Source organism: Qipengyuania thermophila, assembly GCF_004153605.1.
GTDB classification, from domain to species: domain Bacteria; phylum Pseudomonadota; class Alphaproteobacteria; order Sphingomonadales; family Sphingomonadaceae; genus Qipengyuania_B; species Qipengyuania_B thermophila.
The window spans coordinates 1-55,402 of record NZ_SDSI01000007.1 but is presented as its reverse complement, the minus strand read 5'-3'; the positions used below and the strand labels follow the sequence as shown (position 1 = coordinate 55,402).

Sequence of the window (55,402 nt, the reverse complement as noted above, 5' to 3'; positions counted from 1 at the left end):
GTCTCCCGATCCGTTCCCACGAACGTCTCGTCGCCGCTGTCGTCGATGACCTTCCACGCCGTCTTCATGTCGAGGAGGTTGACGAACCAGTCATTGGTCAGCTGTCCCAGCCGGTCGGTCAACTGCCCCGCCTTGCCGGCGCTGGCGTGATTGGCGCCGAGCACGCGCAACCCGCCGACCAGCACCGTCATTTCCGGCGCCGACAAGTCGAGCAGCTGCGCCCGGTCGAGCAGCAGCTCCTCGGTTTTGACCGAATGCTTGGTGCTCAGGTAATTGCGGAACCCGTCCGCCTTCGGCTCCAGCGGCTCGAAGCTTGCGGCATCCGTCCATTCCTCCAGCGCGTCGCCGCGTCCCGAGGTGAAGGGCACCTCGATATCGAACCCCGCATCGCGCGCGGCCTTCTCGACCGCCACCGTGCCGCCCAGCACGATCATGTCGGCCATCGACACGTCGCGGTCGCCGCGCACCTGCTCCAGCCGGTCGAGCACCAGCTTCAGCTCCTCCGGCTCGTTCACCGCCCAGTCCTTCTGCGGCGCGAAGCGGATCCGCGCGCCGTTGGCACCGCCGCGCAGGTCCGACTTGCGCCACGTCGAGGCCGAGGCCCACGCGGTCTTGACGAGCTGCGGCACGGTGAGCCCGCTGTCGAGAATGGCCTGCTTCAGCTCGGCCACTTCGGCGTCGGACAAGGTGCGGCCGGGCGGGACCGGGTCCTGCCAGATCAGGTCCTCCTCCGGCACTTCGGGGCCGAGGTAGCGGATCTTGGGGCCCATGTCGCGGTGGGTCAGCTTGAACCACGCCCGGGCAAAGGCCTCCTTGAACGCCTCGTGATCGGCGCGGAAGCGTTCGGAGATCTTGCGATATTCCGGATCCATCTTCAGCGCCATGTCGGGCGTGGTCATCATCGTGGGCACGCGCACTCCGGGCCGGAACGCATGCGGCGCCTTGTCCTCCTCGCGCTGGTTGATCGGCTGCCACTGCTTCGCGCCGGCCGGGCTGGTGACGAGTTCGTAGTCATAGTCGAGCAGCAGGCGGAAATAGTTTTCCGACCAGCGGTCGGGCGTGTTGGTCCACGGCCCTTCCAGCCCCGAGGTGATCGCGTGCTCGCCGACGCCGGACTCGTAGCCGCTGGTCCAGCCAAGGCCCTGGAAGGCGATGTCCGCCCCTTCGGGCTCGGCGCCGATCAGCGAGGCGTCACCCGCGCCATGGCACTTGCCGAACGTGTGCCCGCCGGCGGTCAGCGCGACGGTCTCCTCGTCGTTCATCGCCATCCGGCTGAAGGTTTCGCGCATGTCGCGGGCGCTGGCGAGGGGATCGGGATTGCCGCCCGGCCCTTCGGGATTGACGTAGATCAGCCCCATCTGGATCGCCGCCAGCGGGTTCTCGAGCTTGAGATCCTTGTCGGGATCGATGCGCGTGTCGCCGAGCCACTCCTCCTCCGTGCCCCAGTAGACGTCGCGCTCAGGCTCGTAGACGTCGCGCCGCCCGCCGCCGAAGCCGAACACCGGTCCGCCCATCGACTCGATGGCGACATTTCCGGTCAGGATGAACAGGTCGGCCCAGCTGATGTTCTTGCCGTATTTCTGCTTGATCGGCCACAGCAGGCGCCGGGCCTTGTCCAGATTGGCGTTGTCGGGCCACGAGTTGAGCGGCGCGAACCGCTGCTGCCCGCTCGACGCGCCGCCGCGTCCGTCCGCCGTGCGGTAGGTGCCCGCCGCGTGCCACGCCATGCGGATGAAGAAGGGACCGTAGTGCCCGTAGTCCGCCGGCCACCACGGTTTGCTGTCGGTCATCAGCGCGCGCAGGTCTTCCTTCAGCGCGTGGTAGTCGAGGGCGTTGAACGCTTCGGCATAGTCGAAATCGTCGCCCATCGGGTCGGGGGAGACGCCGCCCTGGTGGAGAATGTCGAGGTTCAGCGCATCCGGCCACCAGTCGCGGCTGGTGCGTCCGAGAAGCGAGCGGGTCTGCGTGTTGCCGGTGAAGGGGCAGCCGCCTCCCGGCAGCGATCCGGTTGCCACGTCCATGGTCGGTTCCTCTCTTCCAATGCCTGTTGTGCCCAGCATTGTGCGGAACCGGCCGCCATGCGTCCAATCGAAATGTTGTGCCGCAGTCATTGACGCAGCCACACATGGGCAGCCGCGCCATGGCGGGGCCGCCGGCCGGCCGATTGGAGGCAACGGCCGGTCCGGCGATCCCCCGGTCAGGCGGCCCGGGCCACCGGCTCGGCCGGGTCGGTGCGGATGAGGTGGTCGAACGCGCTCAGGGCCGCCTTCGACCCTTCGCCCATGGCCGTGACGATCTGCTTGTAGGGGACCGTCGTGGCGTCGCCGGCCGCGAAGATCCCCGGGACGGAAGTGGCGCCGTGCTCGTCGATCACAATCTCGCCATGGGGGGACAGGGCCACGCCGCTGTCGCGCAGCCATTCGGTGTTGGGCACCAGTCCGATCTGCACGAACAGCCCCGCCAGATCGAGCCGGTGCTGCGCGCCGGTGGCGCGGTCGCGGTACGCGATGCCCGTCACCCGCGCGCCGTCACCGATCACCTCGGTGGTCTGGGCGTTCGTCACGATTGTCACGTTGGGCAGCGAGCGCAGCTTCCGCTGCAGCACCTCGTCGGCGCGCAGCGTCTCGGCGTATTCGACGAGGGTGACGTGCTCGACGATGTTGGCAAGGTCGATGGCCGCCTCGACCCCCGAATTGCCGCCGCCGACCACGCCGACGCGCTTGCCCTTGAACAACGGTCCGTCGCAGTGCGGACAATAGGCGACGCCGCGGTTGCGGTACTCCTGCTCGCCCGGCACGCCGAGCGTGCGCCAGCGGGCGCCGGTCGCCAGAACGAGGGTGCGCGCCCTGAGGGTGGCGCCGTTTCCGAACGTCACCGCGTGCAGCCCGCCCGGCTCTGCCGCCGGAGCGAGAGCGGTGGCGGCGACGGCCTTCATGAGGTCGACCCCGTAGGCGCCGACATGGCTCTCGAGCTGGGCGGCCAGCTTCGGCCCCTCGGTGTAGGGGGTGCCGGGCAGGTTCTCGATCCCGAGCGTGTCGTTCAGCTGGCCGCCGAAGCGTTCCGCGGCGACGCCGGTGCGGATGCCCTTGCGGGCGGTGTACACCGCGGCGGCCGTCGCGGCCGGGCCGCCGCCGATGACGAGCACGTCAAACGGCGCCTTGCCGTCCAGCGCCGCCGCCGCGCGGGCCTCGGCGCCCGTGTCGAGCTTGGCCAGCAGTTCGGCAAGGTCGAGCCGGCCGTTCCAGAACGGCTTGCCGTCGAGGAACACCGCGGGAACCGCCATGACCTCACGCGCCTCCACCTCGTCGCGGAAGGTGCCGCCTTCGATGAGCGTGGCGGTGACCCTCGGGTTCTCCAGCGCCAGCAGCGTCAGCGCCTGCACCACGTCCGGGCAGTTGTGGCAGGACAGCGAGAAATACATCTCGAAGGCATGTTCCCCCTCGAGCGCGCGCACCTGCTCCAGCAGGGCGCTGTCGACCTTGGGCGGATGGCCGCCGGCCCACAGCAGCGCCAAGACCAGCGAGGTGAACTCGTGGCCCAGCGGCAGGCCGGCGAACCGCACCCAGCGGTCCGGCTCCGCGGCGCGGCGGATGATGAAGCTGGGCCGGCGCGCATCGGTGCCGTCGTCGAGGAAGCGGACGTCGGGGTGCAGGGCGGCGATCTGTTCCAGCAGCTGCCGCGTCTGCGCCGACTTCTCGTCGTCGCCGAGCGAGGCCACGAGCTCCACCGGCGTGCGCAGGTTGTCGAGGTAGGTGCGCAGCTGCGCCTGCATGGCGTTGTCGAGCATGGCTGTTGTCTCCACGTTGAAGAAGTCCCGAGGCGCAGAAGACCCGAAGCCGGGGGATGGTGGCTCCGGGTCTTCCAGCGACCCGAGTTGAACCCGGGCTCTTGACGGCGGGCGCCGCGAAGGGGGGAGGGGGCGCCCGCCGTATCGGGGTGTCAGATCTTGCCGACCAGATCGAGCGAGGGGGCCAGCGTCTCGCTGCCTTCTTCCCACGCTGCCGGGCACACCTGTCCGGGGTTCTCCCGCACATACTGCGCCGCGCGGATCTTGCGGACGAGTTCGTTGGCGTTGCGGCCGACGCCTTCGCAGGTGATCTCCATGATCTGGATCACGCCGTCCGGGTCGATCACGAAGGTGGCGCGGTCGGCCAGTCCCGCGCCTTCGCGCAGCACGCCGAAATTGTTCGCCAGCGTGTGCGACTGGTCGCCGAGGAACGGGAAGGTCAGCTTGCCGATCCGCTCGGAGGTGTCATGCCACGCCTTGTGGCTGAAATGGGTGTCGGTGCTCACCGCATAGACCTCGACGCCGAGCTTCTGCAGCGTGCCGTAGTGCTCGCCCAGATCCTCCAGCTCGGTCGGGCAGACGAAGGTGAAGTCGGCGGGATAGAAGAAGAACACCGCCCACTTGCCGCGCACGTCCGCGTCCGTGACCTCGAAGAAGTTGCGTCCCGCCTGGAAGGCGGTGGCGGAGAAAGGCTGCAGCTGCGAGCCGATGATACCCATTGAAACTGTCTCCATGTTGAAGCGGTTGCACGCCGCCATGTAGTGCGTGTTGCAGCGCAGCAAACCCGAGATTGTCGATTGCCGCCATCGAAAATTCTTATCGCCGGCTGATCAGCCCTGCCCGCACTGCGCCCGGTGCAGCAGCGCATGGTCGGCCAGCACCAACGCCATCATGGCCGCGACGACCGGCGCGCCCCGGATGCCGACGCACGGATCATGCCGCCCGGTCGTGCGCACCTGCGTGGCCTCGCCGTCGCGGGTGATGCTGTTCAGCGCCGCCGGGATCGAGGAGGTGGGCTTGAACGCCACCCGGACGACGAGCGGCTGCCCGGTGCTGATTCCGCCGGCGATGCCGCCGGCGTGATTGGAGGCGAAGTCCGGTCCGTTCGGTCCGGGGCGCATGGCGTCGGCATTCTGCTCTCCGCGCAGCCGCGCCGCGGCAAAGCCGGTGCCGATCTCCACGCCCTTGACGGCGTTGATCCCCATCATCGCGGCCGCAAGGTCGGCGTCGAGCTTGGCATAGACTGGCGCGCCCCAGCCCGGCGGCACACCCGTCGCGACGCATTCGACGACGGCGCCGAGCGAGGAACCGGACCGGCGGGCCTCGTCCACCAGCGACTCCCAGCGGGTCGCCGCGGCCGCGTCGGGGCTGAAGAACGGGTTGCGGCCGATTTCCTCCCGGTCGAAGCGCGCCGGATCGACCGGGTCGCCACCGATCTCCACGACACGGGCGAGGATGTCGACCTGCGGGATCACCGCGCGCGCCACCGCGCCCGCCGCCACCCGCGCGGCGGTCTCGCGCGCCGAGCTGCGTCCGCCGCCGCGCGGATCGCGAAAGCCGTATTTCGCCTCGTAGGCATAGTCGGCGTGACCCGGCCGGTAGGTCTGCGCCAGGGCGGCATAGTCGGCGGAACGCGGATCGGTGTTCTCGATCAGCAGGCTGATGGGCGTGCCGGTCGTGCGTCCCTCGAACACGCCGGACAGGATGCGGACCGCGTCGGCCTCGCGCCGCTGCGTCGTGAAGCGGCTCTGGCCCGGCCGCCGCTGGTCGAGGAAGGGCTGGATCCGCTGTTCGGTAAGCGTCAGCCCCGGCGGGCAGCCGTCGATCACGACGCCGAGCGCCGGCCCATGGCTTTCCCCCCAGGTGGTGAAGCGGAAAACCCGCCCGAACGTGTTCCAGCTCATGCCGCGTCTTTAGGGCCGCGACGGCGCGTGTCGAGATGGCGGGCGCGTGCTTCCCTACGGCACCGAATCGTGTCATCGACGCGCCATGACCATCCCGTCGTCCATGCCCTGCCCGCTGCGTCCGCCGCGGCAGGACGCTTGGTACGTTTTCCTCTCAGGACCGTGTCACATGCGGTCCATGTGTTCTGCACCAGCGACGAACGGAGTGCGCGCATGATCGCCCGCCTGTCCGGCCGGCTGGAGGAGGTCGGCGCCGACTGGGCGGTGATCGACGTGGCGGGCGTCGGCTACCTCGTCCACTGTTCGGCCCGGACCCTCGCCGCGCTGGGCGATGTGGGCGAGGCGTGCCGCGTGCACACCGACCTGCAGGTGAGCGAGAACGACATGCGCCTGCTGGGCTTCGCCGACGCGGCGGAACGCGACTGGTTCCGCCTGCTGACCGGCGTGCAGGGGGTGGGGTCGAAGGTGGCGCTGGCGATCCTGTCGGCGCTGTCGGCGGGCGAGCTGCGCGACGCCTGCGCCAGCGGGGATGCGGCGATGGTGGCGCGGGCGAACGGCGTGGGGCCGAAGCTGGCCGGCCGCATCGTCAACGAACTGCGCGACAGGGCCGGCGCGCTGCCGGGCGGCGGCGGCGCGGGCGTGGCGGCGGGCGCGCCCATGCGGGTGAGCGGCGCGAGCGCCGATGCCGTGTCCGCGCTGGAGAACCTCGGCTTCAAACCCGCCGTCGCCGCCCGCGCCGTGGCGGAAGCGCAGAGCGAACTGGGCGAAGGCGCGGGCGAGGGGGAGCTGATCCGGGTGGCGTTGAAGAGGGCGGCGGGGTGAGGCGTTCTTGTCGTCATGCTGAACTCGCTTCAGCATCCATCCCTCGTCACGCGCGGAGGAATGGGAGGCAAGCCCAAGGCAGGGGCAAGGTCATGCCAATCCGGATTTGCGTCTTCGATCAGGTTGATCTTCCACCGCCGGTGCCATCGCTTCAGCTGCTTTTCGCGTGCAATGGCCCGATCCATGTCGCCGAACATCTCGTAGCGGACGAGGCGGTTAACCGCGTAGCGGCTTGTGAAGCCATTGCTGGCTCCAGTGCGATGTTCCCACAGCCGGGCGACAAGGTCGCTGGTGACGCCGATATACAGCGTGCCGTTGCGTTGGCTGGCGAGGATGTAGACGCAGGGGTGGCGCTCGCGCGGCATGGATTGCCTTGTGTGGAAGGATGGATGCTGAAACGAGTTCAGCATGACGTTTGCGGGTTAACGAGAGCACCTTGGTCTCCCGCCCATCGTGAACTTGCTTCAACGGCCGTCTAGAGCCACACGCTCACCTCGCATGACCCCCCTCCACACCCCCGCCCGGCAACCGGACGATCCCGACGCCGCGCTGCGTCCGAAGTCGCTGGCCGAATTCGTCGGGCAGGAGGCGGCGCGGGAGAACCTTGCCGTGTTCATCGCCGCGGCAAAGGCGCGGGGCGAGGCGATGGACCACACGCTGTTCTTCGGCCCGCCCGGCCTTGGCAAGACGACGTTGGCGCAGATCGTCGCGCGCGAACTGGGCGCGGGGTTCCGCGCCACCAGCGGCCCGGTGATCGCCAAGGCGGGCGATCTGGCCGCGCTGCTGACCAACCTCGAGGCGCGCGATGTGCTGTTCATCGACGAGATTCACCGCCTCAATCCCGTCGTCGAGGAGGTGCTCTACCCGGCGATGGAGGACCGCGCGCTTGACATCATGATCGGGGAAGGGCCGTCGGCGCGGTCGGTGCGGATCGACCTGCCGCCATTTACGCTGGTCGGCGCGACCACGCGGCAGGGGCTGCTGACGACGCCGCTGCGCGACCGGTTCGGCATTCCCGTGCGCCTGACCTTCTACACCGAGGACGAGCTGCTGCGGGTGGTGACGCGCGGGGCGCGGCTGCTGAACCTCGCGCTGGACGAGGGCGGCGCGCGCGAGATCGCCCGCCGGTCGCGGGGCACGCCGCGGGTGGCCGGGCGGCTGCTCAGACGGGTGCGCGACTTTGCCGACGTGGCCGGCGCGGGGACGGTGACGCGCGCGGTGGCGGACGCGGCGCTGACCCGGCTGGAGATCGACCGGCTGGGGTTGGACGCCATGGACCGCCGCTACCTCACCATGATCGCCACCACCTACAAGGGCGGGCCGGTGGGGGTCGAAACGCTGGCCGCCGGCCTTTCCGAACCGCGCGACACCATCGAGGATGTGGTGGAACCCTACCTCATCCAGCTCGGCCTGCTCGCCCGCACCGCGCGGGGGCGGGTGCTGAACGATGACGGCTGGCGGCACCTGGGACTGGATGTGCCGCGGCGGATGGGTGATCAGGAAGGATTTCTGTGAAAATTGCTGAGCAGTGCTCAAGCCGCATTCAGAAAGCGAAATAAGTCGGCCGCAACGGAGAGTGATGCTTGGCGAACAACAGGTCTATTTGGACTAGGTTGATTGAATCGGGCCTGACCAGACCACCGATATCAAAAGGAGAGAACCCGAGTCTGTGCATCGTTTCCAAAACAGTTCTCATATCAGGCGCGCCTCTATTATATTCTAGAACAGCAACCTCGAGTTGGATGACATCGCATTTCCTAAGCGTTTCAGTTCCTCCTTTCAGCACCTCTAACTCCGCCCCTTGAACATCAATCTTAAGGAAGATCGGTCCATCCATTTCTGATGCAACGTCGTCCAACGTCTTTGTAGTAAGTCTTACCTCTTCTCGTGGTATATTGCTATTCTCGGGCATAATAGAAGAAGCATTATCCATAAGGTAAAATGTGACTTCTTTCCCCCCTTCACTTGCCAATGGGGCGATTGAATAGGTGGTGTTTGGGAGTTCTCGACAGATACTCTCTAAATTCGCAGCCTTCTGTTCCGAAGCTTCGCACATCAGGACTTTCGCTTCAGGAAATACTCGCTTTGCCAAGCGTGTCCACTCACCCTCGTGCGCACCAACATCAATGATCGATTTCGGGGAGTAGCCGCGATCAGCCAAGCGCCTGTAGGCACTCTCTTCAGAAGTTATTTGTGGATCAGGGTTTGCTAGAAGCGCTGATATAAGTTTTCTAGCTTCTTTCAGCATCGCTTTGCCCCCCTTCTTCAGTATGGAGACAACCTTTAGAGAATTGGCTCATTGGTCAAGGTGGAGCGTTCTGCTGAGGTGCTTAGGAGCCCAACCGCTCCGCGTGCCAGGCCACATGGTCGGCCATGAAGGTCGAGACCAAATAGTAGGAGTGGTCGTAGCCCTCGTGCAGGCGGATCTGCGCCGGCATCTGCGCCGCCTCGCAGGCGGCGGCGAGGCGGTGGGTCTGCAGCTGTTCCACCAGAAACTGGTCGGCCAGGCCCTGATCGACGAGCAGGTGCGGCAGGCGCGCGCCGTCCTCGATCAGCGCGACGGCGTCATACTTGCGCCACCTCGCCTCGTCCGGGCCGAGATAGCGCGCGAACGCCTTTTGCCCCCACGGAACGCGGCCGGGCGCCACGATCGGGGCAAAGGCGCTCACCGAGCGGAAGCGGCCTGGATTGCGAAGAGCGACGGTGAGGGCGCCGTGCCCGCCCATGGAGTGGCCGGTGATGCCCTGCCGCGTCATGTCTGCGGGGAAGGTCTGCGCGACAAGGCCGGGCAGCTCCTCCTCGACATACGACCGCATCCGGTAGTGGCGCGCCCACGGCTGTTCGGTCGCGTCGAGATAGAAGCCTGCGCCTTGGCCGAAGGCGAAGTCCTGCGGATCGTCGGGCACATCGTCGCCGCGCGGCGAGGTGTCCGGCGCGACGAGGATGATGCCGTGTTCGGCGCAGGCCCGTCGGTACTCGCCCTTGTCCATGACGTTCGCATGGGTGCAGGTCAGGCCCGACAGGTACCACAGCACCGGCAGGCGCTCGCCCGGCGCGTGCGGCGGGACAAAGACGGCCAGCGTCATGCCGGTGCCGGTGCTGGCGGACGGGTGGCGGTAGACGCCCTGCGTGCCGCCAAACGCCCTCGCTTCGGAGACCGTCTCCACCTCAGCCCGGCCGGTGCATGGCGCAGATCTTGTTGCCGGCCGGATCACGCAGATAGGCGAGGTAGAGCTTCATGCCCGCACCCTCGCGCAGGCCCGGCGGATCCTCGATCGCCGTGCCGCCATGCGCCAGCCCCGCCTCGTGCCATGCGTGCACCTGCTCCTCGCTGTCGGCGGCAAAACCGATGGTGGAGCCGTTGCCGCAGCTTGCCGGCTGGCCGTTGATGGGCTTCGTCAGCAGAAAGATGCCGCCCTTGTGCATGTAGAACACACGCCCCTTGGGGTCGAGAGTGCCGGCGCGGCCCCCCAGTGCCGAAAGCGTGGCGTCGTAGAACGCCTTCGACGCCTCGATGTCGTCGGCGCCGAGCATGACGTGGCTGAACATGGCTGAAGTCTCCTCGTTGGTCTCAGTAGATGACGACGGCCCGGATGCTCTCGCCCCGGCGCATGAGATCGAAGCCGCGGTTGATCTCGTCCAGCGACAGACGGTGGGTGATCATCGGATCGATGGCGATCCGCCCGTCCATGTACCAGTCGACGATTCGGGGCACGTCGGTGCGCCCCCGCGCGCCGCCGAACGCCGTGCCGCGCCAGTTGCGGCCCGTGACGAGCTGGAAGGGACGCGTGGCGATCTCCTTGCCGGCCTCCGCCACGCCGATGATGACGGAGGTTCCCCAGCCCTTGTGACAGCATTCCAGCGCCTGCCGCATCACGTCCGTGTTGCCCGTGCAGTCGAACGAGTAGTCCGCCCCGCCGTCGAGCATGGCGACGATCCGCTCCACCACGCCGCCGGCGCGCGCGTCGATGAAGTCGGTCATGCCGAACCGGCGGCCCCAATCCTCGCGCGCGGGGTTGATGTCGACGCCGACGATCCGGCTCGCCCCGGCCAGTTGTGCACCCTGCACGACGTTGAGGCCGATCCCGCCCAGACCGAAGACGGCGACGGTGTCGCCCACCTGCACCCTGGCAGTGTTGAGCACGGCGCCCACACCGGTGGTCACGCCGCAGCCGACATAGCAGGTGGTGTCGAACGGCGCGTCCGGGCGGATCTTCGCCACGGCGATCTCCGGCAGGACGGTGAAATTGGAAAAGGTCGAGCAGCCCATGTAGTGGTAGATCGGCTCGCCCCGGTACGAGAAGCGGCTGGTGCCGTCCGGCATGAGCCCCTTGCCCTGCGTGTCGCGGATGGCGCTGCACAGGTTGGTCTTGCCGCTGAGGCACATTTTGCATTGCCGGCATTCCGGCGTGTAGAGCGGAATGACGTGGTCGCCCGGCGCGACCGAGGTGACGCCGGCACCGATTTCGCGCACCACGCCGCACCCCTCATGACCGAGGATGGCGGGGAAGATGCCTTCGCTGTCGTGACCATCCAGCGTGTAGGCGTCGGTGTGACAGATGCCGGTGGCCATGATCTCCACCAGCACCTCGCCCGCGCGCGGACCTTCGAGGTCCACTTCCACCACCTCTAGCGGCTGTCTGGGGGTAAAGGCGACGGCGGCGCGAGATTTCATGCGGTTTCTCCTGCGACGGCGCAGCGGCGGCCGCCCATGCTACTGCGCCGGCTCGCACACGCTGTCGAGCGCCTTCGCGATGGCCCGCCGCAACGCCTCGTCGGTGAACGGCTTCTCGAGCCGCGCGGCGATGAGGCGAAGGGCGCCCTCCTCGATCTCGGCATAGCCGCTGGCGAGGATGACGGGCAGGTCCGGCTGCTCCTCGTGAAGCACCTCCGCCAGTTGCAGCCCGGTCATGTTCGGCATCGCCTGGTCAGTGATCACGAGGTCGAACGGGTCCGACGTGCGGGCGAGTTCCAGCGCCTCCTCGCCGCATCCGGCCTCCACCACCTCGTGCCCCAGATCCTCCAGCAGGGCGGCGGTCCCGAACAGCACGAGGGCATCGTCGTCGACCGTCAGGATGCGCAGGCGCCGCCTCACCGCGTCCTCGCGGCTGATCGGGCTTGCCGGCTGACCGGGCGCGGCCGCCGCCCGGATCGCCGGCAGAAGGATCGTCGCCGTTGTGCCCTCGCCGACGGTGCTCTCGAGCCGCAGCGCCCCGCCAAGCTGATGCACCAGCCCGTGCACCATCGACAGGCCGAGGCCGGTGCCCTTGCCCACGCCCTTGGTGGTGAAGAACGGCTCGAGCGCCTGGGCAAGCGTGGCGGCGTCCATGCCGCTGCCGGTGTCCTGCACCCGCAGGCTGAGATACCGGCCCGGGGCGAGATCCGGCGCGCTCTCAACGTCGACTTCCTCGAGATGGAAGTCGAGCCTGCCGGGTCCGTTCATCGCATCGCGGGCGTTCACCGCGAGGTTGAGCACCGCCATTTCGAGCTGGTTCGGGTCCACCATGGCGTCGGCCACATCGCGGGGCGCATGGATCGTCACCGCGATCTGCGGACCGAGCGAGCGTTCCAGAAGGTCGCGCATCCCTTCGAGCAGATCGACGATGGAGGTGGGCCGCACGTCCAGTTCCTGCTTGCGCGCGAAGGCCAGCATCCTCTGGGTGAGGCTTGCTCCCCGTTCCGTCGCCTTGACCGCGTTGCGCAAGAGGGCGCCAAGCTTCGCATCGTCGCCCGGCAGGCGCTTCTCCAGCAGGTCGAGGCTCGACCGGATGGCCATCAGCAGGTTGTTGAAGTCGTGCGCCACGCCGCCGGTGAGCTGGCCGATGGTTTCAAGCTTCTGGCTCTGGCGCAGAGCCGCCTCGGTCGCCGCCAGCGCTTCGGCCTGCAGCCGCTGCTGCGTCATGTCGCGTCCGGTCGCGAACACCGCGCCGTTGTTGAACTGCGCCGTCCAGGCGAAATAGCGGTAGCTGCCGTCCTTGTGCCGGAGCCGGAACTCGTACGGATCGACCAGCGGCTCGTCGAAGACGGAGCGGAACTTGACCAGCGTTTCCTCGAGATCGTCCGGGTGGGTGATCTCGGGAAAAGGCCGGCCGATCAGGTCCTCGGGCGACCAGCCGAGCAGCGTCGTCCATGCCGGGTTGATGGCGGAGAATCTGGTGTCGGGATCGACCACCACGAGCAGGTCGACCGCCATGGCCCAGGCCGCCTCGCGCTCGGCCAGCGCGGTTTCGAGCTGCTCGGTCCGCTGGCGCACGGCTTCCTCGAGAGCGGTGCGCGACCGGGCGAGCATCTCGCGGGCGAGCACCTGGTCATGGATGTCGGTGCAGGTGCCGTACCAGCGGGTGATCGCCCCGGCGCTGTTGCGCTCCGCCTTCGCCTTGCCCAGCACCCAGCGGTATTCGCCGCTGCGGTGGCGCAGGCGATACTCGATCTCGTAGGGTTCGCCCGTGGCCAGCGAATGGCGCCAGCGCGCCCAGGCCCGCTCCTGATCGTCAGGATGGAAGATGCCGTTCCACGCATCCCCGTCGGTCGAGCCGACCGGAACTCCGGTAAACTCGTACCACCGGTCGTTGTAGTAGTCGTGGTACCCGTCGGGAAGGGTCGACCAGACCATCTGGTCGATGAAGTTGGCGATCGCCTGGAACCGCCGGTCGCTGGCACGCAGCCGTTTCTGGCGGCGCTCAAGCTCCTCGAGATGGCCGCGCGTCTCGTACTGGCGCTCACGCGCGCGCAGGGCCGACTTCACCGCGTGGACAAGCTCGTCGGCGTGCAGCGGGCGGGGCAGCAGCACGACATTGCCGAGCGAGCGCAGGCGCTCGGTCTCGGCCAGGGTGCGGGACATGCGCCCGCCATTCGTGAGGACGACGATCGGCAGGTCGGACCATGGAGCCTGCTCGGCAAGCTGCTGCTCCAGCAGGCGGAAGCCATCGTAGTGGAGACCCTCCTCGGCGAGGACGGCGGCGCCCACGCCCGCCAGCATCTGCTGGCGCACCTCCTCCATCGACCTGGCGACGAGGGTTTCGATGCCATGGCGGTGCAGCACGTCCGCCGCGACCTGCGCGTCCCGGCCGCGCGGCGCGTAGACGATGGCGGCATGGTCGCGGGCCGCCGGGAGAGCAGCCGGATCACTCATCGCCGAACAAGCCACCTCCACCCGCCGGATAGCGGGGCTGTCCCGTCAGAACGGCTTCGAAGCGCGTCAGCGGCTCGCCGATGGTGATGCCGCCGGCGCCGATTGTGAATTCACGGATGGTGCGCTCGTGATTGGTGGTCCGGGTCTTGATCGCGGCCATCGATTTGCGCACCGCGCCTTCCGCCTCGAAGTAGCGCAGCATCATGACCGTGTCGGCAAGGTAGCTGATGTCCACGTCGCTGCGCAGGTCGCCAGTGATGCCATGCTGCCCGAGGATCATCAGCGACACCACCCCCTGCTGGCTGAGATAGCTGAGCAGTTCATGCATCTGCAGCAGGAGGAAATTGTCGCTGGGCATGGCGTGAAGGTAGGCGTTGAGGCTGTCGATCACGATCGTCCGCGCGCCGTTGCGCTCGACGGCGTCCTGCACCGCTCCGGCGAAGGCTCCCGGCGACAGCTCGGCCGGATCGACCTGGCGGATGATGAGGTGGCCGGATTCCTCGTGGGGTTCCAGCTCCATCCCGAGCGCTCTGGCCCGCAGCCGCAGCGTGGCGACACGTTCGTCGAAGAGGTAGTAGGCCGCCTTCTCCCCGCGCCGAAGCGCTTCGAGCACCGTCAGCATTGCCGTGGTCGTCTTGCCCACGCCCGCCGGCCCAACCAGCAGGGTGTTCGTGCCGGGCACAAGTCCTCCGCCGAGCAGCTTGTCGAGGGCAGGGAGCCCGCTGGACACGGCGGTCATGTCGTGGTCGCGCGCGTGTTCGGCGGCGATCAGCCGCGGATACACGGCAAGGCCGCCGGTCTCGATGGTAAAGTCGTGATAGCCGCCGCGATAGCGCATGCCACGCATCTTGATGATCCGCAGCCGGCGCCGTTCGGACCCGAAATCGTTGGCGGTCTGCTCAAGCGTGATGACCCCGTGCGCGACGCTGTGCAGCTGCAGGTCGTTGGGTTCCGCGGTGCGGTCGTCCAGCAGCACCACCGTGCAGTTGCGGCGCGAGAAGAAGTGCTTGAGCGCGAGGATCTGGCGCCGGTAGCGCAGCGCGTTTTGCGCCAGCAGCCGCAGTTCCGACAGGCTGTCGAGCACGACCCGCGCGGGGTTCACCTCCTCCACCCTGCGCATGATGCCGCGCACCGTTTCCCCAAGCTCGATCTCGGAAGGGTGCAGGAGGGTCTGTTCGAAGTCGCTGCCGAACTCGTCCTCGGCCACGAGTTCGAGCACCGAGATCGCGCCAAGATCCCACCCGTGCGAGGCGGCCACGCCGTGCAGCTCGTCCTTCGTTTCGGACAGGGTGATGTAGAGGCCCGTGTCCCCTTCCTCGGCGCCCTGCAGCAGGAACCGGAGCGCAAGGGTCGTCTTGCCCGTGCCGGGCGTGCCTTCGACGAGATACACCCGCTCGGGCGACAGACCGCCGCACAGGACCTGGTCCAGACCGGCAGTGCCGGTTTTCACGCGCGCGGGTTGGTCATTCATTGCGGGGTCTTTCCCATCTGTTTGCGCATCGCATAAGAGCAAGTTTCGACGGGCACAAACCGTTTCCCTCATTCCTGCCCGCCCGGACCAATGGGCGCGACGCCGAGCCGGTAGCGGATCGCGTGGCGGAACACGCCGCCGGGGGCGAGCCGGATCGAGCCGAACTCCGGGCAGGTGGCGGTGTCGGGCAGATGCTGCGGCTCGAGCGCGATCCCGTCGCCCATCCGGTAGAGCACGCCGTCCTTGCCGGCCACGGCGCCGTCGAGGAAATTGCCGGAATAGACCTGCAGGCCGGGGCGGTCCGACAGCACCTCGAGCGTGCGTCCCGAGGCCGGGTGCCGCAGATGCGCGACGCGCCGCGGCGTTCCGGCCGCCGCGTCGGGAAACACAAAGCAGTGATCGAACCCGCGCCGGGCGACGATCTGCGCCTCCCTCCCATCGCGCGCGCGCCGGGCGAGACGATGTGGCACGCGAAAGTCGAAAGGAGTGCCGGCGACGGGGCGGAACTCGCCCGTCGGAATGCCGTCGTCGGTCACAGTAAGGATGCAGTCGGCCGGGATGGTCATGGCGTGGCCAAGACCGCTCTCGCCGGAGGCGTGTCCGGCAAGGTTCCAGTAGGTGTGGCTGGTGAGATCGACGAGGGTGAGTGCATCGCTAGTCGCGGTGTAGGTGACGCTGAGGGTTCCGGGTTCCTCGAGAGCGAACCGCGCCTCGACGCTGAGGGTGCCGGGGAAGCCCTGATCTCCGGCCGGGCTGACATGGGCCAGATTGACCGAGGCATCATCACGCGTTCCCACCGCCGCGATCCGCCAGTTGGCGCGGTCGAACCCTGCCGGCCCGCCGTGCAGCGCATGGGGGCCGTCATTGGGGAGCACGCGGTGCTCACGGCCATCAAGGATGAACCGGCCGCAGCGGATGCGGTTCGCTACCCGTCCGATCGTGGCGCCGAAATAATGGCGGTCCTGCTCGTAGCCGGCGACCGTGTCGTGGCCGAGCACGACGTCGGCGATGTGTCCTGACCCGTCGGGACAGCACAGCGCCTGGATGCGCGCGCCCAAGGTGATGATCGTCACGGCGAGCGGCGCGCGGCGCAGCGCGATGGCGTGGACCTCTTCGCCGTGTGCCGTGACGCCGAAGGAGCGGACATCCACCCCCATGCCGGCTTGCTCATCGCCGCGAGACTGGCTCACCATTCGGCGAAGCTGCCATCGGCGTGGCGCCAGACGGGATTGCGCCAGCGGTGCGGATGCACCGCCGCAGCCCGCACCCCCGCTTCGTCAATTGCGATGCCGAGGCCTGGTCCTTCCGGGATCAGCAGGCTGCCGTCCCGCGGGGTCAGCGGCGCGGGATCGCTGAGGTAGGTGTACAGGTCATGGCCTTCGGTGTTGTAGTGGATGCCGAGGCTCATCTCCTGGATGGCCACGTTCGGGGTGCAGGCGGCAAGCTGCAGGCAGGCGGCGAGCGCCAGCGGACCGAGCGGACAGTGCGGGGCCACCGCGATGTCGTAGGCTTCGGCCATGGCGGCAATGCGCCGGCATTCGGAAAGACCTCCGGCATGGCTGAGATCCGGCTGGACGATGTCCACGGCGCCCTGCTCGAAAAACGGCTTGAAGTCCCAGCGCGAATACAGCCGCTCGCCCAGCGCGATGGGCGTCGCGACGAGGCTGGCAATCTGCGCCAGCCCTTCCGGATTTTCTGAGAGCAGCGGCTCTTCGATGAACAGCAGGCCGAGCGGCTCCAGCACCTTGGCCAGCTGCTTCGCCAGCGGCCGGTGCACGCGCCCGTGGAAGTCGAGCCCCACATCCATCCCCGAACGTTGCGCCGCTTCGACCCTGGCGACCACCGCGTCGAACAGGCGCGGCGATCCGAGCCAGTCGAGCTCGGCCGTGGCGTTCATCTTGACGGCGGTGAAACCCTGCTCCCGCCGCGCGCTCGCGGCCTCGGCGACATCGTCCGGGCGGTCGCCGCCGATCCAGGCGTAGGCGCGGATGCGCTCGCGCACCCGTCCGCCCAGCAACTCGTGCGCGGGCACGCCCTGGTGGCGCCCCTTCCAGTCCCACAGCGCCTGATCCAGTCCGGACAGCGCCGACATCAGCACGGCGCCGCCGCGGTAGAAGCCGCCGCGATAGGCGACTTGCCAGATGTCCTCGATCCGGCGCGGATCGGCACCGACGAAGCGGTCGCGCAGCGCCTCGAACGCCCCGGCAACCGCCTCCGCGTGGCCTTCCAGACTGGCCTCGCCCCAGCCGAACGACCCGTCCTGCGCTTCGACCCGGACGAACAGCCAGCGCGGGGGAACGGCGAAGGTTTCGATGCGGGCGATCTTCACGGGGGCTATCCTCCGCCGGCAGGGTGAGCAAGAATGTAGTCCTCTTCACTCGGGGGCAGCAAGCGCATGACCGGTACCGATCCCCAGATCACCTGCATCGCGCCGGTCGAGGCGGTGCTGGGCGAGGGGCCGGTGTGGCTCGCGCGGGAGCAGGCGCTCTTCTGGACCGACATCGCGGGACAGCGGCTTTATCGCTGGTCGCAAGAGGACGGCGTGCGCCGCATCGATGTCTCCTGCCCTGTCTGCTGGCTGGTGCCCCGCGCGGCGGGCGGTTTCGTGGCGGGAGGCTACGGCGACCTGCTGTTCGTCGACGACGCCTTCACCGTGACCGTCGCGGCGCAGATCGAGCCACACCGGCCCGGCAACCGCTTCAACGACGCCAAGGTCGACAAAAAGGGGCGGCTGTGGGCCGGCACGATGGACCGGGCAGAACGGATGGACAGCGGCACGTTGTACCGGATCGATCCCGATCTGTCGTGGTGCGCGGCCGACGATGGCTACCGCGTCCCGAACGGACCGGCGTTCAGCCTTGACGGACGGACCATGTTCCACGCCGATTCCGCGCGCAGGCGTATCTACGCCTACGACCTGACACCGGACGGAATGACCGGCAACAGGCGCGTCCATCTGCAGTTTGACGACGCCCATGGTTTTCCCGACGGCATGACGATCGATGCGGACGGCTGTCTGTGGGTGGCGTTCTGGGACGGCTGGTGCGTTCGCCGGTTCGCGCCCGACGGGCGCCTTCTCGCCGAGCTTGCGGTCCCGGTCCAGCGGCCGACGAGCGTGACCTTCGGCGGTGCGGCGCTGGACCGCCTGTTCATCACCAGCGCCCGCCGCGACCTGTCAGACGAGGTGCTTGCCGGGCAACCTTTGGCCGGTGGGACGTTTATGCTCGAACCGGGCGTGCGCGGGGTCGCCGAGCCGCTGTTCGCGGGGTGACGCCGCGCCCGGAGGAGGAGAGTCGCCATCGCCAACTTCATGTTTGCCACCGGCATCGAGAACTCCATTCCGACCATCAATGGCGGGCGCACTCGGGTCGACCAGATGGAGGCGTGCGGCCACTACCGCCACTGGCGCACGGACTTCGATTGCGTGGAGGAACTCGGGATCCGTTACCTGCGCTACGGACCGCCGCTGCACACCACCTATGCCGGTCCGGGCAAATACCACTGGGACTTCGCCGACGAAACGCTTGGCGAGCTGAAGAACCGGGACATCATTCCGATCCTCGACCTGTGCCACTTCGGCGTTCCTGACTGGATCGGCAATTTCCAGAATCCGGACTTTCCTGAACTGTTCGCCCGCTATGCGGCCGATTTTGCCGAACGGTATCCGTGGATCCAGCTGTACACACCGATCAACGAGATGTTCATCTGCGCCATGTTCTCCGGCCTGTACGGCTGGTGGAACGAGCAGCTGAGCAGCGACGAGGGGTTTGTCACCGCTCTCAAGCACCTCGTGAAGGCCAATGTCATGGCCATGACGGAAATCCTCAAGCGTCGCCCTGACGCCATCTTCATCCAGAGCGAGTCGTCCGAATACTTTCACGCGGACAGTCCCGCCGCCATTCACGCGGCGGAACTGCGCAATCGCTGGCGTTTCCTGTCTCTCGACCTCAATTACGGCAATCGTGTCAATTCGGACATGTACGAATACCTGCTGGCGAATGGCATGACGCGTGAGGAATACAACTGGTTTCTCACCCATCGGCTGAAGCAGCACTGCGTTCTGGGGAACGACTACTACTTCACCAACGAGCACCGCGTGTTCGCCGACGGTCACTCCGAGGCTTCGGGCGAGGTGTTCGGTTATGCGGAGATCACCCGGCAGTACTACGCCCGCTACGGCTTGCCGATCATGCACACTGAAACGAACATGAAGGAGGGGCCGAACGGCGACGAGGCGGTGCAATGGTTGTGGAAGCAGTGGGCCAACGTGCTGCGCGTCCGCAATGACGGGATCGCGACCGTGGGCTTCACTTGGTATTCGCTGACCGACCAGATGGACTGGGACACGGCGCTGCGCGAGGTGAACAACCGGGTGCATCCCGTCGGCTTGTTCGACCTCGACCGCAACTGCCGGGCCGTCGGCAAGGCGTACAAGAAGCTGATCGCCGACTGGCGCGAGGTTCTCCCCGCGTTCAGCCACTGCCTGGTGGTGCCGGTCAAGTCGCTCAAGAGCCCCGGTGAACTGCGCCCGCCGAGCAGTGCGGGCACGCGCCCGCCGCGCGGCGTGCCGCGGCTGGCACCGCAACCGCTTGACGAGGACACTCATCCCCCGCGGCCTGCTCCGGCGACGCAGGTGGCGGAAGGCGACGCTACAGGGGACGACTTCTAGCTGCGCGCAGTGCTCCTGCTGTCGCCGCTGCCCAGCCGCGCCGTGGCGCGCGGATTGCGTCCTGCGGCAAGTCACACTAGCGTCCGCGCCAAACGGAGGATGCCATGCGAACATCGATGCTTGCCCTTTCCTTGGCCCTGATGCTGTCCGCGAACGCAGCGGCGCAACCCGTGGCGCAGCCCGGCTCGAATACGCCGGCCGCCGTGGCGGGTGGCGAGCAGGCGGGGGTGCGGGAGGTGCCGCGTCCGGCGGCTCTCGTCGCCGACGGCATTCCGCCGGTTCCGGCGGAGCTGGCGCAGCGCACCCGCCCCTACATGGAGTTCCGCACCGCCGCCTTCTCGAGCTGGCATCCCACCGACCGTTCGATGCTGATCGGCACGCGCTTCGGCAACACCAGCCAGATCCACCGCGTCGCCGTGCCGATGGGAGCGCGCACGCAGCTCACCTTCGAGGAGGAGCCGGTGAGCGGAAGCTGGTCGCCGGCCGGCGACGTGATGGTCGCGTCGCGCGACACCGGCGGTGACGAATTCTACCAGCTCTTCCGGGTCCGCGACGGACGGCTCGAGCTGCTCACCGACGGGCGCAGCCGCAACAGCTTCAACACCTGGAGCCATGACGGCCAGCTGATCGCCTACAGCTCCACGCGCCGCAACGGGACGGACAACGACCTGTATGTCATGGATCCCCGCGACCCGTCCTCCAACCGCATGGTGGCGCAGGTCAGCGGCGGCGGCTGGGCGCTGGCCGACTTTACGCCCGACAAGCGGCAGGCCGTCGTCGCTCAGTACATTTCGGTCACGAAGAGCAATCTTCACCTGCTCGACCTGACCACCGGCCGAATGACCGCAATCGGCGATCACAGCCGCGACATCTCGTACAGCGGCGCGCAGTTCGCGCCGGACGGGACGCTGTGGGTCACGTCCGACGAAGGATCGGAGTTCAAGCGCCTCGGCCGGCTGGACATCGCTTCGGGGCGGTTCACCCCTGTCGACCTCGGCGTCAACTGGGACGTGGACGGCTTCGACATCGCCCCCGACGGCAGCTTCATCGCGCTGGTGACGAACGAAGCGGGCATTGCCCGCCTGCGGGTGCTCGATCCGCGCACCGGCCGGGCGCGGATTGTGGAGGGGTTGCCCTCGGGCCTGATCGGCGGGCTGGAGATCGCGCCATGGGGCGAGATCGGCATCACCTTCACCTCCGCGCGCAGCGCCGCTGATGCCTACTCGGTGAACCCGCAGACGCTGGCGGTGACCCGGTGGACGCAGAGCGAGACCGGCGGTCTTGACGCAGGCCGCAACGCAGAGCCCGAACTGGTGGAGATCCGCAGCTTCGACGGCGAGCCTGTGTCGGGCTTTCTCTACCGCCCTGACCCTGCGCGCTTTCCCGGCGCGCGGCCGTTGATCATCAGCATTCATGGCGGACCCGAGGCGCAGTCGCGGCCCGGCTTCCTCGGCCGCAACAACTATCTGCTGAACGAGCAGGGCATCGCCATCTTCTACCCGAACGTGCGCGGGTCGACCGGCTATGGCAAGCGGTTCGTCAGTCTCGACAACGGTCCCGAGCTGCGGGAGAACAGCGTCCGCGACATCGGCGCCTTTCTCGACCACCTTCAGGCGGATCCGGGCATCGACCGCACCCGCATCGGCGTGACCGGCGGATCGTATGGCGGGTACATGTGCTACGCGTCCGCGATCTTCTACGGCGACAGGCTGCGCGCGGCGAACTGCATCGTCGCCATTTCCAATTTCGTCACTTTCCTCGAGAACACCCAGTCCTACCGCCGGGACTTGCGCCGGGTGGAATATGGCGACGAGCGGACGCAGCGTGAGGCGCTCCTGAGGATCAGCCCGCTGACACGGGTCAACGAGCTGCGGATCCCGCTGATGGTGGTGACCGGTGCCAACGATCCGCGTGTTCCGGCGTCAGAAGCCGACCAGATCGTCGAGGCGGTGCGCGCCCAGGGGCGCGAGGCGTGGCATCTGGTAGGGCAGAACGAGGGGCACGGCTTTGCCCGGAAGGAGAACGCGGACTACCAGTTCTGGACCAGCCTAATGTTCTGGCAGCGGCACCTGCTGGGTGACGCTCAGGGTGCCGCTGCGCCGGCTTCGGCGCGTTGAATGGTGCCGGGGGTCCGCCGGTGCGCGCACGCACCGGCGGATCCGCACCGGTCAGATGTCGTCGCCGAGGGCGCCTTTCACCGAACCCTTGATGTTCTGGCCGGTGCCCTTGGCCTGCTGCGCCTTGCCTTCCGCTTCCAGCCGCTCGTTGTCGGTCGCGTCGCCGATGGCTTCCTTGGTGTTGCCCGCCAGCTTGTTGCCGGCTGCCTTCATCTTGTCGGTGAACTCACCCATCGCTTCTCTCCTCATGCATGTTGCGGTACGCGCCGGCCGTGGCCGGGCGCATGAACTCTGAACGCGCAGCGGCTCCGATCCGTTCCGGTTGCTCGAACGAAGGTGCTTGAAGGCGATCCATTGGTTAGCCTCCACCTTTACTTCATCTCCATACGTAGAGATCGACGGCAACAACTTCTTAACTGCACTGAACCAAGATCAGGAGATGGACACGGCGCGACTCGTTCTTGATGACACGTCTCTTGTGCTGATCGTCCTATGCATTCTCTTTGTTGCCGGTCGCGTCATCGCCTATTCTCCAAGGATGCGGAGGCACGAAGGCAATCGGCCGTGGCGGAGCCGGCCGAGAGGCGTCGGACGAAGACGGCCACCGCCGTCGGCCGGCCCGGCAGCTTCTGCAAGGGACAGCGACGCCGCGGATCTCGCGGCCGAGCAGTTGAAGGCCGTTTCCCGAGCCTCGTACAAGGCGCGGCCCCTGCTGAACAGGCCGGAGGCGGCAGTGTTCAAGGCCCTTGATGCGGCTGTCGTAGGCCGCAATCCGTCATGGCAGGTCATGGCGCAGGTGAGTCTGGGAGAATTCCTCACCGCCTCCGACAAGAGCGCATTCCTCGCCATTAATTCCAAGCGGGTCGACTTCGCCCTGATGAACGAGCAGTGTCAGGTCGTTCATGCGCTCGAGTATCAGGGGACCGGCCACTACCGCGGCCAATCTGCTGCGGCACGCGACGCGGTGAAGAAGGAGGCATTGCGGAAAGCCGGCATCGGCTATCACGAGATTGTCGCCGGCCACACGACGCCATCGGAACTGCGCGCGCTTGTCGGCAAGCTGGTCCCGGCCGCTCGCGACGAGCAGGCCGCCTGAGGCAACATCCCCACCGCGTCCGGGGTCACACGCCAGCACCGTTCCTCCAGCAAGAGCGGCTAGCTTGCATCGCCGGTCCCGGGGTCGACATAGAGCCGTGATCCGCTGTCCCGGAAGCGCTGCCCCATCTTCGCCATGCCCGTCTCGGCCTCCTCCGCGGCGAGAAAGGCGCTGCTCGGCTGGTTCTGCCGGGACGCGAAGTCGCGCACCTCCTGCGTGATCTTCATGGAGCAGAACTTCGGCCCGCACATCGAACAGAAGTGCGCCGTCTTCGCCCCTTCGGCCGGCAGCGTCTGGTCATGGTACTGCTCGGCCGTGTCGGGATCGAGGCTGAGGTTGAACTGGTCGCGCCAGCGGAACTCGAAACGCGCCTTCGACAACGCATCGTCGCGGACCTTGGCGGCCGGGTGCCCCCTGGCGAGATCGGCGGCATGGGCGGCGAGCTTGTAGGTGACGACACCCACCTTCACGTCGTCGCGGTCGGGCAGGCCGAGATGCTCCTTCGGCGTGACGTAGCACAGCATGGCAGTGCCGAACCAGCCGATCATCGCCGCGCCGATGCCGCTGGTGATGTGGTCGTATCCCGGCGCGATGTCGGTGACGAGCGGACCGAGGGTGTAGAACGGCGCCTCCCCGCAGGCGGCGAGCTGCTTGTCCATGTTCTCCTTGATCTTGTGCATGGGGACGTGCCCCGGCCCCTCGATCATCACCTGCACGTCCTGATCCCAGGCGCGCCGAGTCAATTCGCCCAGCGTGTGCAATTCGGCGAACTGTGCCTCGTCATTGGCGTCGGCAATGCTGCCGGGGCGCAGGCCATCGCCCAGCGAATAGGCGATGTCGTAGGCCTTCATGATCTCGGTAATCTCGTCGAAGCGTTCGTAAAGAAACGACTCCTTGTGATGGGCGAGGCACCACTTGGCCATGATGGAGCCGCCGCGGCTGACGATGCCGGTCACGCGCTTGGCCGTCATGGGGATGTAGGGCAGGCGCACGCCCGCGTGGATGGTGAAGTAGTCGACGCCCTGCTCGGCCTGCTCGATCAGCGTGTCGCGGAAGATTTCCCAGGTCAGCTCCTCGGCAATCCCGCCGACCTTCTCCAGCGCCTGATAGATCGGCACCGTGCCGATCGGGACGGGGCTGTTGCGCAGGATCCATTCGCGGGTGTCATGAATGTTGCGCCCCGTGGACAGGTCCATCACCGTGTCCGCGCCCCAGCGGATCGCCCACACCATCTTGTCGACTTCGTTCGCGACGTCGCTGGCCACGGCGGAGTTGCCGATGTTGGCGTTGATCTTGACGAGGAAGTTGCGCCCGATAGCCATGGGTTCGGATTCGGGGTGGTTGATGTTGGACGGGATGATGGCACGTCCCCGCGCCACCTCGTCGCGCACGAATTCGGGCGTGACGTAATCGGGGATCGCCGCGCCGAAGCTTTCGCCGTCACGGGTGACTTCCCTGAGCATCTCGCGGCCCAGATTTTCGCGCGTCGCGACATATTCCATTTCGGGCGTGACGATGCCCCGGCGAGCGTAGTGCATCTGGCTGACATTCATGCCCGGCCTGGCGTGCAGCACCCGCCGGGCGACGTTGGGGAAGGGGGGCACGCCGCCGGAACGGTCGGGACCAAGCCGGCCGTTGTCCTCGGGGCGCACTTCGCGCTGGTCCTTTTCCTCCACGTCGCCGCGGGCAAGGATCCAATCGCGCCGCAGCTTGGGCAGCCCGGCCTGGATGTCGATGGACGCACCGGCATCGGTGTAGGGGCCGGACGTGTCGTACACCCGCACCGGCGGCTCGCCGCCCTCCAGGACGATCTCCCGCATGGCAACATGAAGCGGTCCGACATGGACCTTGCGGCTGCCGCGGATCGGTCCTGTGGTGACGCCGATTTCGAGCGGGGAGTTGATGTCGGCCATGCTGCTCCGATCCTTGCTTGGCAGGGGCGGAGCAGGATTGCCGGCCAGCGTCCGGCAGCCACTCCCTCCGCCCGTGCTAACGGGTTCAGGTTCGACGGGTCGGAGGTTGCAAGTCCTCCCTCTCAGCCATGCGGCTCCCCGGGGTGTGGCGCATCCTAGCGGCAGCGCAAGGCTGCGTCCACAAGGCCGTGGTGGCCAAAGCGTTCTGTCGGCGCCACAGTTCCGCGCGCACTCCCGTCGGCTCGGCAGGACGTGCATGGGATGAGCCGACCGGTCAGAGATTCTTAACTATATGGTCAGCCTAATGTCATAGAAGCGTATCAATGCGACCGCATGGAGGGGTCATGATTCTCGCAATGCCGTGGCGTGCCGCCGCAGCTCTTGCGGCGCTGGTGCTGGGCTCCACCGCGGCACGGGCGGACGTGCTGCAGATCGACGCCGCCGGCGCACGCTGGGTTGCGGGCGGCGTGAAGCCTTTACCGGCCGCGCCGGACGAGGCAGCGCCGGCGCCGGGCGGTGTCGACCCGCGGGCCGAACACGACGCGGCGCGCGCGGAACGGCTGGTGCCGGCGGTCTACGCCGCGAAGGTGCGCGAACTGGCGCGCCGCTTCGATCTCAGCCCGGCGCTGATCGAGGCGCTGGTGTGGCAGGAGAGCCGGTGGCGCCCGCAGGCGGTGTCGCCGAAGGGCGCGCGGGGTCTGGGGCAGCTCATGCCCGGCACGGCGCGGGAGCTCGGGGTGGATGCGGACGATCCGTTCGCCAATCTCGAAGGGGCGGCACGGTATCTGCGGGCGCAGATCGACCGCTTCGACGGCGATTTGGAACGGGCGCTGGCGGCGTACAACGCCGGTCCCGGCCGCGTCATGCGCGCCGGCGGCGTCCCGGCGATTGCCGAGACACGAAACTATGTTGCGGCCGTGATGGGCCGCTTGTCCAATCATGCACGGGAGTAACGGGTTGCAGCGTCTTCTTTCCTCCGGTCTCGCCGTGTCGCTGGCGGTGATGGCGGTTCCGGCGTCGGCACAGGCCGATCCCCAAGGATCGGGGCCGATCGTCAATGCGCTGAGCTGGCTTCAGGGCACGTTGCTCGGCAATGTCGCGACGGCGGTGGCGGTGATGGCCGTCGCGGCGGTCGGTTTCATGATGCTGACCGGGCGCATGAACTGGCGCTTCGGAGCCACGGTCATCATCGGCGTCTTCATCCTGTTCGGTGCCGGCACCATCGTGGCCGGCATCCAGAGCGCGTCGGGAGGGTGAGGTGACGGCGCTTGTCCGCCATCCCGTGCACCGCGCGTTGACGCGGCCGCAGATGTTCGCCGGTGTCACGTACAATTTCTTCATCATCAACGCCCTGGTGACGACCGAGCTGTTCCTGATCACCGGCAGCTTCTACGCGCTGCTCGGGGCGCTGGTGATCCATGTCATCGGCTACTTCGCGTGCCTGCGGGAGCCGCGCGTGTTCGATCTCTGGCTGACCAAGGTGTCGAAATGCCCGCGCGTCCGGAACTGGAAGCACTGGGGTTGCAACAGCTATGCGGCGTGAACCTTGCACCTGCGCGCGTCACGGGGAACCTGGCCAATGAAGAAGTTTCTCGGGGCCGCAGCGTGGAGCGCCAAGGAAGCCCGCGCGGGCGATCGCCTGCCCTATGCGCGGCTGGTGGACCAGCACACCGTGCTCCTGCGCGACGGGTCGCTGATGATGTCGGTGCAGGTTCCCGGCCTGCTGTTCGAGACCGAGGACAGCGAGGCGCTGAACGCCCACGCCGCGAGCCGCGAGGTGATGCTGCGCTCGACGCTGGACGCGCGCTTCGTGCTCTACCACCATGTGATCCGGCGCAAGGTGGAGGTGGAGCTGGACGCGGCGTTCCCCGACCCGGTGAGCCGCCACATCGATCAGCGCTGGCGCGAGCGGCTGGGCGCGGGCGCACTGTTCATCAACGACCAGTTCGTCACCCTCGTCCGCCGGCCGGCGCGCGGCAAGGCGGGTTTGGCCGAGCGCGCCGGCAAGGCGCTGAAACGCCGCCGCGCCGATGCGGCGGCCGAAGCCGACCCCCGCGACCTGCGCGCGCTCAAGGCCGCGGCCACGGGGATCGTCGCGTCCCTGTCTGCTTATGGCGCGCAGCTCCTCGGTGACTACGAGGGCAGCGGCGATCGTCCGTATTCTGAGATGCTGGAGCTGCTGTCGGCGCTTTACAACGGCGAGATGCGGCCCGTGCGCCGGCCCGCGGACGACACGGACATCGGCGCCATGCTGCCTTACAAGCGCGCCAGCTTCGGACTGGACGCGATGGAGCTGCGCGGCTCGGGCGGGCCGGGCTTTGCCGCCATTCTCGGGCTGAAGGACTATCCGGATGCCACGTCGCCGGGCCTCCTCGATGCGCTGCTGCGGCTGCCTTACGAGATGGTGGTCACCGAAAGCTATGCGCCGACCGAGCGGCAGACGGCGCGCGAGCGCATGGATCTTGCGCTGCGGCGGCTGCGCTCGGCGGACGAAGAAGCCCGCGCCGAACGCAGCGACATGCTTGCCGCGCGCGACGCGCTGGGCAGCGGCGGCGTCGGGTTCGGTGATCACCACCTGTCGGTGCTCGTGCGCGAGAGCATGCTCGAGCGGCTCGACGAGGCCGTGGCCGCCTGCGCCGCGGCGCTCGCCGACACCGGGGCGATCGCAGTGCGCGAGGACACCAATCTCGAACCGGCGTTCTGGGGACAATTTCCCGGCAATGAAAGCTATCTCGTGCGCCGCGCCCTGATTTCCTCGGCCAACATGGCGAGTTTCGGTTCGCTGCACGGCTTTGCCCTCGGGCAGGCGAGCGGCAACCACTGGGGCGAGGCCGTGACCCTGCTCGAGACCACCAGCGCGACGCCGTTCTTTTTCAACTTCCACCACGGCGACCTCGGCAACTTCTCGGTCATCGGGCCGTCCGGCTCGGGCAAGACGGTGGTGATGAACTTCCTCGCCGCCCAGGCCCAGAAGTTCCGTCCCCGCACCATCCTGTTCGACAAGGATCGCGGTGCGGAGCTGTTCATCCGCGGCATCGGCGGCCATTACGATGCGATCCGCGCCGGCGAGCCGTCGGGCTTCAATCCGCTGGCATTGCCGGACAGCGCGGCGAACCGTGCCTTCCTGCGCCAGTGGCTTGGCGTGCTGCTCCAGGCGAGCGGACCGGAAGAGGATGCTCTTATCGCCGGCGCCGTCGATGCCGCCTATGCGAATGACGGCGCGCTGCGGCGCCTGCGTCATTTCCGCGAGCTGCTCGCCGGCGCGCGGCGGCCGCAGCCGGGCGACCTGGCCGACCGGCTGTCCGCCTGGATCGGCGAGGGCGAGCATGGCTGGCTGTTCGACAACGCCCGCGACGAGCTGGACCTGTCGAACCGCGTGCTCGGTTTCGACATGACGGCGCTGCTGGAAAACCCGAAGCTGCGCACGCCGACCATGATGTACCTGTTCCACCGCATTGACGAGCGGCTGGACGGACAGCCGACGATGATCCTCATCGACGAAGGGTGGAAGGCGCTCGACGACGAGGTGTTCGCCGCCCGCATCCGCGACTGGCTCAAGACGCTGCGCAAGCGCAACGCCCTGGTCGGGTTCGCCACCCAGTCGGCGCGCGATGCGCTGGACAGCCGCATCTCCACGGCGCTGGTGGAGCAGACCGCGACCATGATCTTCCTGCCCAACAGCCGGGCGCGTCCCGAGGACTACTGCGACGGCTTCGGCCTGACGCAGCACGAGCTGGCGCTGATCCGCACCCTGCCGGCGCACAGCCGCTGCTTCCTCGTCCGCCAGCCCGATGCCAGCGTCGTAGTGCGCCTCGACCTTTCGGGTGCGCCGGAGGTTCTAACCCTGCTGTCGGGCCGCGAGAGCGCCGTGCGGCGTCTCGACCTGCTTCGCGAGGCGGTCGGCGACAGCCCGGCCGACTGGTTTCCGGCGCTGACCGGCCACGCCTGGCCCGGCGGGTTCGAGGACACGCTGGCCGATCTGAGCCTCTACCGCAACCGGATGGCGGCGGAATGAGCGCCGGGTGCCAGCAGGCGCTCGACAATGTCGGGCTGGGCGTGTCGGCGAGCCTGCAGGCCGTCGACTGTGTCGCCAACCAGTTCGCCGCGCAGGCCTTCGGGCGACTGTTCGCCAGCGGCGGGGGGCTGGGCACGGCGCTCACCATCCTGCTGACCCTGTTCATCGCCTTCTTCGCCATCCAGCTGCTGCTCGGCCGGTCGAGCCTGTCGGTGCGCTCGCTGACGCCGCGCATGATGACGCTGGGGCTGGTGGTGACGTTCGCGACCAGCTGGGTGGCCTTCCATTCGGTCGTCTGGAACCTTGCGGTCCAGGCGCCGGACTACCTTGCCAGCATGGTCACCGGCGACAGGGGGTCCGCGACCCAGACCTTTGGCGACAAGATCGACATCGTCTTCGCCGCGGTGCAGACCGCGAGCGGAGGGCAGACGGACATCTCCGCCTTCTCGCCTGCCGGGCTGCTGTGGCTTGGCGCCATGCTGCTGCTGCTCGGAACGGTGGGAGTGCTCGTCACGGCGCGGATCGCGTTGGCGGTGCTGGTCGCGCTGGGTCCGGTGTTCGTCGTGATGGCCTTGTTCGAAGGCACGCGCGGTCTGTTCGCGGGCTGGCTGAAAGGCGTGGTGATGCTCGCGCTCACCCCCCTGTTCGCCGTTCTTGGCGGCGGGGTCATGCTCGAGCTGGCGGTGCCGGTGCTGAGCGCGCTGGCGCAGCCGCCGGGGCAGATCAATCCGCAGGCGGCGGCGGCGTTCTTCCTCATCGGCGCGGTGCACGTGGCGCTGATGGTGCTGGTGCTCAGGACCGCCGCGACCATGGTGTCCGGCTGGACGGTGTTCGGGCTGGCGCGACAGTCCGTCCCGTCGGCGGCAGCGCCGGGGTCACTGGTGGCACCTGCGCCGGCGCCGGCTGCGTTGCCCCCGGCGGCGCAGCTCGCCGCCACCACCTCGGCCACCATCGCCGCCTCGCGGCGCCTTGATGTCAGCGCGATCCCGGTGGCGGCCGCGGCCAACGACACGAGCGGCGCTGCAAGCGGCGGCTTCGCCACGCGCCGCGACGTGCGGATCCATACCGCCACTCCCGCCGGCGGCGCTGCCACTCCGGCGATTGCGCCGCTGCGTGCGCAGGGCATCGGCAGCCGCTTCAAGCCGGCCAACATCCGCAACCTGGAGAAGATACGATGATCACCCGCCGCAGGATTCCCGGCGGCCGGCGCCTCACCGCGGCCGGCTGCGCCGCGCTGCTCGCGGGCGCAGCTGTGCTGACGGCCGCCCCCGCGCATGCCCAGGACAGCCGTCTCGTGACGGTGCGCTACAACCCGGACGAGGTGGTCCAGATCCGTGGCCGCGTCAAAGTGCAGGCGACCATCCGCTTCGCCGAGGACGAGCGGATCGAAAACGTCGCCATCGGCGACAGCAACGCCTGGCAGGTGACACCCAACAAGCGTGCCAATCTCCTGTTCATCAAGCCGCTGGAAACCAATGCGGCGACCAACATGACGGTGGTCACCAACCTGCGCACCTATTTCTTCGATCTGGTGGCCGGCAACACGGGGCGGCCCGTCTACGTCCTGAACTTCGACTATCCCGAGCCGCCGGCCGGAACGCGCGCATCGGCGAGGCTGCTGGCCGAGGCTGCGCCTGCGCAGAACACGGCGGCGGAAGCCGCGGCGCCCCCTGAGACGGTCGACCCGGCGGCGCTCAACTTCGCGTGGGCAACGAAGGGCGATCGCCGGCTGCTGCCGGAACGGGTGTTCGACGACGGGCAGTCGACCTTCCTGACCTGGCCGTCCGGGCGCGATGTGCCCGCCATCCTGATGCTGGCGGAGGACGGCAAGACGGAAGGGCCGGTGAACTTCAGCGTGCGCGGAGACACGGTTGTCGTCGAGGGCGTCCCGGCTGCGCTGGTGTTCCGGTCCGGTCGGGCTCACGCTACGCTGAGCTATGGCGGCAAGCCCCTGCCCGTGCGCGAGGCCGAGGCGCGCGCGCGGCGCACCGAAGCGGCGGCGATGGCGGCTGCCGCGCGGATCGAGCCGGAATGGAGGGAAATGTTCTGATGCGCATGGCCACCAAGCTGAAGAGCCGGGGCATCGCTCTCGCGCCTGAAACCGAGGGCGACCCGCGCGAAAGCGAAAGCGCCGAGATCATCGATTTCGCCAGTCGCACTGCGTATGCCTATCCGGCGGTCACGCAGCGGCGCGGGCGGTCCGACGGGCTCGGGATGGTGGCAGGCATCGCCCTCGTCGCCGGGCTGGGCCTCGTCACCCTGTGGAGCATGAGCTCGGCACGCCTCGAGCAGCCGCAGGGGGTCGGCGGACAAGCTCCGGCCGGCGACCCGGCGCAGGCGGTCATCGCCCAGCCGGCTGCTCCCGCCGACGTGACCGTGGTGCCGCCGCAGCCCGGCACCGCCGGCTATGCCCCAGCGCCGGTGATGGCCGATCCGGCACCCGCGCCGGTCTACGCCAGCCCGCCGGCCCCGGGCGCCATGCCGCAGGCGAACAGCCTCGCCAGCCCGACCATGGTGTTCGACGGCAGTGCGGCGCCAATGTCGGGCGAGGCGGGCACGGCCGGCCTGTCGCCCGAGGCGGCGGCCACCGCTCCCGGCAATGCCGCCGGCGATTTCGCCAGCCGCGTCGGCGGCGTGGGCGGTGGCCCGGCCCGCGCCACCCCGATGACCGACCCGTCGACGACCATCACGCAGGGCACTCTCATCCCCGCGGTGCTGGAGACCGCCATCGACACCAACGTGCCCGGCTATGTGCGGGCGGTGGTCAGCCAGGACGTGCGCAGCTTCGACGGCTCCAACGTGCTCGTGCCCCGGTCGTCGCGCCTGATCGGGCAGTATCAGTCCGGCCTGCAGAACGGCCAGCGCCGCGCCTATGTGATCTGGACCCGGCTGATCCGCCCGGACGGAGCGTCGGTCAACCTTGCCTCGCCGGCAGTGGGATTTGACGGCAGCACTGGCCTTCGCGGCGAGGTGCGGTCGAACTTCTTCCAGCGCTTCGGCTCGGCGATGCTGCTGTCGGTGGTCGGCGGCCTCAGCACCATCGCGGGCGGCGGGGCGTCCGTCGTCATGGGCGGCGGGCAGAGCGCGGCGGCGGCGGCGGCGCAGGCGGACGGCCAGATCGGTCCCACCGTTCGGGTGCGTCAGGGCGAGCCGATCCGCATCTTCACCGCGCGCGATCTCAACTTCACCGATGTGACGCGGAACTGAGCGACCGCACGTCGTGGCAAGCATCTCGCCGATCGGACCGCGCGACCCGGAAGACCGGAGCGGCTCCGCCCTTTCCGTGGCGGAGCGCTCCGTCTACCTCGACGCCTATCTCGCACCGTTCCGCGAGTGGCTCGAGCGGGACACCGTGACGGAAATCATCGTCAACCGCCCCGGAGAGGTGTGGGTGGAGGACGCCGCTTCGGGCGGCATGCGGCGGCACCGGCGCGAGGCGGTGACGGATCAGCTGGTCCAGCGGCTTGCCGAGCAGGTGGCGCGGGTCAGCCATCAGGGGATCAACCGCGAGCACCCGCTGCTGGGCGCGACCTTGCCGGACGGCGCGCGGGTGCAGTTCTGCGGACCGCCGGCGTCGCGGCGGCACTGGGTGATGGCGATCCGCCGGCACCGGCGGCTGGACCTGACGCTGGATGCCTACGATGCCGGTCCGCTCTCGCCGCGACCGCGTCCGCAGCTGCCGGACCCGAACGCGCAGCCGATCGCCTATCTGCGCGAAGCCATCCGGCAGCGGCGCACCATCCTGATCTCCGGCGGAACCTCGACCGGAAAGACCACCTTCCTCAACGCCATGCTGGGTGAGATCCCGGCGCACGAACGGGTGATCCTCGTCGAGGACACGCCCGAGCTGCGGCTGCCGGGCGAGAACGGCGCCGGGCTGGTGGCGGTGAAGGGCGAGCTGGGCGAGGCCAAGGTCACGGCCAACGAGCTGCTGCAGGCGGCCCTTCGTCTCAGACCGGACCGGATCGTGCTCGGCGAACTGCGCGGCGCCGAAAGCGTCAGCTTTCTCAGGGCGATCAACACCGGCCATCCGGGAAGCTTCTCCACCATCCACGCCAACTCGCTCACCGGGGCGCTGGAGCAGCTGGCGCTCATGGTCATGCAGACCGGCATCGGCCTGTCGCGGGCCGACACCATCACCTATGCCACCAGCGTGATCGACGTGCTGGTGCAGCTGGGCCGGGATGAGCAGGGACGCCGCACCATCACCCAGATCGCCGAGAGCCGCGCCCTGGTGCGCAAGCCCGGCTGACCGCGGCAACGGCGCTGCGCGGTGCGCCACCGCATGTGCGGCTTCGTCACTCCCTTGCGCAGCGGCTTGCCGAGACCGATAAACGGCACCATGGCCAGCGATCCGCGCCCCTCCGCGCCACCCGCGCCGCGTCCGGGCGAGGCGGGCGCCTATTTCAACCGCGAGCTGAGCTGGCTTGCCTTCAACGAGCGGGTTCTGGACGAGGCTCGAAACGAGAACCACCCCTTGCTGGAGCGGCTGCGCTTCCTGTCCATCTCGGGCAGCAACCTCGACGAGTTCATGATGATCCGCGTTGCCGGGCTCGTGGGGCAGATGAACCGCGGCATCGAGCGCCCCTCGATTGACGGTCTGACGCCGCAGCAGCAGCTGGTGGCGATCGCCGAGCGCATGGGCGCGCTCACTCACCGGCAGCAGGACACCTGGCGCGCGCTGCAGGCGCTGCTGGCGCGGGCGGACATCCACATCGCCGACGAGAAGCGGATCAGCGCCGAGGCGTTCGAGTCGCTGCGCGCCTATTTCGCCGCCGAGATCATGCCGCTGATGACGCCCCAGGCGATCGACCCCGCGCATCCGTTCCCCTTCGTCGCCAACAAGGGCACAGGTCTGCTGTTCTCCGTCATCCGCGACGAGGACGGCGAGGAGCTGACGGAGATGGTGCTGCTGCCGAACGCGCTGCCGCGCTTCGTGCGCGTGCCGGGCGCCGAGGCGATCTGGATCAGCATGCCGCGTCTGGTGGAGCGGTTCGCCAGCGTGCTGTTCCCCGGCTATTCCATCACCGGCAGCGGCATCTTCCGCGTGCTGCGCGACAGCGACATCGAGATCGAGGAGGAAGCGGAGGATCTCGTCCGCACCTTCCGCAGCGCGATCCAGCGCCGCCGACGCGGGCACGTGATCCAGCTCGAGCTGGAGGAGGATTTCGACCCGGCGGCCGAGCAGCTGCTGCTCGACGAGCTCGGCGTCGACGCGGCAGCGGTCATTCGCACCAACGGCATGATCGGCATCGAGGGGCTGGCCGACATCGTGGCGGAGGACCGGCCGGACCTGAAGTTCGACAGCTACACGCCGCGCTACCCGGAACGGGTGCTTGAGTATGACGGCAATGTCCTCGAAGCCATCCGGCAGAAGGACATCATAATCCATCACCCTTACGAAAGCTTCGAGGTGGTGGTCGACTTCATCCGCCAGGCCGCCGAGGATCCGAACGTGGTGGCCATCAAGCAGACGCTGTACCGCGCCGGCAACCAGTCGGCGGTCATCGCCGCGCTGATCGCCGCCGCCGAGGCGGGCAAGTCGGTGACGGCCGTGGTGGAGCTGAAGGCGCGGTTCGACGAGGAACAGAACCTCAAATGGGCCAGCGAGCTGGAGCGGGCGGGCGTGCAGGTGGTGTACGGCTTTCTCAGATGGAAGACGCACGCCAAGGTCGCCCTCGTGGTCCGGCGCGAGGACGACGGGTTCCGCACCTACTGCCATTTCGGCACGGGCAACTATCACCCGGTCACCGCGCGGATCTACACCGACCTGAGCTACTTCACCAACGACCCGCGGCTTGCCCGTGACGCGGCCAAGATGTTCAACTTCGTCACAGGCTACATCGAGCCACGGGACACCGAATGCCTGTCGATTGCGCCGCTCAACCTGCGCGAGCGGCTTGAGGAGGCGGTGGAACAGGAAATCGACAACGCGCGCGCCGGCCGGCCATCGGGCATCTGGATCAAGTGCAACCAACTGACCGATCAGGGTATGGTCGATCTGCTCTACCGGGCGAGCGAGGACGGGGTTCCGGTGGACATCGTCTGCCGGGGCATGTGCACCCTCCGGCCGCAGGTGCCCGGTCTGTCGGACAACATCCGGGTGAAGTCGATCATTGGCCGCTTTCTCGAGCACAGCCGCATCTATGCCTTCGCAAACGGGGCGCGGCTGCCCAGTCCGCAGGCCAGCGTGTTCATCAGCTCGGCCGACCTGATGGAGCGCAACCTCAACCGGCGGGTGGAGACGCTGATCCCGATGAACAACCGCACGGTGCACGATCAGGTCCTGCAGCAGGTGCTGCTCGCCAACATGCTGGACACGGAGCAGAGCTGGTACTGCCAGCCGGACGGCACCTATGTTCGCGCGACTGCCCGCCCCGGGAGCGAGGATCGCGTGTTCAACTGCCACCGCTACTTCATGACCAATCCGTCCCTGTCGGGGCGCGGCGGCGCGCTGGAGGAGGGCGGTGTGCCCAAGCTGAGTCTGCGGCGGGGCGCGCTGTGAGCCGCCTGCACCCGGACGCCGCACGCCGATGATCGGCAGCTGGCAGGGGCGGCAGGGCGCCCGTCGCGGCGGCGGCGGCGCGGATGATGGCCGGCGTGCGATCATCGACATCGGCTCCAACACGGTCCGGCTGGTCATCTATGGCGGATCCCCCCGCGCCCCGATCATCCTGTTCAACGAAAAGGTCGCGGCGCAGCTGGGGCTGGGGGTGACGCGCAACGGGTCTCTGGCTGACGAGAACATCGCCATGGCGATGCGGGCGCTGGCGCGGTTCCGGCTGATCCTTGACGACTGGGGCGTGCGCGACGTCGAGGCGGTGGCCACGGCCGCGGTGCGCGAAGCGGCGAACCGGGATCGCTTCCTCGCCGAAGCCGGACAGATCGGGATCGCGGCGCGCGTGCTGTCGGGGCGCGAGGAGGCCGATCTCAGCGCGTGGGGCGTCGCCGGCGCCTTTCCGGGCGCCGACGGCATCGTCGCCGATCTGGGCGGTGGCAGTCTCGAACTCGTGCGGCTTGCCGCCGACGGTCCGCACGCGGGTCTGAGCCTCCCGCTCGGAACCCTCCGGCTTGCGGCCCTGAAGAAGCGCGATGCCGCCAACTACCGGGCAGCGCTGGCGACGCAGCTCAAGAAGGCCGAGGTGGCGAAGGCGGCGGACCTTTACCTGGTCGGCGGCACATGGCGGGCCATGGCCGTGCACGCCCATGCGGCCGCCGGCCGTCCGCGCGCGGACCCCCACGGGCTGACGATGACCGGGGCGGAGGCACGCCACTTCGCCGCGGCGCTGGCCAAGGCCCCCGTGCAGCGCCTGTCGCAGGAGCCGCGCATCACCGCCATGCGCGCCGCGAGTCTTCCCGATGCGGCGGTGCTGCTGCAGGTGCTGCTGAAGCGGCTGGAGCCGCAGCGCCTGATCTTCTCGTCATGGGGACTGCGCGAGGGCGTGCTTTACGCCGCGCTTCCGCCGGCCATTCAGGCGCAGGATCCGCTGCTCGCCGGAACCATCGCCTTCGGCAAGCAGCACGGTGTGACGCCGGTCTTCGCCGCGCGGGTGGCCGGCTGGACGGCGCGGGCGACGCGCGCGGCCACGTCCGACCAGGCGCGCTTGCGCCAGGCCGCCGTCACCTTGGCGCTCGCGGCCATGCAGGTCGAGCCGAACCTGCGGGTGCAGCACGCGGTCAACTGGGCGCTGTACAAGCGCTGGGTGGCGATCACCGAGGCGGAGCGGGCGATGATCGCCGCAACGATCTGCGGCAACGGCGCCACCGGCGACCTGCCGCCGGCCGTGCTGGACCGGGCGCCGCGTGACGATCTTGAACGGGGCTATGCCTGGGGCCTTGCCATCCGGCTGTGGCGCAGGCTGGGCGGCGGATCGACGCAGTCGCTCGAGGCGACGCGGCTCGTCTGCGAGGAAGGGCGGCTCGTGCTGCAGGTCTGCGCCCATCACGCGGCGCTGATCGGCCCGGCGACCGAGAAGGATCTGCGGCTGCTGGCCGGCCGTCTGGGCGTGACCGGCGGCATCGAGGTGGTGCCGGACGACACCTTCGCGGCGCCTGGCACGGCTTCTCCCCCGCAGCCGGAGCGAAGCGGTTTGACCGCCGCATCATCGCCGCTATTGCGGTGACACGTGCGCCCTTAGCTCAGCTGGATAGAGCGCGGGACTTCTAATCCTGAGGCCGGAGGTTCGAATCCTCCAGGGCGCGCCATCCGGCAAGGGCCTCGTTGCGGACAGTCAGGCGCGGGGTGCGCCGGCGGCCGGATCGCGGCGGTAGAAGGCGGCGCGGGTGGCGGACGCGAGGGGGATGCCGGCCTCCGCCAGCTTGCGGTAGATGGACAGCAGCAGTTCCTGCCGCACGGCGAGGCTTTCCCCGAAATCGGTCGTCTCGATGTAGGCAAGGGCTTCGATCTCGTAGGCGTCGGGTCCATGCCCCTTGACCACCGCGCGGCAGGGGTCGCGGCCCACCTGCGGATGGTCGTGGAGCACGGCGGCGATGGTTGCGGCCGCCTCCGCGAGCTGAGCGGGCTCCGCTTCGTAATCGACGCCGAAGATCATCTGGAACAGGAAGCGGTCGCGCTGCGAGAAGTTCTCGATGTGGCGGGAGGAAAAGTCGCCGTTGGGGATGCTGATGACCGTCCGTTCGGTGGTGCGGATGCGGGTGGAGCGGATGCCGATGTCCTCCACCGTCCCCGACACGTCGCCGACGCGGCAGAAGTCCCCCACCTGCACCGGCCGGTCGGCGAGGACCGAAAGGGTGCCGACGAGGTTTTCGACCGACTTCTGCGCGCCGAGCGCCAGCACGAGGCCGCCGAGGCCCAGCGCGGCCAGTCCCGTGGTGACATTGAAGCCCAGCGTGTCGAGCACCCCGATCGCGGCGAACAGCAGCAGCAGGATCTTGATGACGCGGCGGGCGAACACGATCACGGAGGCGGCCTGGCGCCGCTCCGCCCGCTGCATGCGGTTGCTGAGCCAGTTGGTGATGCCGTTGACCAGCCGCAGGGCGAACCACAGCAGGGCGAGCAGATTGAGGATGCCGAGATAGCGCAGCATCGTCTGGCGCGCGATGATCGACACTTCGGCATCGCCGCCATGGATGCGGAAGGTGACGAGGGCCAGAACCAGCGCCAGTGGCGGCAGGGCGGCGTTCAGGAGGTGGTAGGCGGGCGACTCGGCGTTGCCGAGCCTGCGCCCGGCGAACAGCAGCAGCCGCGAGAGCAGCCAGAACCCGGCGAACAGCAGCACGAGGACGCCCGCCAGCCGCAGCCAGTCCGCGACCGGCGCGCCGGCGATGGTCGGTCCCCGCTCCGTCGCATCCGCAGCTGCGGGGGGCACGGCGATGTCGATCGATTCGAGTGCATCGAGCGTCGCCGGCGCGATCTGCCAGAAGGCGCTTCCATCCTCCGCCGTGGTGCGTTGCAGCAGGATCGGCAGCGCCTCCGCGCCGCCGAAGGTTCCGACCTGCTCCTGATCGGCGGGCAGACCGTCACCCGTCGCGCCGGCAGGATCGTTCGACAGTTCCGCATAGGGGCGCAGCGTGCCTCCGGCGTCCAGCGCAGCCTGGAGCGCGCGGGCCAGGTCTGCGGCTTCGTCCTGGCGCTCTGCCGGCAGGGCGAAGATCTGCCCCGCCGTCACGTAGTCGCGGTCGGCCAGCGCTCTGAGCAGCCGGGTCACGGTCGAGCGAGGCGTGTCGCGCCCGTATGGATCCGCCGCGGGCGTCGGGCTGGCGGCGCTTTCCCCGAGGCCGAGCACCTGTGCCTCGGCTCGCTTCACGACCCCGCAGGGCGCGAGGCCGGAGCCCGCGACGGCGAGGAGCAGGGCCCACAGCCAAAATGAAAAACCTCTTGCGCTCCCGATCCTGCCCATGGCCACTCTCTGGCAAACAAACCGGCAGCGGCACAAGCGGGCGCTGCGCCGCGGGGTGCCGCACGTGGGCCGCCAGACCGAAGGTTGGGCAACTCAGCGCAACAATCCCCAACGAAATGCCGGATGATCGGCAAGATTATGAACGGAAGGCTGGACCCTTGCTCATCTTTCGTTAACCTAGCCCGTATCGGAGGCATGCGGCCTTGAGCCGTGTGCCGGTCACGACTTTTCGGGAGGTTCCATGCGCACGCCCACCACTGTTCGCAGCCTGTTTCTCGCTGCCACGTCCTGTTTCGCGCTCGCCCTGCCTTCGGGGGCCATGGCCCAAGGGGCGGCTCCGGCGGCGGGGCACGCCATCGATTCGGCGGCGCGCGGCAGCGTCACGGACGTCCCCGACCTTGGCGAGGACCGCTCGGCCATCATTACCCGGGACGACATCAGCCCGGTCCTGCCCGCGCCCGGCGGAAGTCTCGACTCGGGCGTCAACGGCGTCGGACAGATGGTGGTGCGCGCCAATCCCGCGAACTTCTCGCTGGGGCTGTGCACGGGCACGCTGATCAACCCGCGCACGGTCATCTTCGCGGCCCACTGCGTCAACACCCGGCCGGCCGAGGCATACGGCCAGCCGACCGGCGGGGTGCCGATCTCGTTCGGTTTCGGCGCCGACAACCTGCCGGCGGTGCGCCGCTGGCTCGGCCTCGACGGCGGAACCCTGTACGCGACGGACACGGCGCGCGCGATCTTCAATGTCGAGCACGTGTGGTACGATCCGCGCTCGCTTAACGGCGGGTTCCTTCAGGCCGACGTGGCGATGGCCACGCTCGACACGCCGGCGTTCGACATCCCCACCTGGGCCATGCTGTTCACGCCGCTGACGGGTCAGGAGCACGTGACGGTCACCGGCTACGGCGGCAACGGCACCAACGCGCTGGGCAATCGCGGCATCGACTACCGCCGGCGCACCGCCGAAAACTACGTCTCCTTCCTCGGCTCGCTCGCGGATCGCAACGAATTCCTGTTCGGCGCCCGGTCAGGGTTCGAGCAGAACCTGTACATGAGCTCGTTCAGCGATCCTGCCGGCGTGGGGGCCTACAACCCGGCCGCGGGGCGGTTCGACTTCGGCCTGTTCGGCCCCAACGATGTGGCCCTGCCGCGCGAGGGCACGACCGCCGGCGGCGATTCGGGGGGTCCGCTGATCGTCGATCAGAAGTATGACCGCGCCGTCATCATCGGCGTGCTGTCGGGCGGCTCGCGCTTCTTCGGCGCACAGCAGTTCCACAACTACGGCACCCACAGCTTCTATCAGCCGCTGCACTCCTTCTGGCAGCAGATCGTCGCCAACAACCCCTATGTGTACGCGACGACCAGGGGCGGGGCCGGGCAGTGGACCGACCCCGGCCACTGGATCCAGGCCATGGATCCGAACTACCTCGTCGATCTCGACGGGCGCCTGATCAACCGCCTGCCCAACGCGCCGGGCGACGAGGTGAGCGGCACGGGCGCCAAGTTCGGCGACATCTGCTTCCTCACCGAATGCGAGGATTTCACCCGGCCTGTCGCGTCGAATGCGACCGGCCCCGAGTTCTTCGTCGCTGGTGGTCCGGGCACGCAGAACTTCGTGCCGAACAACGTGCGTGCCAATCCGCAGCTCGGCATTCGGCCACGCTACTTCGACGTGACGCTGTCCGCCGGCCGCACGACGCTTTCCGGGGCGAACATCACCATCGACCGCCTGACGCTGAACGGGCCGGCCATCCTCGACATTGCCGCGAGCGGGTCGCTGCGCTCGCTCGGTGACTGGACGCAGATCGCCGGCTGGACCAATGTCGACGGCACGCTGAGCGCGCGCGAGGCGTTCGTGCTCTCCGGCCTGGTCAGCGGAACGGGCACGATCCGGGCGCCGTTCTTCACCTCGGTCAGCGGGGTCATCGCACCCGGCGGCGCCGACCGCATCGGCACGCTGACGATCGACGGGAACGCGATCCTCGCGTCCGGTGCGGCCCTGTTCATCGACGCCGGCCGCGCGGGCGCCGACCGGCTGAACGTCACCGGCGTGCTGTCGCTCTCCGATGCCGCCAATCCCGCGGCCACCGGCGCCTCCGTCGTGTTCAACAAGGCACCGGGAGCCGCGCCGCGCCATGGCGATTCGTTCGTCATCGCCAGCGCGGCGGGCGGGGTGGAGGGCCAGTTCGGCCGGGTGTTCTCGTTCCAGGGAGTGCTGCGGCCGGAACTGCGCTACACCGCGAACACGGTGGTTGCGGAGCTGCGGGCCGGAGCGCTGGTCGAGATCATCGGGCGCAACAACCCCACCGCCCGCGCCTTCGGGGCCGCGCTCGACACGCTGCGCGAGGGTTCCTACGGGGCGCTGTTCAACCTGTACGGCGCCGTCGACCTGATGGACCCCGTCTCGCTGACGGCGGCGCTCGACAGCCTTGCGCCGCGCACGATCCAGCAGGGCCGCACCCTCATGCAGCAGCAGGGCAATGCGCTGTTCAACGCCGTAGGGGATCGTCTGTCGGTAATGGGCACCGCCGGTACCGGCACGCTCAGCATCGTCGGCTCGCCGCTCGGCATCATGGGTGCCGAGGCATCAGGTATGGGCCATTCGCCCCAGATGAGCTTTGCGGGGCTGACGCCTGGCGGAACACGCTCCGCGGCGCTGCCCGAGGGAGTTTCGGGCTTCGTCAGCGGCGGCATGACATCGGGCCAGGGCGCGGCAGGTGTCACCAACCGGGTCGAGGATGGCATGCGGTCGACCTTCTTCGGCATGGGCCTCGAGCATGAAGTCGCGCCGAATTTCACCCTCGGCATGGCCGCCGGCCATGCGCAGGGCGTGACGATCGGCGGCACCGACGAGGCGCGCTCCTCCCTTGGCCAGATGGCGCTCTACGGCAGCTATCAGCTTGGGGACGGCGCCTATGTCGGGCTCGCCGCCAATCTCGACCAGGCGCGCATCCGCACCACGCGCGCCGGTTTCGGCACCGGCGGCAGCTTCGGCCTGTTCGGGGAGCAGGATCTCTCGCGCATCACCGCCGTGGCCGAAACCGGCGTGAATGTGGCGATGGGCGGCGGACTGATCGTCACGCCGCGCGCGCAGCTCAGTCACCAGCGCACCCGGATGTCCGGCTTCACCGAGACGGGCGGCGAGGCCGCTCTCGCGGTCGAGGCCGTGACTCTCGCGCAGACCGATGCGCGGCTGGGCGTGAAGCTGTCGGGGTCACGACGACTGGCCGGCGGCTGGACCTTCGTGCCCCAGCTTCAGGCCGATTACGTGCGCGTGCTTGGCGGCGGAGACGCCGGACTGAATGTCCGCTTCGCGGCGGCCGACCATCTGGCAATCGCCTTGCCGGTCGCCGGCGGTGACACGGACTGGGCCGAAGTGCGGGGCGGTCTCGGCATCGACAACGGCACCGTCCGCTTCGGCGTGGGAGTGGAAAGCAGCATCGGGCGCAGTGACCTGCGCAACGACCGGGCGGTGGCGGACGTGACCTTCCGTTTCTGAGAGATCTGCGCGGCGCGGCCGGAGAGACCGGGCCGCGCCGCCAGTGCGCTGGTCGTCCGGTCAGTCACGCATCGCGGTGTCGAGCCGTTCGCGGGTGACCGGATAGCCCAGCCCGTCCGGGATCGTCAGCCAGCGCGATCCGTCCTCCTCGACGATCGCAGGGCAGATCGTCCGCACACCCACGGCCTCGGCCTGCGCCCGCGCGGCGGCGAAGTCGCGGAACCGGGCCAGCCGTTCCAGATTGCGGCGCGTCGGGAAGATGAGCCGCAGCCTGCCGTCATCCGCCCGCCGCAGCGCCGCGTCCGCGCTCGTCCAGAACAGCCGCGTGTTCTCCGTCTCGTCCACCGCAAGGCTGACCTCGCCGGTGCCGAGATCGGTCAGGTAGAAACGGGTGTCGAAGATGCGCGAATGGCTCATCCCGCGCGGCAGCCAGCGCGCGAACGGCGTCAGCGCCTCGGCGTCGAGATCCCACCCGTTCGCCTCCAGGATGCGTGCAAAGGGTGTGCCCGCCTCGAGCGCCCGGCGCGCTGCCGCGGCGGCCTGCGGCGCCACCCGCTGTCGTGTGGCCACCAGCAGGCCCGTTTCCTCAAAGGTTTCGCGAATGGCCGCGATCCGATGCGCCGCCTCGTCCGTATCGCATCGCGGCACCCGCAGGGAGGCGGCAAGGCAGCGATCCTCGTCATCCACCCGCCCGCCGGGGAACACTGCCGCTCCGCCCGCGAATGACAAGGCCCGCGCGCGCTCGACCATCAGGATCTCCGGCGCGCCTGCGGTCCTGCTGCGGCGGAACACGACCAGCGTCGCCGCCGGGATCTCGGCAGCCGGACTGCTTGCCCGGCACACGGGATCAGGAGGTGGTCGCAACCTGCCGATCTGCGAACATCTGCTGGAGTTCGCCTGCTTCGAACATCTCGGCCATGATGTCGCTGCCGCCGACGAACTCGCCCTTGACGTAAAGCTGGGGGATGGTCGGCCAGTCGGCGTAATCCTTGATCCCCTGCCGCACCTCCATGTCCTGCAGGACGTCGAAGCTTTCGTACTGCACGTGGCAATGCTCGAGTATGGCGACCGCACGGCTGGAAAAGCCGCACTGCGGGAAGAGCGGGGTGCCTTTCATGAACAGAACGACGTCGCCGGAGTTGACGATCTCCGCGATGCGGGTGGTGATGTCGGACATGAGCGCCGGTTCCGAATTCGTGTGAGTGAGTGTGCGTGTGTCTGCGTCTGGGCCGCTAGCTGGGAATGCGCGTGGACAGTTGCAAGGCGTGCAGAAGGCCGCCCATGCGTCCGCCCAGCGCATCGTAGACCAGCTGGTGCTGACGCACGCGCGTCAGGCCGTCGAATTGCGGCGCCACGACCTCTGCGGCGTAATGGTCTCCGTCTCCGGCGAGGTCGCGGATGGTGACCTGTGCACCGGGAAGCGCGGTCTCGATCAGGTGCCGGATCTCGTCGGCGGACATGGGCATGGCAGAGTGCCGGTCCGGGGTCTCAGAGTTCGCTGGCGAGCTGCCGACGGGCTTCATCCTCGCAGCTGGCGAGGGCGTCGCGGATCGCGGCTTCGTCCACGTCGCAGCCGGCCGCGGTCAGATCGCCCAGAACCTTGCGGATCACGTCGCCGTCGCCCGCCTCCTCGAAGTCGGCCTGCACCACCGCCTTGGCGTAGCTGTCCGTTTCTTCGGGAGTGAGGCCGAGCTTGCCTGCCGCCCAGTGGCCAAGCAGGCGGTTGCGTCGCGCCGTGAGCTTGAACGCCTGCTCCCCGTCGAGTGCGTATTTGGCCTCCTCGGCACGCTGGCGATCGCTGAAGTCGGTCATCGGGTCCTCATCTGAGTGTCTGGCGCCATGGTAGGGCGAACGTCCTCACGCGGCAACGGTCCCGCTGCCTGACGATGCGCCGTCCATGACCACGACCAGCTTGCCCATCGCCTCCCGCCGCTCGAGCATGGCGATGGCCTCGCCGGCTTCCGCAAGCGTGAAGGTGCGCGAGATGGCCGGACGGATGCGTCCCGCCTCCCACAGTTGAAACAGCTCGGCGATGTTGGCGGCGTTGCGCGCGGGCTCCCGCGCCGTGAAGGCGCCCCAGAAGACGCCGCGTATGTCGCAGCTCTTGAGCAGGGTGAGGTTGAGCGGCATGCGGGCGATCCCGGCCGGGAAGCCGATGACGAGGAACCGGCCTTCCCAGGCGATCGCCCGCAGCGCCGGCTCCGAATAGTCGCCGCCGACGACGTCGAACACGATGTCGGCGCCGCCTGCTCCGACCGCGTCCTTGAACTGCTGGGCCAGCGCCTTGGACTGCTCCCGGTCGAACGGAGCGCGGGGATAGATGACGACGTCGTCCGCCCCGGCGCGGCGTGCCATCTCGGCCTTTTCTTCCGACGACACCGCCGCGATGACACGGCAGCCGTACGCCTTGCCCAGCTCCACCGCCGACAGCCCGACGCCCCCGGCCGCGCCGAGCACGAGCATCGTTTCGCCGGACCTGATCCCGCCCCGGTCCCTGAGTGCGTGGATGGTCGTTCCGTACGTCATCAGCAGTGCGGAGGCTTCGATCAGGTCGATCGCGTCGGGGACGCGGAACAGCCGCGCCGCCTCGACAACCACCTGCTCGCGCAGCCCGCCGCTGCCGAGACCGGCGATGACGCGGTCCCCGACCTCCCAGCCTTCGACATCAGGTCCCAGCGCGCGGATCACGCCCGAAATCTCGCTGCCCGGGGAGAAGGGGCGCGGCGGCTTGAACTGGTACAGATCGCGGATGATCAGCGCGTCGGGAAAATTGATGGCACAGGCCGCGACGTCGACCACCACCTGCCCCGGTCCGGGAACAGGCGGATCGAGCGCGACGACCCGAAGGGTTTCCGGCCCTCCGACGGTTTCGGACAATACAGCCTTCATGCGCGGGGCACCTTCCTTGAACGGTCAGTCGGTCTGCGGCGGCTCGCCCGATGGAGGGCGGGCAGGGGCCGTCCCCTTGTGTTCGGCGCCCTCGCGCCGGCGGGAGGAGTAGAGATAGGCGGCCGCGATGGCGGCGGAGCCGATCGCGCCCACGGCCAAGGCCGCCGTCCTGGCCACATTGCGTGCGGGTTTGCTCGTCATGGAGGCGGTCATGCGCGATTTGCGGAGGGCGGGCAAGCACCGGAGCGCCGATCGGTGCCCCGTTTCCCGCCGGGCGGGGAGGGAACGCAGACCGCGGGACGAACGAGTCATGGCATCGTAACCCGATGCAGCCTAAAGGTGCGTCATGAGCGCCAAGCCCTTTGCCTTTCCCATCCGCATCATCCCGGACGACATCGACTTCATGGGGCACGTGAACAACGCGCGCTACCTGTCGTGGGTGCAGGACGCGGTGCTCGCCCACTGGCGCAAGCTCGCTCCCGCTGAGGCGGTCGCGTCGCGGGCATGGGTGGCGCTCAAGCACGAGATCACATACCGCAAGCCGGCCTTTCTCGATGACGAGGTTGTGGCGCGCACGGTGCTGGAGAAGATCGCCGGAGTGCGGGCGTTCTACACCACGATCATCACCCGCGGCGAGGACGTGCTTGCCGAAGTGAGGTCCGCCTGGTGCTGCATCGATGCCGTCACGCTGCGTCCGGCGCGCATCGGCGAGGACATCGCGCGCTACTTCTTCGGCGAGGCCCCTTCCGCCTCCTCGTGACGAGCGGGCGCAACGGCTTGGCCGCGCCCTTCCGCGTCACTATATCGGGTGAAGTCATGAGCGGCGTCGCTGTTTCTCACCGGATCCCTCCTCGTGCGGCGCGCGCGCAGGCCTTGATCGGCCTGTCGCTGGCAACCCTGATCCTCGGCGCCTGGCTGTCGCTTCACGTCTATGCGCTGTTCGTCTTCACGCTCGACTGGCAGACGCTTCCGGCGGCGCTGATCATGGCCGTGGTGCAATGCTGGCTGTCGGTCGGCCTGTTCATCGTCAGTCACGATGCGATGCACGGCTCGCTCGCGCCCGGCCGCCCCCGGCTGAACAGCGCCATCGGCGCGACGCTGCTGTTCCTGTATGCCGGCTTCGTCTGGTCGCGCATGCGGGACGCTCACCATGCGCACCACCGGCATGCCGGGCGTAGCGGCGATCCCGATTTCGACGAGGATCACCCGACCCGCTTCTGGCGCTGGTATGCGACCTTCATCCGGCGGTACTTCGGCATCCGCTCGGTGCTGTTCGTGAGCACGGTGGTCACGCTCTACTGGCTGGTGCTCGGCGTTCCCATGGCGCAGATAGTGCTGCTGTACGGGCTGCCGGCCATCGCCTCCTCGCTGCAGCTCTTCTATTTCGGCACCTGGCGCCCGCACAACCACTGCGGCGGCGCCTTCGCCGACCACCACAATGCGAGGAGCGACGGCTTGGGCGTGCTGGCGAGCCTCGCAAGCTGCTTCCACTTCGGCTATCATCACGAACACCATCTTGCCCCCGGCGTGCCATGGTGGCGCCTGCCGTCCCATCGTCACGCCGTGGTCCAGCGGGAGCCGGCGAGGGCATGAGCACTCTGGAGATCATCGCAGTCGTCCTCGCCGCCGTCATCGGGATGGAGGCGTTCGCCTGGGCGGCGCACAAATACATCATGCACGGCTGGGGCTGGGCGTGGCACCGGGATCATCACGAGCCGCATGACAACGTGCTGGAGAAGAACGACCTCTACGCCGTCGTGTTCGGCACGATCGTGTTCTTCATGTTCCTGATCGGGTACTACGTGTCCGAGGCGCTGTGGTGGACCGCGTTCGGGATCACCCTCTACGGCCTCATCTACACCGTCATCCACGACGGACTGGTGCATCAGCGCTATTTCAAATGGGTTCCCAAGCGCGGCTACGCCAAACGGCTGGTGCAGGCCCACAAGCTGCACCATGCGACGATCGGCAAGGAAGGCGGGGTGTCGTTCGGCTTCGTCCTCGCCCGCGATCCAGCCAAGCTCAAGGCCGAACTCAAGCGGCAGCGGGAGGCCGGCCTGGCGCGGGTGAGGGACAGCGCAGGCGCCTGAGCGGCGTTTCGGCCCTCCGGTTGCCGAGCCGGCCATCTTCAACAGTCCCGGCCGCGCCGGGGCCCGTGTTCAGCGCCGCGCCGCCCGGCGATATGGCCCGGGAGATCGCCGGCGGCGGTAGAGCGCGGCGGCGAGCGCGACCAGAGCAATCCCGAACACTTCCTGGAACGAGCCGAGCGGGAAGCTCTTGAACCCGCTTCCGAGCAGGTCGTCGAGGTGGTGAAAGGACGCGGCGCGCAGCAGGACGAATAGACCGATGAACACCAGCCCCGCGAGCGCCAGGCGGATGCTGCCCGGCGTTCGCCGTGTCAGCCGCAGCATCAGCATGCCAGCCGCCACGGCGATGAGGCTGAGGATCAGCACAAAGTAGTACTGCACCTGCCGGTGATTGCCGTACCAGCCATAGGCACGCGCGTTGGCCCGCCCGATGTCGGTCAGCAGGGTTTGCAGGTCGAGCAACTCGTTGACACCGAGGAAGCAGAGCAGGCCGGTGACAAGAAGCCAGAACAGCCGCTCGCGCGGACGGCGGCGCAGGAAGGCCTGACGCGCCGCGCCCGCCGACAGCGCGGCTGTTCCGAGATAGGCCGCGACCGTCACCCAGTCCGCCAGGTCCGCGCCGGCCAGCGACGCCTTCCACCCGGCGATCATGCCGGCGCCGGGCCGATCACGCTGCAGCCAGCCGCGCGGCGTGCGCCTTGATGAGCGCGATCATGTTCGGCACGCCCTGCGTGCGGTTGGAGGACAGGTGACGCGTGAGCGCGAAGGGTTCGAGCGCCGCGGCGATGTCCATGGAAGCGACCTCGTGGTGCGGCCGGTCCTGAACCGCCGCGATCACCAGCGCGACGATCCCCTTCGTGATCGCGGCGTTGCTGTCCGCAAGGAAATGCAGCCGCCCGTCCCGCTCGGTCGGGTAGACCCACACCTGCGCCGAGCAGCCGCGCACCAGCGTGGCGTCGGTCTTGAGCGCGTCGGGCATGGGTTCCAGCTCGCGGCCCAGCTCGATCAGAAGACGGTACCGCTCGTCGCCTTCGAGAAACGCATACTCGTCGCGGATGTCGTCAAGGGATCGCATGACAGGGCCTTAACACCGGCCGCACCGGCCCGGAAGGGTTCGCGCCGCTCGCCCCGCGCCACGCTTTTCAGTGGTCCAGTCCGTCGGCAATCGCCTCCAGCTTCCGGATGCGTTCGCGCAGATCGGCCAGCTCGATCCGCGCCGCACCTTCCGGCGAGCCGCGTTCCGGCGACGGCTGGCCGGGCCGGCGTTCGAGTTCGCGCTCCTTCAGCGCCACCCAGGCCAGCCACGCCCGCAGCAGGCCGGCGGTGACGACGAGCAGGCCGACAAGCGCAGTGACGGCAAAGACGGTGACAGGGTCGACAAACGGCATGGTGGCGCTCCCTCAACGGTGCGGCTGATCACGCAAGGCGTCGATTTCGGCGGCGATGCGGCGGGTGTCCTCGTGGCCGAGCGTGTTGCTGTCCGTGGCGATGCGCTCCAGCACCTTGACCCGTTCGCGCAGCTCGGCCAGCTCGCGCTGGATCTCGGGGGCGACCGTCCCTTGCAGTTTGAGCCGCTCCTCCTCCAGCTCGGTCTTCCGGTGCCACGCGCTGTAGAGCAGGCTGGCGAGCACGATCAGGGCAATCATGGTCCACATGGTCATCGCACCGACTCCCGCTGCTCCAGCCGCAGGGCTTCGATCTCGTGACCGATGGCGTAGCCGCTGTCAGTGACGATGCGCTCCACAGTGGCGAGCCGGTCCTTCATCGAGCCAAGTTCGGCGCGCAGCTGGGCATTCTCCTGGGTCAGCAGCGTGACGCGCTCGGCCATCTGCTTGTCGCTGCCGGGTTTCAGCGACTGTCCCCACATGCCTTCGAGCGGGTAGCCGTTCTTGATTTTCAGCCGGGTCGTCTGAAACGAGACGGCGATCCCCAGCGCGCCAAGAACGAAGCAGGCCAGGATGATCCAGCCGAGGTAGGGGAGAAAATCGCTGGCACTCATCACGCATGCTCCTTCTTGCTCTGCTGCAGCGTCGCCGCCGCATCCTCGTTCTCGCTCTGCCGGCTCGCCGGCGCTCCCCTTGCCCTCACCGCAGCCGTTCGATTTCGGCGTTCAGGCGGGGGTTGCTGGACACGTAGTAGGCTTCGACCTCGGCAAGGCGGCGATCGATGTCCTTGAAGCGGGCCCGGATCTCGCGCGCCGTCCGCTTGGGGCTCTGGCGGACGCCCTGCCAGTACTTCTGCTCTTCCGGATCGGTGTAGAGCTGGGCCGGCTTGTTGTTCAGCAGCAGGCCGGCCACGAAGTAGAGCGGGATGATCATGCCGCTCAGCGCGAACAGCAGGAACACGGCGCCGAGGCGGACCCAGAGCGCATCCACTCCGGTGTAGTCGGCAATGCCGGCGCACACCCCCATGAGCTTGGCGTTCTGCTTGTCCTTGTACAGTGTCGTGCGGGGCGTGTTCATTGGCGAAGTCCCTTCTTCTCCGCGAACAGGCGGTCCAGTTCGCGCAGCTTCTGATTGTCCGTTTCCTGATCGGCGATCAGCTTGGCCGGCTGGAAATCCGCGTTGTCGGACGCGACAAGCCGTTCCACCGTGTCCATCCGCTCGTCCAGACGCTTGGCAAGCTGGTACAGCTCGTCGAGCAGCACCTCGTCGTCGGTGGTGATGGTGGCGGCGGTCTTCCACCGGGTGATGTAGTGGAGCACGATCCACGGCAGCGCGATGAACAGCGCGATGATGGCCACAAACCCTTCCATGGCTCAGCCCTCCTTGTCCTTGCTGCCGCCCTTGCCGAGCGCCCGCTTCAGGGCTTCGAGTTCCTCGTCGACCTTGTCGCTGCCTTCCAGCGCGGCGATCTCCTCGGCCAGCGACGGCTTGCCGTCACCGGCGATGGCGAGCGCGTCGGCGCGTCCTTCGGCATAGTCGACCCGGCGTTCCAGCTGGTCGAAGCGGGACAGCGCCTCGTCCACCCGTTCCGTGCTCATCAGGGTGCGCAACTTGACGCGGTTTTCGGCGGACTCGAGCCGGGCCGCGATGGCCGTCTGCCGGCTGCGCGCTTCACGCAGGCGGTTCTGGAGCTTCTGGATGTCCTGTTCGTAGGCGCGCAGCGCGTCGTCGAGAACGGCGATTTCCTCCTTGAGCTGCCGTGCCATGTCGGCCGCCTTGTTCTTCTCGACCAGCGCGGCGCGGGCCAGATCCTCCCGGTCCTTGGACAGGGCAAGCTGCGCCTTCTCGGCCCAGTCCGCCTGAAGCCGGTCGAGCTTCACGGTGTGGCGGTGCATCTCCTTCTGGTCGGCAATGGTGCGCGCGGCGGAGGCCCGGACCTCGACGAGGGTTTCCTCCATTTCCATGATGATCATGCGGATCATCTTCGCCGGGTCATCTGCCTTGTCGAGCATGTCGGTGAAATTGGCAGCGATGATGTCGCGGGTGCGGCTGAAGATGCCCATCCAGTTTGCTCCGTTGAAGAAATCTTCCGGTCCGCGCGGCGGTGCGCTGCGGCGCGAGGCCCGCTGCTCGGACCGCGTGTCCGTGGTGCGATGCCGGGCGCGCTCCACTTCCCGCTCGATGCGGGGCGTGGCAACGCTGCCCGACCCGGCGCGGGGACGCCGGTTCGAGGACGGCTCAGGGGTCAGGAAGTCGTCGTCGGTCATCGCATCACGGTCCTCATGGCTTCACGACTCCGTCGAAGCAAGCATCGTGCCAGACGCCGCTACGCGCGGGAAAACCGCGCAAATCGCTCACGACGCATTCCGCATGGTTGGGGCTGCTTGCGAAATGTTGGCTTGCGGTGCTACCAATTCGGCCATGCAGCGGGAGGCGCAGTTCATCGGGCAGTCGAGCGCGTTTCTCGACGCGGTGGAGCGGACCAGCCGGGCCGCGCCCATGCACCGTCCGGTGCTCGTTATCGGCGAGCGCGGCACGGGCAAGGAGCTGATCGCCGAACGCCTGCACCGCCTGTCGACCCGCTGGGGCGAACCGCTGGTGACGGTGAACTGCGCGGCGCTGCCGGAAGCGCTGATCGAGGCGGAGCTGTTCGGCCACGAAGCGGGCGCCTTCACCGGCGCGGTGAAGGCACGGGCGGGGCGGTTCGAGGAGGCCGACAAGGGCACCCTGTTCCTCGACGAACTCGGCACCCTGTCGATGGGCGCGCAGGAACGGCTGCTGCGCGCGGTCGAATACGGCGAGGTGACGCGCATCGGCTCCTCCCGTCCCCTGCGGGTCGATGTCCGCATCGTCGGCGCCACCAACGAGGATCTACCCGCCCGCGCCGAAAGGGGAACCTTTCGCGCCGACCTGCTCGACCGGCTGTCTTTCGAGGTCATCACCCTGCCGCCCCTGCGCGCGCGCGAGGGCGACGTCCTCGTGCTGGCGGAGCATTTCGGCCGCCGGATGGCGGCGGAACTGCGGTGGGAGGCCTGGCCGGGCTTTGCCGCGCATGTGCGGCGCGAGCTCGAGGCCCATGCTTGGCCCGGCAATGTGCGCGAACTGCGCAACGTGGTGGAACGGGCGGTCTACCGCTGGGGAGACTGGGCCAGGCCGATCGGCCATGTCCAGTTCGATCCCTTTGCCAGCCCGTGGAAGCCGGCGGCGCCGCCGTGCGACAAAGGCGCCGATCCCGCGCCAGCCGTGCCGCAGGCGAACGCGCGGCCGACGCCCCAGGCGGTGCAGGACCTGCGTGCGGCGGTCGACGCCTTCGAGCGGGAAATCGTCGCCCACCATCTCGGCGCGAACCGCTGGAACCAGCGCCAGACGGCCAAGGCCCTTGGACTGACCTACGACCAGCTGCGGCACTGCATCCGCAAGCACGGGCTGGTGGAAAGCGGATAGGGGTTGCGCAGGCCCCCTTCATCGACTAACTGGAAGCCATCCCGACATTGTGGGCAACGGTGAAGGGCTGGCGCCGCAAGGGGCCGGCGCAAAAGCGCTTGCCACTGTCGCCCGGAGCCCGTGCACCATGGTCGATGTTCCCCGCCTTGTCTCCCTGATCGAGCCGGAAGCGCGCGCGCTCGGCCTCGAGCTGGTGCGGGTGCGCATGATGACGAGCGAGGCCGGCGACGGCGGACAGGCGCTGCAGGTCATGGCCGAGGATCCGGCAACCGGACAGCTGGTCATCGACCAGTGCGCGGCGCTGTCGCGGCGAGTGTCGGACATGCTCGACAGGCTCGAGGAGGAAGGGGATGTCCTCATCCCGGACGCCTACCACCTCGAAGTGTCCAGTCCGGGCATTGATCGCCCGCTCACCCGCCCCAAGGATTACCGCGACTGGGCGGGGCACGAGGCGAAGATCGTGCTTGATCCCTCGGTTGAGGGTCAGCGCAACTTCCGCGGCGTGCTGCGCGGGCTGGACGGTGAAGGGGTGCTGCTCACCGACCGCAGCGCGGGCGATGTCACCCTGCCGCTGGCGCAGGTCCGCTCGGCCAAGCTGGTGCTGACGGATGAACTCATTGCCGCGACCCGCCCGATCGACCCGGCAGGTGCGGACGAAATCGTAGAGATTGAGGAAGAGAAGGCTGACGACTGATGGCCACTGCAATTTCCGCCAACAAGGCCGAGCTGCTCGCAATCGCGAACTCCGTGGCTTCGGAAAAGATGATCGACAAGGCGATCGTCATCGAAGCCATGGAAGAGGCCATCCAGAAGTCGGCGCGCAACCGCTACGGCGCGGAGAACGACATCCGCGCCAAGCTCGATCCGCAGACCGGCGAACTGCGGCTGTGGCGGGTGGTCGAGGTCGTGGAAGAGGTCGAGGACTACTTCAAGCAGGTTGACCTCCAACAGGCCCAGAAGCTGCAGCCCGGCGCCGTGGTCGGAGACTTCATCGTCGATCCGCTGCCGCCGGTCGACCTGGGCCGCATCGATGCGCAGTCGGCCAAGCAGGTGATCTTCCAGAAGGTCCGCGACGCCGAGCGCGAGCGCCAGTACGAGGAATTCAAGGATCGCGCCGGGGAGATCATCACCGGCGTCATCAAGTCAGTCGAGTTCGGCCATGTCATCGTCAACCTCGGCCGGGCGGAGGGAGTGATCCGCCGCGACCAGCAGATCCCGCGCGAAGCGGCCCGCGTGGGCGAGCGCATCCGCGCCCTCATCGCCAAGGTCGAGCGCAACAACCGCGGGCAGCAGATCTTCCTGTCGCGTGCCCATCCCGACTTCATGCGCAAGCTCTTCGCGCAGGAAGTGCCGGAGATCTACGACGGCATCATCGAGATCAAGGCCGCTGCGCGCGATCCGGGCAGCCGCGCTAAGATCGGCGTCATCAGCCGTGACAGCTCGATCGACCCGGTCGGCGCCTGTGTCGGCATGAAGGGCAGCCGGGTGCAGGCCGTCGTGCAGGAGCTGCAGGGCGAGAAGATCGACATCATCCCGTGGTCCGACGACATCGCCACCTTCGTGGTCAACGCCCTGCAGCCGGCCAAGGTCGCGCGCGTCGTGCTGGACGAGGAGGAGGGGCGCATCGAGGTGGTGGTGCCCGACGACCAGCTCAGCCTTGCCATCGGCCGCCGCGGGCAGAACGTGCGCCTCGCCAGCCAGCTGACCGGGCGGCAGATCGACATCATGACCGAGGAGGAGGCGAGCGAGCGGCGCACCCGCGAATTCGCCGAGCGGTCGAAGATGTTCGAGGAGGAACTGGACGTCGACGAAACCCTGTCGCAGCTGCTGGTCGCCGAAGGGTTCCAGGATCTCGAAGAGGTCGCCTATGTCGAGCTGGCCGAACTGGCCTCCATCGAAGGCTTCGACGAGGAGCTTGCCGAAGAGCTGCAGAGCCGCGCGGTCGAGGCGCTTGAGCGGCAGGAGGAGGCGCACCGGGCGCAGCGCCGCGAACTCGGCGTCGAGGATGCGCTGGCCGAACTGCCCCACCTGACCGAGGCCATGCTGGTCACGCTCGGCAAGGCCGGCATCCGCACGCTCGACGATCTGGCCGACCTCGCCACGGACGAGCTGATCGCCAAGCGGCCGGAGGCGCCGCGGCGCCGCGCCAGTGCCGAGGGTCCGCCGCAGCGGCGGCAGCAGCGCGAAGCCGACAAGGGCGGCGTCCTGGGCAGCTACGGGTTGACCGAGGAACAGGGCAACGAGATCATCATGGCCGCCCGGGCGCACTGGTTCGAAGACGAAGACGCGGGTGCGTCCAGCCAGGAGGCCGCCGATGCGGACTCCCCGCAATGAAGGGCTGAGCGCGTCCACAGCGCGGACGCAGCGCCGGGACGGCCGTGACGGGCCAGAGCGCCGCTGCATCCTGACCCGGACGACGGGCAGCCGGGCCGGGTTGCTGCGGCTTGCCCTGTCGCCGGACGGGCTTGTGCTGCCCGATGTCCTGGCGCGGGCGCCGGGTCGCGGTGCGTGGGTGGGAGTCTCCCGCGCGGCGCTCGAGCAGGCGCTGGCGGACGGCACGCTGCGCCGCACGCTGGCGCGCGCGTTCCATGGCGTGCGGCTGGACATTCCGGACGATCTGCCCGCAAGGGCGCAGGCGGCGTTCGAGCGGGCGCTGGTCGAGCGCCTCGGGCTGGAGCTGCGCGCCGGCCATCTGCTGCTCGGGACGCAGCGGATCGACCGGGCGGCGCGCGAAGGGCGCGTGTTCGCGCTTTACCACGCGGCGGATGCGGCACCCGACGGCGCCGCGAAGCTCGACCAGGCATGGCGGGTCGGGAGCGATGCCGAAGGTTCGGGGCAAACAGGCGCGCGCTTGCCACTGGACCGTGCCGCTCTGTCTGTGGCATTGGGCCGCGAGAACGCGGTTCACCTCGCGCTTGTCGACGCCGGTGCGGCGGACCGCGTTGCCGGTCTGCTTGCCAGGATGACGGAATTCTGCGGCGCTGGTGGCGCTGCAAGGGACACGGTGACACCCGCACACGGGACCGGCGCAGCGGCTGCGGCCGGTGGCCAGCCGGATGGTTTGAAGGATCGAGCAGGTTTATGAGCGACGAAAACACCACCGCGCCCTCGCGCAAGCCGCTGGGCCTGAAGCGCTCGGTCGACGCGGGTGAGGTGAAGCAGACCTTTTCGCACGGCCGCACCAACAAGGTCGCCGTGGAGGTGAAGCGTCGGCGCAAGCTGCTCCGCCCTGGCGAGGCCGCGGAACCGCAGGGCGCTGCTGTGCCTCCGCCGCCACCGCCGCCGGCGACTGCGGCCGCGCCCGTGCCG

General features: G+C 68.4%; 55 protein-coding genes and 1 tRNA gene (1 of these 56 cut by a window edge). 26 read left to right on the top strand and 30 right to left on the bottom strand.

Translation table 11 applies throughout. The features are described from left to right. From katG to aroC, 4 genes are all read right to left on the bottom strand, one after another. A protein-coding gene (katG, locus tag ETO60_RS10780) for a catalase/peroxidase HPI (protein ID WP_130005577.1) crosses the window boundary here: on the bottom strand, positions 1-2,021 show its 5' portion. 217 nt of this gene lie to the left of the window's left edge; the window shows 2,021 of its 2,238 coding nt (coding positions 1-2,021); its start codon is at positions 2,019-2,021; its stop codon lies beyond the left edge, outside the window. Between the two features lie 176 nt (positions 2,022-2,197). Continuing rightward, on the bottom strand, positions 2,198-3,787 hold the full coding sequence (gene ahpF, locus ETO60_RS10775; protein ID WP_130005652.1) for an alkyl hydroperoxide reductase subunit F: 1,590 nt from the start codon (positions 3,785-3,787) through the stop codon (positions 2,198-2,200). A gap of 152 nt (positions 3,788-3,939) precedes the next feature. After that, positions 3,940-4,506: an alkyl hydroperoxide reductase subunit C gene (gene ahpC / locus ETO60_RS10770; protein WP_130005650.1), complete on the bottom strand. Its 567-nt coding sequence runs from the start codon at positions 4,504-4,506 to the stop codon at positions 3,940-3,942. 111 nt (positions 4,507-4,617) lie between these two features. Further along, complete coding sequence (gene aroC, locus ETO60_RS10765; RefSeq protein ID WP_130005575.1) at positions 4,618-5,691, bottom strand: chorismate synthase; 1,074 nt, start codon at positions 5,689-5,691, stop codon at positions 4,618-4,620. Between the two features lie 213 nt (positions 5,692-5,904). Here aroC and ruvA point away from each other — a divergent pair, with 213 nt between their 5' ends. Beyond that, positions 5,905-6,513, top strand: a complete 609-nt coding sequence (gene ruvA / locus ETO60_RS10760) for a Holliday junction branch migration protein RuvA (protein ID WP_130005648.1) — start codon at positions 5,905-5,907, stop codon at positions 6,511-6,513. Positions 6,514-6,542: 29 nt separating this feature from the next. Here ruvA and ETO60_RS10755 read toward each other — a convergent pair whose 3' ends face one another. Next, positions 6,543-6,923 (bottom strand): GIY-YIG nuclease family protein, encoded by a 381-nt coding sequence (locus ETO60_RS10755; protein WP_234026457.1) that lies wholly within the window; start codon positions 6,921-6,923, stop codon positions 6,543-6,545. A gap of 88 nt (positions 6,924-7,011) precedes the next feature. Between ETO60_RS10755 and ruvB the strand changes: the two genes are divergently transcribed. Continuing rightward, a complete protein-coding gene (gene ruvB / locus ETO60_RS10750) occupies positions 7,012-8,028 on the top strand; it encodes a Holliday junction branch migration DNA helicase RuvB (protein ID WP_130005571.1) in 1,017 nt (338 codons plus the stop codon). Positions 8,029-8,056: 28 nt separating this feature from the next. Here ruvB and ETO60_RS10745 read toward each other — a convergent pair whose 3' ends face one another. The 8 genes from ETO60_RS10745 to dgoD all read right to left on the bottom strand — a co-directional run bounded on the left by ETO60_RS10745 (position 8,057) and on the right by dgoD (position 17,445). Then, positions 8,057-8,761, bottom strand: coding sequence for an FkbM family methyltransferase (locus ETO60_RS10745; protein WP_130005569.1), 705 nt, complete (start codon positions 8,759-8,761; stop codon positions 8,057-8,059). An 82-nt stretch (positions 8,762-8,843) separates the two neighbouring features. Further along, complete coding sequence (gene fghA / locus ETO60_RS10740; protein ID WP_130005567.1) at positions 8,844-9,680, bottom strand: S-formylglutathione hydrolase; 837 nt, start codon at positions 9,678-9,680, stop codon at positions 8,844-8,846. Between the two features lies 1 nt (position 9,681). Then, on the bottom strand, positions 9,682-10,062 hold the full coding sequence (locus ETO60_RS10735) for a VOC family protein (protein ID WP_130005564.1): 381 nt from the start codon (positions 10,060-10,062) through the stop codon (positions 9,682-9,684). A 22-nt stretch (positions 10,063-10,084) separates the two neighbouring features. Then, positions 10,085-11,188, bottom strand: a complete 1,104-nt coding sequence (locus tag ETO60_RS10730) for an S-(hydroxymethyl)glutathione dehydrogenase/class III alcohol dehydrogenase (protein WP_130005562.1) — start codon at positions 11,186-11,188, stop codon at positions 10,085-10,087. A gap of 39 nt (positions 11,189-11,227) precedes the next feature. After that, positions 11,228-13,645, bottom strand: a complete 2,418-nt coding sequence (locus ETO60_RS10725) for a PAS domain-containing hybrid sensor histidine kinase/response regulator (RefSeq protein ID WP_130005560.1) — start codon at positions 13,643-13,645, stop codon at positions 11,228-11,230. Continuing rightward, entirely contained in the window at positions 13,638-15,116 is a 1,479-nt protein-coding gene (locus ETO60_RS10720) for an ATPase domain-containing protein (protein WP_130005558.1), read from the bottom strand. The genes ETO60_RS10725 and ETO60_RS10720 overlap by 8 nt, the downstream gene beginning before the upstream one ends. Positions 15,117-15,184: 68 nt before the next feature. Then, positions 15,185-16,309 carry an aldose epimerase family protein gene (locus ETO60_RS10715; RefSeq protein WP_130005556.1) on the bottom strand — a complete coding sequence of 375 codons (1,125 nt, stop codon included), beginning with the start codon at positions 16,307-16,309 and terminating at the stop codon, positions 15,185-15,187. Continuing rightward, a complete protein-coding gene (gene dgoD / locus ETO60_RS10710; protein WP_130005554.1) occupies positions 16,303-17,445 on the bottom strand; it encodes a galactonate dehydratase in 1,143 nt (380 codons plus the stop codon). The genes ETO60_RS10715 and dgoD overlap by 7 nt, the downstream gene beginning before the upstream one ends. 66 nt (positions 17,446-17,511) lie before the next feature. Here dgoD and ETO60_RS10705 point away from each other — a divergent pair, with 66 nt between their 5' ends. The 3 genes from ETO60_RS10705 to ETO60_RS10695 all read left to right on the top strand — a co-directional run bounded on the left by ETO60_RS10705 (position 17,512) and on the right by ETO60_RS10695 (position 21,902). Then, positions 17,512-18,387 (top strand): SMP-30/gluconolactonase/LRE family protein, encoded by an 876-nt coding sequence (locus ETO60_RS10705; RefSeq protein ID WP_130005552.1) that lies wholly within the window; start codon positions 17,512-17,514, stop codon positions 18,385-18,387. Between the two features lie 39 nt (positions 18,388-18,426). Continuing rightward, a complete protein-coding gene (locus ETO60_RS10700; RefSeq protein WP_130005550.1) occupies positions 18,427-19,785 on the top strand; it encodes a family 1 glycosylhydrolase in 1,359 nt (452 codons plus the stop codon). A gap of 104 nt (positions 19,786-19,889) precedes the next feature. Next, complete coding sequence (locus tag ETO60_RS10695; protein ID WP_234026456.1) at positions 19,890-21,902, top strand: S9 family peptidase; 2,013 nt, start codon at positions 19,890-19,892, stop codon at positions 21,900-21,902. A 51-nt stretch (positions 21,903-21,953) separates the two neighbouring features. Here the strand turns inward: ETO60_RS10695 and ETO60_RS10690 are convergent, their stop codons facing one another. Beyond that, positions 21,954-22,136: a CsbD family protein gene (locus tag ETO60_RS10690; RefSeq protein WP_130005548.1), complete on the bottom strand. Its 183-nt coding sequence runs from the start codon at positions 22,134-22,136 to the stop codon at positions 21,954-21,956. Between the two features lie 106 nt (positions 22,137-22,242). Here ETO60_RS10690 and ETO60_RS10685 point away from each other — a divergent pair, with 106 nt between their 5' ends. Beyond that, positions 22,243-22,998 (top strand): DUF2726 domain-containing protein, encoded by a 756-nt coding sequence (locus ETO60_RS10685; RefSeq protein WP_234026455.1) that lies wholly within the window; start codon positions 22,243-22,245, stop codon positions 22,996-22,998. Between the two features lie 59 nt (positions 22,999-23,057). Here ETO60_RS10685 and thiC read toward each other — a convergent pair whose 3' ends face one another. Next, complete coding sequence (thiC, locus tag ETO60_RS10680; RefSeq protein WP_130005546.1) at positions 23,058-24,911, bottom strand: phosphomethylpyrimidine synthase ThiC; 1,854 nt, start codon at positions 24,909-24,911, stop codon at positions 23,058-23,060. A gap of 344 nt (positions 24,912-25,255) precedes the next feature. On the opposite strand from thiC, the gene ETO60_RS10675 reads away from it, so the two are divergent. The 11 genes from ETO60_RS10675 to ETO60_RS10625 all read left to right on the top strand — a co-directional run bounded on the left by ETO60_RS10675 (position 25,256) and on the right by ETO60_RS10625 (position 37,131). Further along, on the top strand, positions 25,256-25,864 hold the full coding sequence (locus ETO60_RS10675) for a lytic transglycosylase domain-containing protein (protein ID WP_234026454.1): 609 nt from the start codon (positions 25,256-25,258) through the stop codon (positions 25,862-25,864). Between the two features lie 4 nt (positions 25,865-25,868). Then, the gene (locus tag ETO60_RS10670) at positions 25,869-26,168 is read left to right on the top strand and encodes a TrbC/VirB2 family protein (protein ID WP_390612812.1); all 300 of its coding nucleotides are present in this window, start codon (positions 25,869-25,871) and stop codon (positions 26,166-26,168) included. Between the two features lies 1 nt (position 26,169). Then, complete coding sequence (locus ETO60_RS10665) at positions 26,170-26,454, top strand: type IV secretion system protein VirB3 (RefSeq protein ID WP_130005542.1); 285 nt, start codon at positions 26,170-26,172, stop codon at positions 26,452-26,454. Positions 26,455-26,490: 36 nt separating this feature from the next. Further along, positions 26,491-28,926, top strand: a complete 2,436-nt coding sequence (locus ETO60_RS10660) for a VirB4 family type IV secretion/conjugal transfer ATPase (protein WP_130005540.1) — start codon at positions 26,491-26,493, stop codon at positions 28,924-28,926. Then, on the top strand, positions 28,923-30,104 hold the full coding sequence (locus ETO60_RS10655) for a type IV secretion system protein (protein ID WP_130005538.1): 1,182 nt from the start codon (positions 28,923-28,925) through the stop codon (positions 30,102-30,104). The genes ETO60_RS10660 and ETO60_RS10655 overlap by 4 nt, the downstream gene beginning before the upstream one ends. Further along, positions 30,101-30,976, top strand: a complete 876-nt coding sequence (locus tag ETO60_RS10650; RefSeq protein WP_130005536.1) for a TrbG/VirB9 family P-type conjugative transfer protein — start codon at positions 30,101-30,103, stop codon at positions 30,974-30,976. Before ETO60_RS10655 ends, ETO60_RS10650 begins: the two co-directional genes overlap by 4 nt. Further along, positions 30,976-32,133 (top strand): TrbI/VirB10 family protein, encoded by a 1,158-nt coding sequence (locus ETO60_RS10645; RefSeq protein WP_390612810.1) that lies wholly within the window; start codon positions 30,976-30,978, stop codon positions 32,131-32,133. The genes ETO60_RS10650 and ETO60_RS10645 overlap by 1 nt, the downstream gene beginning before the upstream one ends. A gap of 31 nt (positions 32,134-32,164) precedes the next feature. Continuing rightward, positions 32,165-33,178 (top strand): P-type DNA transfer ATPase VirB11, encoded by a 1,014-nt coding sequence (gene virB11 / locus ETO60_RS10640; protein ID WP_234026461.1) that lies wholly within the window; start codon positions 32,165-32,167, stop codon positions 33,176-33,178. A 90-nt stretch (positions 33,179-33,268) separates the two neighbouring features. Beyond that, entirely contained in the window at positions 33,269-35,431 is a 2,163-nt protein-coding gene (locus tag ETO60_RS10635) for an RNA degradosome polyphosphate kinase (RefSeq protein WP_130005532.1), read from the top strand. 28 nt (positions 35,432-35,459) lie between these two features. Next, positions 35,460-37,049: a Ppx/GppA phosphatase family protein gene (locus ETO60_RS10630; protein WP_130005530.1), complete on the top strand. Its 1,590-nt coding sequence runs from the start codon at positions 35,460-35,462 to the stop codon at positions 37,047-37,049. A gap of 5 nt (positions 37,050-37,054) precedes the next feature. Then, positions 37,055-37,131: transfer RNA gene (locus ETO60_RS10625), tRNA-Arg, on the top strand. Positions 37,132-37,157: 26 nt separating this feature from the next. Here the strand turns inward: ETO60_RS10625 and ETO60_RS10620 are convergent. After that, positions 37,158-38,693, bottom strand: coding sequence for a mechanosensitive ion channel family protein (locus ETO60_RS10620; protein ID WP_165362167.1), 1,536 nt, complete (start codon positions 38,691-38,693; stop codon positions 37,158-37,160). Positions 38,694-39,027: 334 nt separating this feature from the next. Here ETO60_RS10620 and ETO60_RS10615 point away from each other — a divergent pair, with 334 nt between their 5' ends. Beyond that, positions 39,028-42,288, top strand: a complete 3,261-nt coding sequence (locus ETO60_RS10615) for an autotransporter domain-containing protein (RefSeq protein WP_130005526.1) — start codon at positions 39,028-39,030, stop codon at positions 42,286-42,288. A gap of 60 nt (positions 42,289-42,348) precedes the next feature. Here ETO60_RS10615 and ETO60_RS10610 read toward each other — a convergent pair whose 3' ends face one another. From ETO60_RS10610 to ETO60_RS10585, 6 genes are read right to left on the bottom strand one after another with little or no spacing between them, the layout of a single operon-like run. After that, complete coding sequence (locus ETO60_RS10610) at positions 42,349-43,152, bottom strand: NUDIX hydrolase (protein WP_234026453.1); 804 nt, start codon at positions 43,150-43,152, stop codon at positions 42,349-42,351. Beyond that, positions 43,136-43,465, bottom strand: a complete 330-nt coding sequence (grxD, locus tag ETO60_RS10605; RefSeq protein WP_130005522.1) for a Grx4 family monothiol glutaredoxin — start codon at positions 43,463-43,465, stop codon at positions 43,136-43,138. Before grxD ends, ETO60_RS10610 begins: the two co-directional genes overlap by 17 nt. Positions 43,466-43,520: 55 nt before the next feature. Continuing rightward, positions 43,521-43,754, bottom strand: coding sequence for a BolA family protein (locus tag ETO60_RS10600; RefSeq protein WP_130005520.1), 234 nt, complete (start codon positions 43,752-43,754; stop codon positions 43,521-43,523). Positions 43,755-43,776: 22 nt separating this feature from the next. Next, complete coding sequence (locus ETO60_RS10595; protein ID WP_130005518.1) at positions 43,777-44,100, bottom strand: DUF1476 domain-containing protein; 324 nt, start codon at positions 44,098-44,100, stop codon at positions 43,777-43,779. A gap of 45 nt (positions 44,101-44,145) precedes the next feature. Then, positions 44,146-45,177 carry an NADPH:quinone oxidoreductase family protein gene (locus ETO60_RS10590; protein ID WP_130005516.1) on the bottom strand — a complete coding sequence of 344 codons (1,032 nt, stop codon included), beginning with the start codon at positions 45,175-45,177 and terminating at the stop codon, positions 44,146-44,148. A 24-nt stretch (positions 45,178-45,201) separates the two neighbouring features. Next, positions 45,202-45,378, bottom strand: a complete 177-nt coding sequence (locus tag ETO60_RS10585) for an isopropylmalate isomerase (RefSeq protein WP_130005514.1) — start codon at positions 45,376-45,378, stop codon at positions 45,202-45,204. Positions 45,379-45,523: 145 nt separating this feature from the next. On the opposite strand from ETO60_RS10585, the gene ETO60_RS10580 reads away from it, so the two are divergent. The 3 genes from ETO60_RS10580 to ETO60_RS10570 are packed head-to-tail and all read left to right on the top strand — an operon-like array spanning position 45,524 to position 47,267. After that, on the top strand, positions 45,524-45,937 hold the full coding sequence (locus ETO60_RS10580; RefSeq protein ID WP_130005512.1) for an acyl-CoA thioesterase: 414 nt from the start codon (positions 45,524-45,526) through the stop codon (positions 45,935-45,937). A gap of 56 nt (positions 45,938-45,993) precedes the next feature. Next, positions 45,994-46,770: a fatty acid desaturase gene (locus ETO60_RS10575; protein ID WP_130005510.1), complete on the top strand. Its 777-nt coding sequence runs from the start codon at positions 45,994-45,996 to the stop codon at positions 46,768-46,770. After that, positions 46,767-47,267, top strand: a complete 501-nt coding sequence (locus ETO60_RS10570) for a sterol desaturase family protein (protein ID WP_130005508.1) — start codon at positions 46,767-46,769, stop codon at positions 47,265-47,267. The genes ETO60_RS10575 and ETO60_RS10570 overlap by 4 nt, the downstream gene beginning before the upstream one ends. Positions 47,268-47,336: 69 nt before the next feature. Here the strand turns inward: ETO60_RS10570 and ETO60_RS10565 are convergent, their stop codons facing one another. From ETO60_RS10565 to pspA, 8 genes are all read right to left on the bottom strand, one after another. Then, positions 47,337-47,915 carry a hypothetical protein gene (locus ETO60_RS10565; RefSeq protein ID WP_130005506.1) on the bottom strand — a complete coding sequence of 193 codons (579 nt, stop codon included), beginning with the start codon at positions 47,913-47,915 and terminating at the stop codon, positions 47,337-47,339. Between the two features lie 16 nt (positions 47,916-47,931). Next, on the bottom strand, positions 47,932-48,339 hold the full coding sequence (locus ETO60_RS10560; protein ID WP_130005504.1) for a SufE family protein: 408 nt from the start codon (positions 48,337-48,339) through the stop codon (positions 47,932-47,934). A gap of 67 nt (positions 48,340-48,406) precedes the next feature. After that, the gene (locus tag ETO60_RS10555; RefSeq protein WP_130005502.1) at positions 48,407-48,652 is read right to left on the bottom strand and encodes a hypothetical protein; all 246 of its coding nucleotides are present in this window, start codon (positions 48,650-48,652) and stop codon (positions 48,407-48,409) included. Between the two features lie 12 nt (positions 48,653-48,664). Beyond that, positions 48,665-48,925, bottom strand: coding sequence for a hypothetical protein (locus ETO60_RS10550; RefSeq protein ID WP_130005500.1), 261 nt, complete (start codon positions 48,923-48,925; stop codon positions 48,665-48,667). Further along, a complete protein-coding gene (locus tag ETO60_RS10545; RefSeq protein WP_130005498.1) occupies positions 48,922-49,263 on the bottom strand; it encodes a hypothetical protein in 342 nt (113 codons plus the stop codon). Before ETO60_RS10545 ends, ETO60_RS10550 begins: the two co-directional genes overlap by 4 nt. An 85-nt stretch (positions 49,264-49,348) precedes the next feature. Beyond that, entirely contained in the window at positions 49,349-49,726 is a 378-nt protein-coding gene (gene pspC / locus ETO60_RS10540; protein ID WP_130005496.1) for an envelope stress response membrane protein PspC, read from the bottom strand. After that, positions 49,723-50,019 (bottom strand): envelope stress response membrane protein PspB, encoded by a 297-nt coding sequence (pspB, locus tag ETO60_RS10535; RefSeq protein WP_130005494.1) that lies wholly within the window; start codon positions 50,017-50,019, stop codon positions 49,723-49,725. The genes pspC and pspB overlap by 4 nt, the downstream gene beginning before the upstream one ends. 3 nt (positions 50,020-50,022) lie before the next feature. Next, positions 50,023-50,916, bottom strand: a complete 894-nt coding sequence (gene pspA / locus ETO60_RS10530) for a phage shock protein PspA (protein WP_130005492.1) — start codon at positions 50,914-50,916, stop codon at positions 50,023-50,025. 154 nt (positions 50,917-51,070) lie between these two features. Between pspA and pspF the strand changes: the two genes are divergently transcribed. The 5 genes from pspF to ETO60_RS10505 all read left to right on the top strand — a co-directional run. After that, complete coding sequence (gene pspF, locus ETO60_RS10525) at positions 51,071-52,093, top strand: phage shock protein operon transcriptional activator (RefSeq protein WP_130005490.1); 1,023 nt, start codon at positions 51,071-51,073, stop codon at positions 52,091-52,093. Positions 52,094-52,220: 127 nt separating this feature from the next. Further along, positions 52,221-52,787, top strand: a complete 567-nt coding sequence (gene rimP / locus ETO60_RS10520) for a ribosome maturation protein RimP (RefSeq protein ID WP_130005488.1) — start codon at positions 52,221-52,223, stop codon at positions 52,785-52,787. Further along, a complete protein-coding gene (gene nusA, locus ETO60_RS10515; RefSeq protein ID WP_130005486.1) occupies positions 52,787-54,427 on the top strand; it encodes a transcription termination factor NusA in 1,641 nt (546 codons plus the stop codon). Before rimP ends, nusA begins: the two co-directional genes overlap by 1 nt. Beyond that, a complete protein-coding gene (locus ETO60_RS10510; protein WP_130005484.1) occupies positions 54,408-55,178 on the top strand; it encodes a DUF448 domain-containing protein in 771 nt (256 codons plus the stop codon). The genes nusA and ETO60_RS10510 overlap by 20 nt, the downstream gene beginning before the upstream one ends. Then, the coding region (locus ETO60_RS10505; RefSeq protein WP_130005482.1) for a translation initiation factor IF-2 associated domain-containing protein at positions 55,175-55,402 on the top strand (228 nt) is incomplete at its 3' end. The genes ETO60_RS10510 and ETO60_RS10505, both read left to right, overlap by 4 nt.

Excerpts from the sequence above, each read along its gene's own strand:
- ETO60_RS10735 (WP_130005564.1), bottom strand. The coding sequence starts at position 10,062 with ATGTTCAGCCACGTCATGCTCGGCGCCGACGACATCGAGGCGTCGAAG.
- pspA (WP_130005492.1), bottom strand. The coding sequence starts at position 50,916 with ATGACCGACGACGACTTCCTGACCCCTGAGCCGTCCTCGAACCGGCGT.
- ETO60_RS10655 (WP_130005538.1), top strand. The coding sequence starts at position 28,923 with ATGAGCGCCGGGTGCCAGCAGGCGCTCGACAATGTCGGGCTGGGCGTG.
- ETO60_RS10550 (WP_130005500.1), bottom strand. The coding sequence starts at position 48,925 with ATGACCATGTGGACCATGATTGCCCTGATCGTGCTCGCCAGCCTGCTC.
- ETO60_RS10745 (WP_130005569.1), bottom strand. The coding sequence starts at position 8,761 with ATGCTGAAAGAAGCTAGAAAACTTATATCAGCGCTTCTAGCAAACCCT.
- ETO60_RS10545 (WP_130005498.1), bottom strand. The coding sequence starts at position 49,263 with ATGAGTGCCAGCGATTTTCTCCCCTACCTCGGCTGGATCATCCTGGCC.
- ETO60_RS10720 (WP_130005558.1), bottom strand. The coding sequence starts at position 15,116 with ATGAATGACCAACCCGCGCGCGTGAAAACCGGCACTGCCGGTCTGGAC.
- ETO60_RS10585 (WP_130005514.1), bottom strand. The coding sequence starts at position 45,378 with ATGACGAGCAAACCCGCACGCAATGTGGCCAGGACGGCGGCCTTGGCC.
- pspB (WP_130005494.1), bottom strand. The coding sequence starts at position 50,019 with ATGGAAGGGTTTGTGGCCATCATCGCGCTGTTCATCGCGCTGCCGTGG.
- ETO60_RS10725 (WP_130005560.1), bottom strand. The coding sequence starts at position 13,645 with ATGAGTGATCCGGCTGCTCTCCCGGCGGCCCGCGACCATGCCGCCATC.
- ETO60_RS10705 (WP_130005552.1), top strand. The coding sequence starts at position 17,512 with ATGACCGGTACCGATCCCCAGATCACCTGCATCGCGCCGGTCGAGGCG.
- ruvA (WP_130005648.1), top strand. The coding sequence starts at position 5,905 with ATGATCGCCCGCCTGTCCGGCCGGCTGGAGGAGGTCGGCGCCGACTGG.
- rimP (WP_130005488.1), top strand. The coding sequence starts at position 52,221 with ATGGTCGATGTTCCCCGCCTTGTCTCCCTGATCGAGCCGGAAGCGCGC.
- ETO60_RS10645 (WP_390612810.1), top strand. The coding sequence starts at position 30,976 with ATGCGCATGGCCACCAAGCTGAAGAGCCGGGGCATCGCTCTCGCGCCT.
- ETO60_RS10660 (WP_130005540.1), top strand. The coding sequence starts at position 26,491 with ATGAAGAAGTTTCTCGGGGCCGCAGCGTGGAGCGCCAAGGAAGCCCGC.
- ETO60_RS10690 (WP_130005548.1), bottom strand. The coding sequence starts at position 22,136 with ATGGGTGAGTTCACCGACAAGATGAAGGCAGCCGGCAACAAGCTGGCG.
- ETO60_RS10595 (WP_130005518.1), bottom strand. The coding sequence starts at position 44,100 with ATGACCGACTTCAGCGATCGCCAGCGTGCCGAGGAGGCCAAATACGCA.
- ETO60_RS10730 (WP_130005562.1), bottom strand. The coding sequence starts at position 11,188 with ATGAAATCTCGCGCCGCCGTCGCCTTTACCCCCAGACAGCCGCTAGAG.
- ETO60_RS10575 (WP_130005510.1), top strand. The coding sequence starts at position 45,994 with ATGAGCGGCGTCGCTGTTTCTCACCGGATCCCTCCTCGTGCGGCGCGC.
- ETO60_RS10565 (WP_130005506.1), bottom strand. The coding sequence starts at position 47,915 with ATGATCGCCGGGTGGAAGGCGTCGCTGGCCGGCGCGGACCTGGCGGAC.
- ahpC (WP_130005650.1), bottom strand. The coding sequence starts at position 4,506 with ATGGGTATCATCGGCTCGCAGCTGCAGCCTTTCTCCGCCACCGCCTTC.
- ETO60_RS10570 (WP_130005508.1), top strand. The coding sequence starts at position 46,767 with ATGAGCACTCTGGAGATCATCGCAGTCGTCCTCGCCGCCGTCATCGGG.
- nusA (WP_130005486.1), top strand. The coding sequence starts at position 52,787 with ATGGCCACTGCAATTTCCGCCAACAAGGCCGAGCTGCTCGCAATCGCG.
- ETO60_RS10560 (WP_130005504.1), bottom strand. The coding sequence starts at position 48,339 with ATGCGATCCCTTGACGACATCCGCGACGAGTATGCGTTTCTCGAAGGC.
- pspF (WP_130005490.1), top strand. The coding sequence starts at position 51,071 with ATGCAGCGGGAGGCGCAGTTCATCGGGCAGTCGAGCGCGTTTCTCGAC.
- ETO60_RS10715 (WP_130005556.1), bottom strand. The coding sequence starts at position 16,309 with ATGGTGAGCCAGTCTCGCGGCGATGAGCAAGCCGGCATGGGGGTGGAT.
- ETO60_RS10580 (WP_130005512.1), top strand. The coding sequence starts at position 45,524 with ATGAGCGCCAAGCCCTTTGCCTTTCCCATCCGCATCATCCCGGACGAC.
- ETO60_RS10755 (WP_234026457.1), bottom strand. The coding sequence starts at position 6,923 with ATGCTGAACTCGTTTCAGCATCCATCCTTCCACACAAGGCAATCCATG.
- ETO60_RS10635 (WP_130005532.1), top strand. The coding sequence starts at position 33,269 with ATGGCCAGCGATCCGCGCCCCTCCGCGCCACCCGCGCCGCGTCCGGGC.
- ETO60_RS10615 (WP_130005526.1), top strand. The coding sequence starts at position 39,028 with ATGCGCACGCCCACCACTGTTCGCAGCCTGTTTCTCGCTGCCACGTCC.
- ETO60_RS10700 (WP_130005550.1), top strand. The coding sequence starts at position 18,427 with ATGTTTGCCACCGGCATCGAGAACTCCATTCCGACCATCAATGGCGGG.
- grxD (WP_130005522.1), bottom strand. The coding sequence starts at position 43,465 with ATGTCCGACATCACCACCCGCATCGCGGAGATCGTCAACTCCGGCGAC.
- ahpF (WP_130005652.1), bottom strand. The coding sequence starts at position 3,787 with ATGCTCGACAACGCCATGCAGGCGCAGCTGCGCACCTACCTCGACAAC.
- ETO60_RS10630 (WP_130005530.1), top strand. The coding sequence starts at position 35,460 with ATGATCGGCAGCTGGCAGGGGCGGCAGGGCGCCCGTCGCGGCGGCGGC.
- ruvB (WP_130005571.1), top strand. The coding sequence starts at position 7,012 with ATGACCCCCCTCCACACCCCCGCCCGGCAACCGGACGATCCCGACGCC.
- thiC (WP_130005546.1), bottom strand. The coding sequence starts at position 24,911 with ATGGCCGACATCAACTCCCCGCTCGAAATCGGCGTCACCACAGGACCG.
- ETO60_RS10510 (WP_130005484.1), top strand. The coding sequence starts at position 54,408 with ATGCGGACTCCCCGCAATGAAGGGCTGAGCGCGTCCACAGCGCGGACG.
- ETO60_RS10555 (WP_130005502.1), bottom strand. The coding sequence starts at position 48,652 with ATGCCGTTTGTCGACCCTGTCACCGTCTTTGCCGTCACTGCGCTTGTC.
- ETO60_RS10600 (WP_130005520.1), bottom strand. The coding sequence starts at position 43,754 with ATGCCCATGTCCGCCGACGAGATCCGGCACCTGATCGAGACCGCGCTT.
- ETO60_RS10650 (WP_130005536.1), top strand. The coding sequence starts at position 30,101 with ATGATCACCCGCCGCAGGATTCCCGGCGGCCGGCGCCTCACCGCGGCC.
- ETO60_RS10675 (WP_234026454.1), top strand. The coding sequence starts at position 25,256 with ATGATTCTCGCAATGCCGTGGCGTGCCGCCGCAGCTCTTGCGGCGCTG.
- ETO60_RS10590 (WP_130005516.1), bottom strand. The coding sequence starts at position 45,177 with ATGAAGGCTGTATTGTCCGAAACCGTCGGAGGGCCGGAAACCCTTCGG.
- ETO60_RS10695 (WP_234026456.1), top strand. The coding sequence starts at position 19,890 with ATGCGAACATCGATGCTTGCCCTTTCCTTGGCCCTGATGCTGTCCGCG.
- pspC (WP_130005496.1), bottom strand. The coding sequence starts at position 49,726 with ATGAACACGCCCCGCACGACACTGTACAAGGACAAGCAGAACGCCAAG.
- aroC (WP_130005575.1), bottom strand. The coding sequence starts at position 5,691 with ATGAGCTGGAACACGTTCGGGCGGGTTTTCCGCTTCACCACCTGGGGG.